61 protein-coding genes and 1 pseudogene are annotated in these 54,519 nt (G+C 66.1%); 35 read left to right on the top strand and 27 right to left on the bottom strand.

Going from position 1 to position 54,519, the window contains the following annotated elements; genetic code table 11:
• Position 1 precedes the first annotated feature (1 nt).
• The 7 genes from H609_RS0103475 to H609_RS0103445 form a co-directional block, all read right to left on the bottom strand.
• Entirely contained in the window at positions 2 to 430 is a 429-nt protein-coding gene (locus H609_RS0103475; RefSeq protein WP_028484331.1) for a hypothetical protein, read from the bottom strand.
• A gap of 211 nt (positions 431 to 641) precedes the next feature.
• Entirely contained in the window at positions 642 to 1,340 is a 699-nt protein-coding gene (locus H609_RS0103470) for a hypothetical protein (protein WP_028484330.1), read from the bottom strand.
• 19 nt (positions 1,341 to 1,359) lie between these two features.
• A complete protein-coding gene (locus H609_RS0103465; RefSeq protein ID WP_038036063.1) occupies positions 1,360 to 3,495 on the bottom strand; it encodes an adenosylcobalamin-dependent ribonucleoside-diphosphate reductase in 2,136 nt (711 codons plus the stop codon).
• 98 nt (positions 3,496 to 3,593) lie between these two features.
• Complete coding sequence (locus H609_RS0103460; protein WP_018876540.1) at positions 3,594 to 4,313, bottom strand: 2OG-Fe(II) oxygenase; 720 nt, start codon at positions 4,311 to 4,313, stop codon at positions 3,594 to 3,596.
• 118 nt (positions 4,314 to 4,431) lie between these two features.
• Entirely contained in the window at positions 4,432 to 5,190 is a 759-nt protein-coding gene (locus tag H609_RS0103455; RefSeq protein ID WP_028484328.1) for a molybdopterin-binding protein, read from the bottom strand.
• Positions 5,191 to 5,224: 34 nt separating this feature from the next.
• Entirely contained in the window at positions 5,225 to 6,319 is a 1,095-nt protein-coding gene (gene hemH, locus H609_RS0103450) for a ferrochelatase (RefSeq protein ID WP_028484327.1), read from the bottom strand.
• Positions 6,320 to 6,432: 113 nt separating this feature from the next.
• Positions 6,433 to 7,014 (bottom strand): HNH endonuclease, encoded by a 582-nt coding sequence (locus H609_RS0103445; protein ID WP_018876543.1) that lies wholly within the window; start codon positions 7,012 to 7,014, stop codon positions 6,433 to 6,435.
• Between the two features lie 378 nt (positions 7,015 to 7,392).
• On the opposite strand from H609_RS0103445, the gene H609_RS0103440 reads away from it, so the two are divergent.
• The 8 genes from H609_RS0103440 (at position 7,393) to H609_RS0103405 (ending at position 20,563) form a co-directional block, all read left to right on the top strand.
• On the top strand, positions 7,393 to 8,526 hold the full coding sequence (locus H609_RS0103440) for an NAD(P) transhydrogenase subunit alpha (protein ID WP_038035506.1): 1,134 nt from the start codon (positions 7,393 to 7,395) through the stop codon (positions 8,524 to 8,526).
• On the top strand, positions 8,523 to 8,834 hold the full coding sequence (locus H609_RS0103435) for an NAD(P) transhydrogenase subunit alpha (RefSeq protein WP_017942675.1): 312 nt from the start codon (positions 8,523 to 8,525) through the stop codon (positions 8,832 to 8,834). Before H609_RS0103440 ends, H609_RS0103435 begins: the two co-directional genes overlap by 4 nt.
• A complete protein-coding gene (locus H609_RS0103430; protein WP_018865546.1) occupies positions 8,831 to 10,219 on the top strand; it encodes an NAD(P)(+) transhydrogenase (Re/Si-specific) subunit beta in 1,389 nt (462 codons plus the stop codon). The genes H609_RS0103435 and H609_RS0103430 overlap by 4 nt, the downstream gene beginning before the upstream one ends.
• A gap of 480 nt (positions 10,220 to 10,699) precedes the next feature.
• Positions 10,700 to 12,904 (top strand): primosomal protein N', encoded by a 2,205-nt coding sequence (locus H609_RS0103425; protein ID WP_028484326.1) that lies wholly within the window; start codon positions 10,700 to 10,702, stop codon positions 12,902 to 12,904.
• Positions 12,905 to 12,991: 87 nt separating this feature from the next.
• On the top strand, positions 12,992 to 14,755 hold the full coding sequence (argS, locus tag H609_RS0103420; protein ID WP_018882593.1) for an arginine--tRNA ligase: 1,764 nt from the start codon (positions 12,992 to 12,994) through the stop codon (positions 14,753 to 14,755).
• A gap of 3 nt (positions 14,756 to 14,758) precedes the next feature.
• Entirely contained in the window at positions 14,759 to 15,349 is a 591-nt protein-coding gene (locus H609_RS0103415; RefSeq protein WP_018879639.1) for an SPOR domain-containing protein, read from the top strand.
• A 2-nt stretch (positions 15,350 to 15,351) separates the two neighbouring features.
• On the top strand, positions 15,352 to 19,281 hold the full coding sequence (gene hrpA / locus H609_RS0103410; protein WP_028484325.1) for an ATP-dependent RNA helicase HrpA: 3,930 nt from the start codon (positions 15,352 to 15,354) through the stop codon (positions 19,279 to 19,281).
• Positions 19,282 to 19,306: 25 nt separating this feature from the next.
• Positions 19,307 to 20,563, top strand: a complete 1,257-nt coding sequence (locus H609_RS0103405) for an FAD-dependent oxidoreductase (RefSeq protein ID WP_028484324.1) — start codon at positions 19,307 to 19,309, stop codon at positions 20,561 to 20,563.
• Between the two features lie 45 nt (positions 20,564 to 20,608).
• Here H609_RS0103405 and H609_RS0103400 read toward each other — a convergent pair whose 3' ends face one another.
• From H609_RS0103400 to H609_RS0103390, 3 genes are read right to left on the bottom strand one after another with little or no spacing between them, the layout of a single operon-like run.
• Positions 20,609 to 21,943, bottom strand: coding sequence for a HAMP domain-containing sensor histidine kinase (locus tag H609_RS0103400; protein WP_018865540.1), 1,335 nt, complete (start codon positions 21,941 to 21,943; stop codon positions 20,609 to 20,611).
• Between the two features lie 25 nt (positions 21,944 to 21,968).
• The gene (locus H609_RS0103395; protein WP_018865539.1) at positions 21,969 to 22,685 is read right to left on the bottom strand and encodes a response regulator transcription factor; all 717 of its coding nucleotides are present in this window, start codon (positions 22,683 to 22,685) and stop codon (positions 21,969 to 21,971) included.
• A complete protein-coding gene (locus H609_RS0103390; protein WP_026279137.1) occupies positions 22,682 to 23,011 on the bottom strand; it encodes a PepSY domain-containing protein in 330 nt (109 codons plus the stop codon). Before H609_RS0103390 ends, H609_RS0103395 begins: the two co-directional genes overlap by 4 nt.
• Before the next feature lie 95 nt (positions 23,012 to 23,106).
• On the opposite strand from H609_RS0103390, the gene H609_RS0103385 reads away from it, so the two are divergent.
• Both H609_RS0103385 and H609_RS0103380 read left to right on the top strand, forming a co-directional pair.
• Positions 23,107 to 23,418, top strand: coding sequence for a DUF2288 family protein (locus tag H609_RS0103385; RefSeq protein ID WP_018878102.1), 312 nt, complete (start codon positions 23,107 to 23,109; stop codon positions 23,416 to 23,418).
• Between the two features lie 3 nt (positions 23,419 to 23,421).
• Complete coding sequence (locus H609_RS0103380; RefSeq protein WP_018865536.1) at positions 23,422 to 23,814, top strand: DUF3775 domain-containing protein; 393 nt, start codon at positions 23,422 to 23,424, stop codon at positions 23,812 to 23,814.
• A 29-nt stretch (positions 23,815 to 23,843) separates the two neighbouring features.
• Here H609_RS0103380 and H609_RS0103375 read toward each other — a convergent pair whose 3' ends face one another.
• Positions 23,844 to 24,152, bottom strand: coding sequence for a PilZ domain-containing protein (locus tag H609_RS0103375; protein WP_081618392.1), 309 nt, complete (start codon positions 24,150 to 24,152; stop codon positions 23,844 to 23,846).
• Positions 24,153 to 24,377: 225 nt separating this feature from the next.
• On the opposite strand from H609_RS0103375, the gene H609_RS0103370 reads away from it, so the two are divergent.
• Both H609_RS0103370 and H609_RS0103365 read left to right on the top strand, forming a co-directional pair.
• Entirely contained in the window at positions 24,378 to 24,689 is a 312-nt protein-coding gene (locus H609_RS0103370) for a c-type cytochrome (RefSeq protein WP_018879642.1), read from the top strand.
• Between the two features lie 17 nt (positions 24,690 to 24,706).
• Positions 24,707 to 26,002 carry an NAD(P)/FAD-dependent oxidoreductase gene (locus H609_RS0103365; RefSeq protein ID WP_018865533.1) on the top strand — a complete coding sequence of 432 codons (1,296 nt, stop codon included), beginning with the start codon at positions 24,707 to 24,709 and terminating at the stop codon, positions 26,000 to 26,002.
• A 310-nt stretch (positions 26,003 to 26,312) separates the two neighbouring features.
• Here the strand turns inward: H609_RS0103365 and H609_RS0103360 are convergent, their stop codons facing one another.
• Entirely contained in the window at positions 26,313 to 26,513 is a 201-nt protein-coding gene (locus H609_RS0103360) for a YdcH family protein (RefSeq protein ID WP_017942660.1), read from the bottom strand.
• 133 nt (positions 26,514 to 26,646) lie between these two features.
• On the opposite strand from H609_RS0103360, the gene H609_RS0103355 reads away from it, so the two are divergent.
• A complete protein-coding gene (locus tag H609_RS0103355) occupies positions 26,647 to 27,417 on the top strand; it encodes a S9 family peptidase (RefSeq protein ID WP_018865532.1) in 771 nt (256 codons plus the stop codon).
• A gap of 176 nt (positions 27,418 to 27,593) precedes the next feature.
• Here H609_RS0103355 and H609_RS0103350 read toward each other — a convergent pair whose 3' ends face one another.
• Positions 27,594 to 28,334 carry a ferredoxin--NADP reductase gene (locus H609_RS0103350; protein ID WP_028484323.1) on the bottom strand — a complete coding sequence of 247 codons (741 nt, stop codon included), beginning with the start codon at positions 28,332 to 28,334 and terminating at the stop codon, positions 27,594 to 27,596.
• Positions 28,335 to 28,448: 114 nt separating this feature from the next.
• Between H609_RS0103350 and H609_RS0103345 the strand changes: the two genes are divergently transcribed.
• Positions 28,449 to 29,030 (top strand): thioredoxin family protein, encoded by a 582-nt coding sequence (locus H609_RS0103345; protein WP_028484322.1) that lies wholly within the window; start codon positions 28,449 to 28,451, stop codon positions 29,028 to 29,030.
• Between the two features lie 167 nt (positions 29,031 to 29,197).
• The gene (locus tag H609_RS0103340; protein WP_018865529.1) at positions 29,198 to 29,728 is read left to right on the top strand and encodes a hypothetical protein; all 531 of its coding nucleotides are present in this window, start codon (positions 29,198 to 29,200) and stop codon (positions 29,726 to 29,728) included.
• A 421-nt stretch (positions 29,729 to 30,149) separates the two neighbouring features.
• On the opposite strand, the gene H609_RS0103335 is transcribed toward H609_RS0103340, so the two are convergent.
• Complete coding sequence (locus H609_RS0103335) at positions 30,150 to 30,503, bottom strand: hypothetical protein (protein WP_018876554.1); 354 nt, start codon at positions 30,501 to 30,503, stop codon at positions 30,150 to 30,152.
• A gap of 86 nt (positions 30,504 to 30,589) precedes the next feature.
• Here H609_RS0103335 and H609_RS0103330 point away from each other — a divergent pair, with 86 nt between their 5' ends.
• Positions 30,590 to 30,796 carry a hypothetical protein gene (locus tag H609_RS0103330; protein ID WP_018878098.1) on the top strand — a complete coding sequence of 69 codons (207 nt, stop codon included), beginning with the start codon at positions 30,590 to 30,592 and terminating at the stop codon, positions 30,794 to 30,796.
• Between the two features lie 58 nt (positions 30,797 to 30,854).
• Here the strand turns inward: H609_RS0103330 and H609_RS0103325 are convergent, their stop codons facing one another.
• From H609_RS0103325 to nadA, 3 genes are all read right to left on the bottom strand, one after another.
• Positions 30,855 to 31,187 (bottom strand): DUF5615 family PIN-like protein, encoded by a 333-nt coding sequence (locus H609_RS0103325; protein ID WP_028484321.1) that lies wholly within the window; start codon positions 31,185 to 31,187, stop codon positions 30,855 to 30,857.
• Positions 31,188 to 31,412, bottom strand: coding sequence for a DUF433 domain-containing protein (locus H609_RS0103320; protein ID WP_018865525.1), 225 nt, complete (start codon positions 31,410 to 31,412; stop codon positions 31,188 to 31,190). It lies immediately after the preceding gene.
• A 154-nt stretch (positions 31,413 to 31,566) separates the two neighbouring features.
• Positions 31,567 to 32,649 (bottom strand): quinolinate synthase NadA, encoded by a 1,083-nt coding sequence (nadA, locus tag H609_RS0103315; RefSeq protein ID WP_028484320.1) that lies wholly within the window; start codon positions 32,647 to 32,649, stop codon positions 31,567 to 31,569.
• A gap of 136 nt (positions 32,650 to 32,785) precedes the next feature.
• Here nadA and H609_RS0103310 point away from each other — a divergent pair, with 136 nt between their 5' ends.
• Together H609_RS0103310 and H609_RS0103305 are read left to right on the top strand one after the other, a co-directional pair.
• Positions 32,786 to 33,217 (top strand): hypothetical protein, encoded by a 432-nt coding sequence (locus H609_RS0103310; protein WP_018876557.1) that lies wholly within the window; start codon positions 32,786 to 32,788, stop codon positions 33,215 to 33,217.
• Positions 33,214 to 33,753 (top strand): protein disulfide oxidoreductase, encoded by a 540-nt coding sequence (locus tag H609_RS0103305; RefSeq protein ID WP_028484319.1) that lies wholly within the window; start codon positions 33,214 to 33,216, stop codon positions 33,751 to 33,753. Before H609_RS0103310 ends, H609_RS0103305 begins: the two co-directional genes overlap by 4 nt.
• 61 nt (positions 33,754 to 33,814) lie before the next feature.
• On the opposite strand, the gene H609_RS0103300 is transcribed toward H609_RS0103305, so the two are convergent.
• Complete coding sequence (locus tag H609_RS0103300; protein WP_026143109.1) at positions 33,815 to 34,114, bottom strand: HigA family addiction module antitoxin; 300 nt, start codon at positions 34,112 to 34,114, stop codon at positions 33,815 to 33,817.
• Positions 34,115 to 34,141: 27 nt separating this feature from the next.
• Positions 34,142 to 34,420, bottom strand: coding sequence for a type II toxin-antitoxin system RelE/ParE family toxin (locus tag H609_RS0103295; RefSeq protein ID WP_026143108.1), 279 nt, complete (start codon positions 34,418 to 34,420; stop codon positions 34,142 to 34,144).
• 204 nt (positions 34,421 to 34,624) lie between these two features.
• Between H609_RS0103295 and H609_RS0103290 the strand changes: the two genes are divergently transcribed.
• Positions 34,625 to 34,870 (top strand): type II toxin-antitoxin system Phd/YefM family antitoxin, encoded by a 246-nt coding sequence (locus H609_RS0103290; RefSeq protein WP_018878759.1) that lies wholly within the window; start codon positions 34,625 to 34,627, stop codon positions 34,868 to 34,870.
• The gene (locus H609_RS0103285; protein ID WP_018876561.1) at positions 34,870 to 35,268 is read left to right on the top strand and encodes a type II toxin-antitoxin system VapC family toxin; all 399 of its coding nucleotides are present in this window, start codon (positions 34,870 to 34,872) and stop codon (positions 35,266 to 35,268) included. Before H609_RS0103290 ends, H609_RS0103285 begins: the two co-directional genes overlap by 1 nt.
• A gap of 154 nt (positions 35,269 to 35,422) precedes the next feature.
• On the opposite strand, the gene H609_RS0103280 is transcribed toward H609_RS0103285, so the two are convergent.
• Positions 35,423 to 36,289 carry an SUMF1/EgtB/PvdO family nonheme iron enzyme gene (locus tag H609_RS0103280; RefSeq protein WP_028484318.1) on the bottom strand — a complete coding sequence of 289 codons (867 nt, stop codon included), beginning with the start codon at positions 36,287 to 36,289 and terminating at the stop codon, positions 35,423 to 35,425.
• Positions 36,290 to 36,553: 264 nt separating this feature from the next.
• Between H609_RS0103280 and H609_RS0103275 the strand changes: the two genes are divergently transcribed.
• The 8 genes from H609_RS0103275 (at position 36,554) to H609_RS0103240 (ending at position 44,075) form a co-directional block, all read left to right on the top strand.
• Entirely contained in the window at positions 36,554 to 37,078 is a 525-nt protein-coding gene (locus tag H609_RS0103275) for a GspH/FimT family pseudopilin (RefSeq protein WP_028484317.1), read from the top strand.
• A 164-nt stretch (positions 37,079 to 37,242) separates the two neighbouring features.
• Complete coding sequence (locus tag H609_RS0103270) at positions 37,243 to 37,758, top strand: GspH/FimT family pseudopilin (RefSeq protein ID WP_028484316.1); 516 nt, start codon at positions 37,243 to 37,245, stop codon at positions 37,756 to 37,758.
• Between the two features lie 35 nt (positions 37,759 to 37,793).
• Positions 37,794 to 38,279, top strand: a complete 486-nt coding sequence (gene pilV / locus H609_RS0103265; protein WP_038036060.1) for a type IV pilus modification protein PilV — start codon at positions 37,794 to 37,796, stop codon at positions 38,277 to 38,279.
• The gene (locus tag H609_RS0103260; protein WP_028484314.1) at positions 38,276 to 39,322 is read left to right on the top strand and encodes a PilW family protein; all 1,047 of its coding nucleotides are present in this window, start codon (positions 38,276 to 38,278) and stop codon (positions 39,320 to 39,322) included. Before pilV ends, H609_RS0103260 begins: the two co-directional genes overlap by 4 nt.
• A gap of 18 nt (positions 39,323 to 39,340) precedes the next feature.
• Entirely contained in the window at positions 39,341 to 39,835 is a 495-nt protein-coding gene (locus H609_RS0103255) for a PilX N-terminal domain-containing pilus assembly protein (RefSeq protein ID WP_038036059.1), read from the top strand.
• Between the two features lie 38 nt (positions 39,836 to 39,873).
• On the top strand, positions 39,874 to 43,314 hold the full coding sequence (locus tag H609_RS13305; RefSeq protein ID WP_231369956.1) for a pilus assembly protein: 3,441 nt from the start codon (positions 39,874 to 39,876) through the stop codon (positions 43,312 to 43,314).
• Between the two features lie 19 nt (positions 43,315 to 43,333).
• Positions 43,334 to 43,657, top strand: coding sequence for a hypothetical protein (locus H609_RS0103245; protein ID WP_028484311.1), 324 nt, complete (start codon positions 43,334 to 43,336; stop codon positions 43,655 to 43,657).
• Between the two features lie 7 nt (positions 43,658 to 43,664).
• Positions 43,665 to 44,075 carry a type IV pilin protein gene (locus H609_RS0103240; protein ID WP_019584563.1) on the top strand — a complete coding sequence of 137 codons (411 nt, stop codon included), beginning with the start codon at positions 43,665 to 43,667 and terminating at the stop codon, positions 44,073 to 44,075.
• 354 nt (positions 44,076 to 44,429) lie between these two features.
• Here the strand turns inward: H609_RS0103240 and H609_RS0103235 are convergent, their stop codons facing one another.
• Together H609_RS0103235 and H609_RS0103230 are read right to left on the bottom strand one after the other, a co-directional pair.
• Positions 44,430 to 44,861 (bottom strand): putative toxin-antitoxin system toxin component, PIN family, encoded by a 432-nt coding sequence (locus H609_RS0103235; protein ID WP_028484310.1) that lies wholly within the window; start codon positions 44,859 to 44,861, stop codon positions 44,430 to 44,432.
• Positions 44,858 to 45,094 (bottom strand): ribbon-helix-helix protein, CopG family, encoded by a 237-nt coding sequence (locus H609_RS0103230; protein WP_028484309.1) that lies wholly within the window; start codon positions 45,092 to 45,094, stop codon positions 44,858 to 44,860. The genes H609_RS0103235 and H609_RS0103230 overlap by 4 nt, the downstream gene beginning before the upstream one ends.
• Before the next feature lie 713 nt (positions 45,095 to 45,807).
• Here H609_RS0103230 and H609_RS0103225 point away from each other — a divergent pair.
• From H609_RS0103225 to H609_RS0103210, 4 genes are all read left to right on the top strand, one after another.
• Positions 45,808 to 46,038: a type II toxin-antitoxin system Phd/YefM family antitoxin gene (locus H609_RS0103225; protein ID WP_019584583.1), complete on the top strand. Its 231-nt coding sequence runs from the start codon at positions 45,808 to 45,810 to the stop codon at positions 46,036 to 46,038.
• A gap of 1 nt (position 46,039) precedes the next feature.
• Entirely contained in the window at positions 46,040 to 46,426 is a 387-nt protein-coding gene (locus H609_RS0103220; RefSeq protein WP_019584584.1) for a type II toxin-antitoxin system VapC family toxin, read from the top strand.
• A gap of 199 nt (positions 46,427 to 46,625) precedes the next feature.
• Complete coding sequence (locus tag H609_RS0103215; protein ID WP_019584585.1) at positions 46,626 to 46,937, top strand: nucleotidyltransferase family protein; 312 nt, start codon at positions 46,626 to 46,628, stop codon at positions 46,935 to 46,937.
• Positions 46,927 to 47,274 (top strand): DUF86 domain-containing protein, encoded by a 348-nt coding sequence (locus tag H609_RS0103210; RefSeq protein ID WP_019584586.1) that lies wholly within the window; start codon positions 46,927 to 46,929, stop codon positions 47,272 to 47,274. The genes H609_RS0103215 and H609_RS0103210 overlap by 11 nt, the downstream gene beginning before the upstream one ends.
• A 226-nt stretch (positions 47,275 to 47,500) precedes the next feature.
• Here the strand turns inward: H609_RS0103210 and typA are convergent, their stop codons facing one another.
• Positions 47,501 to 49,321: a translational GTPase TypA gene (typA, locus tag H609_RS0103205; RefSeq protein WP_028484308.1), complete on the bottom strand. Its 1,821-nt coding sequence runs from the start codon at positions 49,319 to 49,321 to the stop codon at positions 47,501 to 47,503.
• Positions 49,322 to 49,597: 276 nt separating this feature from the next.
• On the opposite strand from typA, the gene H609_RS0103200 reads away from it, so the two are divergent.
• The gene (locus tag H609_RS0103200; protein ID WP_028484307.1) at positions 49,598 to 49,828 is read left to right on the top strand and encodes a hypothetical protein; all 231 of its coding nucleotides are present in this window, start codon (positions 49,598 to 49,600) and stop codon (positions 49,826 to 49,828) included.
• A gap of 72 nt (positions 49,829 to 49,900) precedes the next feature.
• On the opposite strand, the gene H609_RS0103195 is transcribed toward H609_RS0103200, so the two are convergent.
• From H609_RS0103195 to speA, 4 genes are all read right to left on the bottom strand, one after another.
• Complete coding sequence (locus H609_RS0103195) at positions 49,901 to 50,227, bottom strand: type II toxin-antitoxin system PemK/MazF family toxin (protein ID WP_018865501.1); 327 nt, start codon at positions 50,225 to 50,227, stop codon at positions 49,901 to 49,903.
• Entirely contained in the window at positions 50,221 to 50,448 is a 228-nt protein-coding gene (locus H609_RS13300) for an AbrB/MazE/SpoVT family DNA-binding domain-containing protein (protein WP_231366537.1), read from the bottom strand. The genes H609_RS0103195 and H609_RS13300 overlap by 7 nt, the downstream gene beginning before the upstream one ends.
• A gap of 301 nt (positions 50,449 to 50,749) precedes the next feature.
• Complete coding sequence (locus H609_RS0103185) at positions 50,750 to 50,998, bottom strand: YcgL domain-containing protein (RefSeq protein WP_018878593.1); 249 nt, start codon at positions 50,996 to 50,998, stop codon at positions 50,750 to 50,752.
• A gap of 4 nt (positions 50,999 to 51,002) precedes the next feature.
• Complete coding sequence (speA, locus tag H609_RS0103180) at positions 51,003 to 52,907, bottom strand: biosynthetic arginine decarboxylase (protein ID WP_028484306.1); 1,905 nt, start codon at positions 52,905 to 52,907, stop codon at positions 51,003 to 51,005.
• 252 nt (positions 52,908 to 53,159) lie between these two features.
• Between speA and speE the strand changes: the two genes are divergently transcribed.
• On the top strand, positions 53,160 to 54,011 hold the full coding sequence (speE, locus tag H609_RS0103175; RefSeq protein WP_028484305.1) for a polyamine aminopropyltransferase: 852 nt from the start codon (positions 53,160 to 53,162) through the stop codon (positions 54,009 to 54,011).
• A gap of 275 nt (positions 54,012 to 54,286) precedes the next feature.
• A pseudogene (locus tag H609_RS0103170) lies at positions 54,287 to 54,519 on the top strand (IS110 family transposase); the annotation flags it as partial.

Raw genomic sequence — 54,519 nt, 5'->3', positions numbered from 1 at the left:
ATCAGGCAGTCTCGGTGGTGATGAGGCCGCGCTGGAGGTCGACGGTGATCCGCTGGCCCTCGATGACCGTGGCGCAGGCCAGCAGGAAGATCTCCACGAACTCGTTGCGCTCCTCCTCCGGCATCTCCGAGGAGGTATTGGAACCATTGAAGGTGCCGAACATGGTGTCGTGGGCGCCGGCCGAGTAGAGAATCAGTCGCTGCATGGCGGCCTGGTCGTCCGGCGATGGGGCCGCGGTATCCAGGACCGGCTCGTCCAGCTTCTGCTTGATGGTGGAATAGAGATGAAACAGATATTCCGCCGCGCTCTGGCGTCCTCGCCGATCCTGCAGGGTGAAATTGGCCGAAACCGCCTGGCCACTGCGGGCGCGCAGCACGATGTGCTTCGGCTCGGGCTGATCGTCGGCGTACGGGTTCAGGATGTTGGCCACGATGTCTCCAAAGCGGAATGGACGGGCCGAGGAGACTACGAGACCCCCTTCGAGAATTCCACGGCGGCCCCGCAAGCCAAGGGGTTATCTATGCGGCTTCAGGACTGGGGAAGCCTTTGGTCGATCGCGTGTCGGCGCCTGGTACCCGGTTCGTTTTCTTGGTTTCAGAGTCGCCAGCCGTTCGGGTCCCGCCCGCCTTCGCCCGAAGGCACTAGCACTTCGAATAGCCGCAGTCACGGCAGGTGGGGCAGCCGTCGATGATCTCGAGGTGGCCATCGCACTGCGGGCAGCGGGCCATGTCTGTGGCCCCCAAATTCGGTGCTTCCAGGGTGGCGGAGGCCTTCGGGGTTCCCCTGTCGCGACAGGCGGCGACCAGTTCGCGTAGCGGGCGGGGGTGGCCGTCGGGGTCGAGGAAGCCGCGGCGCTGGAGGATGCGTTGCAGGGCGTGGGCGATCGCGGCGACCTCGGAGGGGTGATACAGCGGCTTGCCGTACTCGTTTTCACCGCAGCGGACCGGGCCGCGGTCCCAGGTGACCTTGCGCAGGTCGCGCAGGGCGCGGGCGGCATAGCCGCCACGGGCCGCCAGGGACAGGCTGCGCATGGTCGCGGAGATCCACTGGTAGGACTCGGAGTGCTGCCCGGTGGGCAGGAAGAATTCGATGGGTCGCTCGATGGTCACAGTCTCGCCGTCCACCGTGCCGGAGACGGCGACGAAGCTGACCACCAGGTAGACGGTCTGCGGCCCGTCCTGGGTCCAGTAGCGCACCTTCTCGGTGACCGACTCGAGTTCGCCCTCGGGGCGCGATGGAATGCGTTTGCCCAGCGGGTGATCGTCGCTGCCGGACGCGCCCTCGCCCTGCGGGGTGTCCGAGCGGCGAAAGGCGATGATGGGCTGGTCGATCCGGTGCATCGTGTCCTCCCCGACGGCGTCAGACGTCGTCGTAGTAGCCCTCGTCCAGCGCGGCGAAGAGATTCGCGGCGGTGTGGACCTGGCCTTCGTATTCGACCTGTTCGTCGCCGCGCAGGGTCAGCTCCCGGCCGTCCGCCAGGGTGAAGGTGTACCAGGTGCTGCGCAGGCGCTCGGGGTCCACCAGCACGCCCATCTGCGCCTGCGGGTTGGGCCGGTAGGTGGTGCAGCCCTTGAGACCCGCGCGCCAGGCCTGCAGATAGACCTGCTGGAAGTCCTCGAACGGGATATCGCTCGGGACGTTGAGCGTCTTGGAGATGGCCGAGTCCACCCACGGCTGCGCGGCGGCCTGCATGCGGATGTGGGCGTCCACACTGACCCGGTCCGCGGTGATCGCGTGGGCGGGAAGATCCCCCGGCCCCGCCTCGGCATCGACCAGGGCGCGGTAGGCCAGCAGCTCGTACGAGTAGCAGTCCACGGCCTCGCGGGTGCGCCGCCCGGGGCGACGGATGTTGCGCGTGGTGTGGTGGAGAAAGGTCGGCTCGATGCCGTTGCTCGCGTTGTTGGCGACCGAGAAGCTGATGGTGCCGGTGGGCGCGATGGAGGTCGCGTGGGTAAAGCGCGCACCCTCCTCGGCCAGCGCCGCGACCAGCGCCGGGTCCTCCTCGGCGATGCGATGCATGTAGGGGCTGAAGCGGGCATGCAGCTCCCGACCCTTCAGCACGTCACCGACCTGATAGCCGGCCTCGGCCAGCGCCGGCTGACGCCGGAGCATGTCCGCGGTCAGCGTGAAGTCCTCGTCCATGATCGGCGCCGGGCCCTTCTCGCGCGCGAGCTCCAGCCCGGCGCGCCAGCTCTCCAGCGCCAGGCGACGACAGACCTCTGCGGTGAAGTCGGCGGCCGACGCCGAGCCGTAGGTCTCCCCCAGCATCGCCAGGGCCGACCCGAGCCCGAGGATGCCCATGCCGTGGCGGCGCTTGCGCAGCATCTCGGCGCGCTGCTCCGGCAGCGGAAGCCCGGAGATGTCCGCGACGTTGTCCAGCATGCGCGTGAACACGCGCACCACCCGCTCGAAGCGCGCCCAGTCGAAGGCGGCGTCGGCACTGAACGGCGCGGACACGAACCGAGTCAGATTCACCGACCCCAGCAGGCAGGCCCCGTCCGGCGGCAGCGGCTCCTCGCCGCAGGGGTTGGTCGCGCGGATCACCTCGTCGAACCAGGCGTTGTTCTGGCGGTTGACCTGATCGATCAGGATGACGCCGGGTTCGCCGACGTCATAGGTGCTGCGCATCAGGGTGTCCCACAGCTCGCGGGCGCGCACGCGGCGGTAGATACGGCAGGCGACCCGGCCCTGGTCGTCCACGCGGTAGCCGTCCTCGACCACCGGCCAGTCGCGATAGACGAGATCGGAGGCGGCCACCGCGTCCTGTTCCACGGGCAACAGCGGGAAGGCGAGCGCCCATTCGTCGTCGCGCTCCACGGCCTCCAGGAAGGCATCGCGCACCAGCACGGACAGATTGAACTGGGTCAGCCGCCCCTTGCGGCGCTTGGCGAGGATGAAACGCTCAATGTCCGGGTGGCCGATATCCAGCGTCGCCATCTGCGCCCCGCGGCGGCCACCGGCCGCGCCGATGGTGCGGCAGGTCTGGTCGAAGATCTGCATGAAGGCGACCGGGCCGTTGGTCGGCGCGCCGGCGCCCGCGACCAGCGCGCCCTTCGGGCGCAGGGTGCTGAAGTCGTAGCCGATGCCGGCCCCGGCCTTGAGCGTCAGCCCGGCAGCCGTATTGGCATCGAGGATGGCCTGCAGCGAATCGCGGATCGTGCGCGAGACGGTGCAGTTGATCAGTGTGGTCTGCGGCTTGTGCGCCTCGGCCCCGGCATTGGCCAGTATCCGCCCGGCCGGGATGGCGCCGTTATCCAGCGCCCAGCGGAACTCGCGCTCGATCGGCGCGCGCTTCTCCGGCGCCTCGACCGCCGCGAGGGCCAGGGCGACACGGTCGAACATCGCCTCGACCGAGGCATCCACCGGCTCGCCCCGGGCGTCACGCAACTGATAGCGCTCGGCCCAGATCGAAGCCGAAGAGGGCTGCAGGGGCACGTCAGGCGACGTGTCTCGGGGGAGGCGATTGTTGCCCTGCCTTTGCCGGCTCTTGCCCATATTGGCCCGCCGCGTTGCGCTCGACCGAAGGGCGCTGAGGCCCTCTCCCGATCATGGGCGCCGGCACCGCAGGCTGCAAGAACGCGCAGGGGCCGGTGTCAGAAGCGGTCGAGACCCGCGAGCGGGTTGGCAAGCTCGCGCACGCGCATCCAGGAGGCGATGCTGGCGCGCCAGCGCCGCGTGGGCAGGACCGCGTGCGGCACGGTCTGGCTCAGGAACATCACCAGCGTGCCAGCCGTCGGCTGGATGCGCTGGCATTCGCGGCCCGCATCGTCATAGATGGCGAGCTGGCCGCCGTCCTGCTCGTGCCAGTCGCGGTTGAGGTAGAACACCAGCGACAGCCGGCGGCAGTTGCCGGCCTGAAAAGCATCCACATGGCGCTCGTAGTGGGTCCCGGGCGGGTACAGGGCAAAGTGCGATTCGGTCTCGAACAGGCCCGGGATCAGCGACCGGCCCACCTCCAGCCGTATCGCATCCAGGCGCTCCATGAACGCCTGCTGGGCCGGGCTGGCACCATCCAGCCAGTGGATCCAGTCACCGCGGGTGGCCCGATCGCGATGGCACTCGCCACCCCGACCGATCCGCGCCTGCGCCAGCTGCGCGGCATCACGCAGGGCGTAGATCTCGTCATGCAGCGCATCGACCGTGTCCTCGGGCAGGAAGTCGGGCCAGACACACCGCTGATCGCGCATCAGCGCATCCAGCCAGCCTGCCGGCTCACGGCCCTCGGGAACCGGGGATTCGATGACCGCTGGCGCGCGGGACGGGAGCGTGTCGGCAAGGTCCGACCACTCGGGGCCGGGAACGGGCAGATTCACGGGCGGGGTCTTCCATTCGGGCCGCCAAAGCGGCACACAGGCGGGTGCCTGCAAGGCAGCAATATACCGCGCCCGGCCCGGCGCGCAAGCACTTTCGACGGAGTCTGCTCGAACGGCGTCAGTGGCTCAGGAAACCGCCGGCGATCAGGTGCTGCCGCAGTGCGGCCTGACCCTCGATCACACGGGTGCGCGGGCCGCGCAGGCCCAGTTCGACCTGCGGGGCATTGCGGTCCATGCGCGGCAGGCAGGAGATGCGCAGATCGGGGAAGGCCGCCTCCATCGCCTCGAGGATGGGGACCAGTCGGCTCTCGGTCACGTTCTCCAGCCGCAGCACCTCCTCTACCGCGCCCGCCTCGGCGTTACGGTCGGGGAAACGCTGATCCAGCACCCAGCGCACCATCGGCTCGGCCATCACCGGGAAGCCGGGCACGCAGTGGTGGCGTTCGCAGCTGAAGCCGGGGATGCCGTTGACCGGGTTCGGGATCAGGCTAGCGCCCTCCGGTAGCTCGGCCATGCGCACGCGGTGCGGCCAGGCCTCGACGCCGAAGCGCTCCTCGAGGATCGCCATGAACTCGGGGTGTGGCACCAGCGGGCGACCCAGCGCCTCGGCCAGGCAGGCGCGGGTGCGATCATCCGGGGTCGCTCCGATACCGCCAAAGCTGAACACCTCGGCTCCGCTTGCCAGGGTTTCGCGGAACGTCTGCACCAACAGGCGAGCGTTGTCACCCACGATCCGAATCCACGATAGCTCCAGGCCCTTCTCGGCGAGCGCCTCGGTCAGGTGCGCCTGGTGCCGGTCCCGGCGCTTGCCGCTGAGGAGTTCGTCGCCAATGATCACGGCGCCGATCTCGATCTCGCCCGGCTCCCGTTCAGCCATCACGGGTCCGTCCATCGCCCCGGCCTTCGCCACGTTACTGTTTGGCGCCCAGCGCGAGCGCGCGCTCGCGAGCCGCGGCACGCGCCTCGGGGGCGTTGTCCGGATCGTTGAGCCACGGCGCCAGATGCTGATGCAGCAGCCCGGCCAGGAAGTCGAGGTGGTCGGCGCGGTCGTTCAGGGCCGGGATGTAGTGGAAGCGTTCGCCACCGGCCTCCTGGAAGATCTCGCGATTCTCGTCGCCGATCTCCTCGATCGTCTCCAGGCAGTCGGCGGAGAAGCCGGGGCAGATTACGTCCACCGAGCGCACGCCCTGCCCCGGCAGGGCCTCCATGGTCTTGTCGGTGTAGGGCTGCAGCCACTCCTCGCGCCCGAAGCGCGACTGGAAGGTGACCTGCCACTGGTCGTCATTCAGACCCAGCGCCTGCGCCAGCTTTTGCCCGGTGGCATGGCACAGGCAGTGGTAGGGGTCGCCCTGCAGCAGGTAGCGCTTGGGGATGCCGTGGAAGGACATCACCAGGCGGTCGGCCTGGCCGTGCTCCTGCCAGTGCTCGCGCACACTGCTGGCCAGGGCCTCGATGTAGCCGGGCTGGGCGTCGTAGGCGGCGATGAACTGCAGGTCCGGCACCCAGCGCCAGCCCTTGAGCACATCGGCCACGGCATCGAAGGTGGAACCGTTGGTGCTGGCCGAGTACTGCGGGTACAGCGGCAGCACCACCACGCGGCGCACGCCCTGGCGGCGTAGCTCGTCCAGCCCTGCGGCAATCGACGGGTTGCCATAGCGCATACCCAGCGCAACCGGGATCGCCTCCCCTGTCTGTTCGGCGAGGCGGCGGCGCACGCCCTCGGCCTGGCGCTTCGAGATCGCCAGCAGCGGCGAACCTTCGTCGGTCCAGACGGTGGCGTACTTGGCGGCCGAGCGCTTCGGACGGATGTTGAGGATGACGCCGTTAAGGATCAGCCACCAGATCGGGCGCGGGACCTCGACCACGCGCGGATCCCAGAGAAACTCCTTCAGGTAGCGGCGCAGGGCGGGCGCGGTGGGTTCGTCCGGCGTGCCGAGGTTGGTCAGCAATACGCCGACGTCGCGCGCCTGGCCGTGACGATAATCCGCTTCTCCGAAATACTTCATGGTGCTCCTTGCCGACATGAGGGGACGCTGACTCCCTGTCGGAGTGGCGCAGCGCCATTTGGTTCAGCGGTGAAGGATAGCGCGCCGGCGACCCGGGGGCAGCCAGCGCCGGTTCAGCCCAGACGGCCGCGCAGGGGGCTGGTGCGCGGGAAGTGCGCCTGCAGGAATTCCATCTGGTCGGCCAGCACGCGCTTGCCCTTGAGGAAGATGTATTCCGCATGGGTCGGCGTGAACGGGATGGCCAGCAGTTGCATCCCGGCCTCTTCCGGCGTGAACCCGGCCTTGTGGTTGTTGCAGCGCTTGCAGGCGGTGACCACGTTGGTCCACGTGTCCTCGCCGTTCTGGCTGATGGGGGTCACATGGTCGCGCGACAGGTCGCGTTCGTAGAAATGCTGGCCGCAGTACAGACAAAGATGGGCATCGCGGCGGAACAGGGTGGTGTTGTTGAGCGGAGGGATGTAGTTGTTGAAACGGGACTGGCGGGTGCCATGGGTCGCGATGATCGAGTTGACCTCGACCCGCGACTGCAGCCCGGTGCGGGCGTTGATGCCGCCGCGCATGCGATAAAGCGGGCTGCCACAGGTGTAGGCCACCTGCTCGGTGTAGTAGAGGCGCACGGCCTGCTCCAGGCCGATCCACTCCAGCGGCATGCCCGCGGCGTCCGTGCGCAGGACCTGATGCTCGTTCGGCAACATGACCCGTCCCGTCTCAAGGAAACACGGATTTGCTCACGCGGGGTCGAGTGAACAAATCCATGCCCCCTTTGGGAGACGCTGATTGAATCGCACGCCCGCGTCTCCCTCAGGGCAACACTGACCGGAAAAACAATAAACAGCCTTCGAGAACAAAGCAATTACAACGCCATGACCCGAGGTATCGTACGCTCCGCGACCCGGAACAAGACCCTGCAAGCGCAGGACACGGTTTAAGCACGGGGGCGATTCCGCTACACTCGCGGGTCGTTTTTTGTGCGGCATGCCCGCTTCAGGCGTGCCGCATCCGATTTCACCACCCGCGAGCGCGGCTGATCGTCCCAGGGGAGTACCGGGACGTTTGGCCCGGGGAGAGAGCGCATGGCAATCAAATTATCCGTTCCCAAGGAGTCCGCCAGCGGCGAACGTCGCGTGGCCCTGGATCCGACGGTGGCGGCCAAGTTCAGCGATCTGGGCGTCACCGTGCAGCTGGAGAAGGGTGCCGGCTCCAATGCCCATTTCCCGGACACGGCCTACGAGAAGGCCACCGTGGTCGATACCGAGACGGCCTACGGCCAGTCGGACCTGATGGTCCGCGTGGCCCCACCGACGGTGGAAGAGGTCAACCAGCTGCCGGAGGGCTCCACCGTCGTCAGCCTGTTCCATGCCCACCGCAATCCAGACGTGGTCAAGGCGATGCAGGAGCGCAAGATCCTGAGCTTCGCGATGGAGCTGATCCCGCGCATCTCGCGCGCCCAGAGCATGGACGTGCTGTCCTCGCAGGCGGCCGTGGTCGGCTACAAGGGCGCGATCATGGGCTCGGATCTGTCCTGCCGGTTCTTCCCGATGCTGACCACCGCCGCCGGCACCATCCGCCCGGCCAAGGTCATCGTGATCGGCGCCGGCGTGGCCGGGCTGCAGGCGATCGCCACGGCCAAGCGCCTGGGCGCGATGGTCGAGGCCTATGACGTGCGCTCCGCCACCAAGGAGCAGGTCGAGTCGCTGGGTGCGAAGTTCCTCGATCTGGGCGTCTCCGCCGAGGGCGAAGGCGGCTACGCCCGAGAACTGACCGCGGAAGAGAAGCAACAGCAGCAGGATGCCCTGGGCGAGTTCATCTCCAAGGCCGACGTGCTGATCACCACCGCCGCGATCCCCGGTCGCGACGCGCCGAAACTGGTCCCGAAGGACATGGTCGAGGGCATGAAGCCCGGCGCGGTCATCATCGACCTGGCGGCCGAGGGTGGTGGCAACTGCGAACTGTCCAAGCCGGGCAAGACCAGCAAGCACAAGGGCGTGACCATTCATGCCCCGCTGAACGTGCCCTCGCAGGTACCGCTGCATGCCTCCGAGATGTACGCCAAGAACCTGCTCAATTTCCTCACGCCGATGATCGCCGAGGGCGGCGAGTTCCAGCCGGACTGGGATGACGAGGTCATCGCCAAGAGCGTGCTGACCCGCGACGGCGAGATCGTGCACGAGGCCACCCGCGAGGCCCTGAAGGGAGCGAACTCATGATCATCGAAGGCTTTATCGCGCTGTACATCTTCATGCTCGCGGCCTTCACCGGCTACGAGATCATCTCCAAGGTGCCGGTCATCCTGCACACCCCGCTGATGTCCGGTTCCAACTTCGTCCACGGCATCGTGCTGGTCGGGACCATGGTCGCGCTGGGCCATGCCACGACCCCGCTGGAACAGGCCATCGGCTTTGTCGCCGTGATCCTGGCCGCGGGCAACGCCGTGGGTGGCTACGTCGTCACCGAACGCATGCTGGAGATGTTCAAGACCAGCAAGAAGGACGACAAGAAGGGAGATAACGCATGAGCATGATCATCAACCTCGCCTATTTTGCGGCGGCGGTACTGTTCATCGTCGGCCTCAAGCAGATGTCCTCGCCGACCACCGCGCGGCCGGGCATCATCTGGGCCGGCGTGGGCATGGTGATCGCCACGCTCGTGACCTTCGTGCATCCGGAGATCTCCGGCGGCGTGAACTACACCCTGATCATCCTGGGTATCGCCATCGGCGGCGCGCTGGCCTGGTGGAGCGGCAAGAAGGTCGCGATGACCGACATGCCGCAGATGATCGCGCTGTACAACGGCATGGGCGGCGGCGCCGCGGCCGGCATCGGCGCGATCTACCTGCTGCAGGCGACCCCGGAAACCGTCAGCAACACCGGCCTGGCGATCGCCGTGACCGGCTCGCTGATCGGCTCGGTGGCCTTCTCCGGCTCGCTGGTGGCCTACGCCAAGCTGCAGGGCCTGATGAAGAAGACCTTCACCTTCGCTGGCCAGCAGGTCGTGAACATCGCGATCTTTGCCATCACCGTGATCCTCGGCTTCCTGATGGCCACCGGCGGCGGCGAGATCGGTTCGGCGACGCTGCTGCTGTTCTTCGTCCTGGCGCTGGCCTTCGGCATCCTGATGACGCTGCCGATCGGCGGCGCCGACATGCCGGTGGTCATCTCGCTGTACAACGCCCTGACCGGCCTGGCGGTCGGCCTGAAGGGCATCGTGCTCGACAACCCGGCGCTGATGATCGCCGGTATCGTGGTCGGCGCGGCCGGTACGCTGCTCACGCAGCTGATGGCCAAGGCGATGAACCGCCCGATCAAGAACATCCTGTTCAGCCAGTTCGGCGGCTCCGCCGGCGGTGCCGAGGAAGAGATCGAAGGCACGATGAAGGAGATCCAGGCCAACGATGCCGGGATCATGATGGCCTACGCCGAGAAGGTCATCATCGTGCCGGGCTACGGCATGGCCGTCGCGCAGGCGCAGCACAAGATCTGGGAATTCACCCAGCTGCTGCAGAAGCGCGGCGTGGACGTGAAGTTCGCGATCCACCCGGTCGCGGGCCGCATGCCCGGGCACATGAACGTGCTGCTGGCCGAGGCCGGCGTGCCCTACGACATCATCTTCGACCTCGACGAGATCAACGAGGAGTTCAAGACCGCGGATGTCGCGATGGTGATCGGCGCGAACGACGTCGTGAACCCGGTGGCCCGGACCAACCCGGAATCGCCGATCTACGGCATGCCGATCCTGAACGCCGACCAGGCCCACAACGTCATCTGCGTGAAGCGCGGCAAGGGTTCCGGTTTCTCGGGCATCGAGAACCACCTGTTCTACGCCGACAACAACCAGATGCTCTACGGCGACGGCCAGAAGGTGGCCGCCGAGCTCGTGGCATCGGTCAAGGCCCTCGGCTAGTAGCCCGCCCCAAATGCGAGATCCGGATACGGGTCCCGCCACCGAAACCCGGCCAACCGCCTCGCGGTGCCGGGTTTTTTGTTGGCTCGGGAAACACTGCTCAATGTACACACTGGCGCTCGAGTCGCTTTTGCGTGCGCATGAATCACTGTTTCCTCAAGACCCGATGAACCCCCGGGACGGCGTCACAATTGTACACACCCTGTACAGACTACCCACAAGCGATGAAACCAACGGCCGCTTAGCACACAGAGCGCGCACTCCGTTTCACATAAAGATCGTAACTCTCTGTTTCTTCGATTCTTTTGACTTCTGGTCGATTTTTGGCCAATCCAAGACGCCCCCAGCAGTAACAAGCATTTAGGGCCCTTCCCCCCGTTTCACCCACAGAGTTATCCACAGCTTTTGTGGATAACAACCCGACCCGCCCTGAGACAACCGACTCCCCCTTCCCGGGCCCCGACGCAGTAAACTGGGCCCATGCCCGTCGCGCCCCGAATCGCCCGCATCGCGCTGGATCGCCCCCTGGATCGGCTGTTTGACTACCGCATCCCCGAAGGCCTGTCGCTCACGCCCGGACAGCGGGTTCGCGTGCCCTTCGGCCGAGGCTCCACGGTCGGCCTGGTGGTCGAGCTGGCGACCACCAGTGACGTGCCGCCCGCACGCCTGCGGGCGGTGAACGAGGCCCCGGAGAGCGAACCGCTCCTCTCGCCCCGCCTGCTGGAGCTCCTGCGATTCGGGGCCCGCTACTACCATCACCCGCTGGGCGAGGCCCTGCTGGGGGCACTTCCACCGGCCCTGCGCCACGGCGACCCGTTGCCGGCCCTCACCCCCGAAACCCTGTGGCGGATCACCCCCGAGGGCACCCGCGCCCTGGCCGACGGCCTCGCGCGCGGTCGGCGCCAGCAGGCGGTCCTCCGCGCCCTGGAGCCGGGACACGCGGCCACGGCCCTGGATCGCGCCACCCTGGCCGCCGCGACCGGCCTGCAGCTGGCCCCGCGAGAACTGCGCGACTATGAGGCGCGTGGCTGGCTGGAGACGATCACGCCCGACCCGACACAGCCGCCACCGCCGACCACCAGCGACCACGATCTGACCCCCGACCAGCGCACGGCCGTTGAGGCCCTGACACCCGGGACCGGCGCACCGCTGCTGCTGGAGGGCGTGACCGGGAGCGGCAAGACCGAGGTCTACCTGCAGATGGCCGAACGCGTGCTGGCAGGCGGGCGCGCCGTGCTGTTCCTCATCCCCGAGATCGCCCTGACCCCGCAATTGAGCGCGCGCATCCAGCAGCGGTTTCCCGGGCAGGTCGCCCTGCTCCACTCCGGCCTGGCCGAGGGCGAACGCCTGCGCGCCTGGGAGGCCGCCCGCCAGGGTCAGCGCCGCATCGTCGTCGGCACCCGCTCGGCCCTCTTCACCCCGCTGCCCGACCTCGGCCTGATCATCGTCGACGAGGAACACGACAGCGCCTTCAAGCAGCAGGACGGGTTCCGCTACAACGCCCGCGACCTGGCGATCAAGCGCGGCCAGCTGGAGCAGGCCGCGGTGGTTCTGGGCTCCGCCACCCCGACCCTGGAGAGCCTGCACGCGGCCACCACGGGCCGCTACGCCCACGCCCGGCTGACCACACGCCCGGACGGGACCCGGCCACCCGCCGTCGAGACCGTGGACACGCGCGTACACCTCCCGGACGAGGGTCTGACCGCCCCGCTGCTCGACGCCATGCAGCAGACCCTGGCGGCCGGCCACCAGTGTTTTCTCCTGCTCAACCGCCGCGGCTTCGCCCGCGTACTGGCCTGCGACGCCTGCGGCTGGGTGGCCGAGTGCCCGGATTGCGATGCGCGACTGACCATTCACGCGCACAACCCGCGCGCTGTCTGTCACCTCTGCGGCCACCAGGAACCGCGCCCCCAGCGCTGCCCGGAATGCGGCGAGCCTCTGGCGCAGCGCGGCCTCGGCACCCAGCGGCTGGAACAGGCCCTGGCGCGGCACTTCCCGACCACCCCCCTGATCCGCCTGGACCGCGACAGCATCCGTCACAAGGGCGCGCTGGAGGCGGCACTGGACCGTATCCGCCAGCTGGATGCCGCGATCGTGGTCGGCACCCAGATGCTGGCGAAGGGCCACGACTTCCCCCAGGTCGGACTGGTCGGTGTGATCGACGTGGACCAGGGCCTGTTCAGCGTCGACCTGCGCGCCACGGAAAACACCCTCCAGCTCATCGTGCAGGCCGCCGGCCGCGCCGGGCGTGGTTCCGGCGGCGGTCGCGTGCTGCTCCAGACCGGGCATCCCGACCACCCCCTGATTCGCGGCCTGGATGCCGCCGACTACCCGGCAATGGTCGCGCCCCTGCTGGAAGAACGCGCCGCCGCCGAGCTGCCGCCCCACGGCCACCTGGCCCTGGTCCGGGTCGAGGCCGGCGATGCCGAGACCACCCGCCGCCATGCCGAGCGCGTCGCCACCCACCTGCGCAGCGCCGCGACCGAGGGCCTGCGGGTACTGGGCCCGGCCCCCGCGCCGCGTCATCGCGTCAACCGCCGCTTCCGCGAACAGATCCTGCTGCAGTCCACGCGCCGCAACCCCCTGCACGAGGGCCTCGCACAGGCGCGCCACGCCTGGCAGGCCGACGACCTGCCGCGCGGCACCCGCATCGCCATCGACATCGACCCCGTCTCGCTCGCCTGACCCGTTCCCGCGGCAGGCGCCGGGGCGGCACGTGCGCCGCTTCCGGGTTAGAATGCGGCCCTTTTTACACGACGGATCGAGCCCCTCTTGAAAGACACCCTCACCGAGGCCCTCGCGGCCGCCCTGGAGACCCTGGTGGCCGATGGCCGTGTACCCGCCGATCACGGTGTCGAGGTGCAGGTCACGCGCGCCCGCGACCGCGAACACGGCGACTTTGCCAGCAACCTCGCGATGCAGCTCGCGCGCCCGGCCAAGAGCAAACCGCGTGACCTCGCCGAGGCCCTCAGCGCCGCAATGCCCGAGGTACCCGGTCTCGCCGCCACCGAGATCGCCGGCCCCGGCTTCATCAACTTCCGCCTGGCCGCGGATGCCCGCACGCTGGTGCTCGGCCGCATCGCCACCCAGGGCGCCGACTTTGGCCGCTCCAGCGTGGGCGGCGGTCGCCCGGTGCAGGTGGAGTTCGTCTCCGCCAACCCCACCGGCCCGCTGCATGTCGGCCACGGCCGCGGCGCGGCGTTCGGCGCCACCGTCGCCGACCTGCTGGATTTCTGCGGCTTCGATGTCACCCGCGAGTACTACGTAAACGACGCCGGGCGGCAGATGAACATCCTCGCCGCCAGCGTCTGGCTGCGCTATCTGGAACAGCACGGGGTGCAGGTCCCGTTCCCGGCCAACGGCTATCAGGGTGACTACATCTACCCGGTCGCCGAGGCCCTGACCGCACAGATCGGCGAACAGGCCGTGCACGCGACCGAGGCCGTCACCCGCGACCTCCCGCCGGACGAGCCGGCCGGTGGCGACAAGGAGATCTACATCGACGCGGTGATCGCCCGCGCCCGCGAGCTGCTGGGCCCGGAGCTGTACCGCACGGTGTTCGACTGCGGCCTGAACGCCATCCTCGAAGACATCCGCGACGACCTGCGCGAGTTCGGGGTCGAGTATCAGTGCTGGTTCTCCGAGCGCAGCCTGGCCGACTCCGGCGCGATCGATGCCGCGGTGCAGGATCTCGAGGCGCACGGCGCGCTGTACGAGAAGGACGGGGCCCTGTGGTTCCGCTCCACCGACTACGGCGACGACAAGGACCGCGTGGTGCGCCGCGAGAACGGCGACTACACCTACTTCGCCTCCGACATCGCCTACCACCGCGAGAAGTTCCAGCGCGGCTTCGAGCGCGTGATCAACATCTGGGGCGCCGACCACCATGGCTACGTCCCGCGCGTGCGTGCCGCCCTGCAGGCCCTGGGCCTGGAGGCCGACCGCCTGGACGTGCTGCTGGTGCAGTTCGCGATCCTCTACCGCGGGGGCAAACGCCTGCCGATGTCCACCCGCGCCGGGCAGTTCGTGACCCTGCGCGAGCTGCGCGACGAGGTCGGCTCGGATGCCGCGCGCTTCTTCTATGTGCAGCGCCGCTGCGACCAGCACCTGGACTTCGACCTGGACCTGGCCAAGTCGCAGTCCAACGACAACCCGATGTACTACATCCAGTACGCCCACGCGCGCATCGCCAGCGTGCTGCGCACTGCGGCCGAGCGCGGCCATGCCGCCAGCGCGCTGGACGACGCCGGGCTGTCCGAGCGCCTGACCGAGCCGCAGGAAGACGACCTGCTGGACCGGCTCGACCGCTTCCCCGAGGTGATCGCGGCGGCCGCCGAGGCCTGCGAGCCGCACCAGATCGCCCAGTACCTGCGCGAGCTGGCTGCCGGCTTTCACGCCTACTACAACGCGGTGCCATTCCTGAACGCGGAGGATGCCGCCGTGATCGGCGCACGCCTGGCCCTGCTGACCGGGGCCAAGCAGGTGCTGCACAATGGCCTGCGCCTGCTGGGCGTGACCGCCCCGGAACGGATGTAGACCATGGCCCAGGCCCGCAAGACCCGTCGCAAGTCCACCCCGCGCAAGGCCGCGCGCCCGATCCCCGGCTGGGTGTGGATGCTGATCGGCCTGCTGATCGGGCTGGGCATTGCCGCCGTGCTGTACCTGCAGGGGGCCGACCGCTCACCGGACCTGGGCGCGCTGTTCGGCGACCCGGGAGCCGAGACCGCCGCTCCGGCCCCGACCCCGGCCCCCGTGGAGCGCGACACCGTACCGTCGGACGACGAACCGCGGTTTCGCTACTACGAGCTGCTGCCCGAGGACGAGATCCGCGTACCAGAGTCCGAGCGCGACACCCCTGCCCCGACCCTGCCGCCCGCCGCATCCCCCAGCGAGGGGGAGCCGGTGGTCCTGCAAACCGGGTCGTTCCGCCGCTTCGCCCAGGCCGACGAGATGAAGGCCCGCCTGACCCTGCTGGGCCTCGACCCGCAGGTGCACGAGGTCGAGATCCAGGGTGATACCTGGTACCGCGTGTACCTCGGCCCGTTCAGTGACGAGGACCGCGTGCGCCAGGCGCTGGAGCGCCTGCGCACCGAGAACATCGAGGCCCTGCGTCTGCGCTACCAGGGCTGACCGTGGAACCGGCCCCCGCACCGGAACTCGACGCCCTCGCCGCCCGTATCGAGGCGCTGCCCGCCGGCCCCGAACGCAAGCACCTCGCGGACCTGCTGCGCCGGGCCCGCCAGCGCCAGAAGCGCGGGCAGGCCTGCGACCGCTTGGCTCGCACCCTGGCCGACCGCCTGGACCACGCCGAAGGAAGCACTGAAGAGCGCGCCCGTCTGCGCCCGCAGCCCGTCTACACCGGCGACCTGCCGATCCACGCCGAGCGCGAGCGCATTGTCGCCGCGATCCGCGAACACCCGGTACTGGTGCTGTGCGGCGAGACCGGCTCCGGCAAGACCACCCAGCTGCCCAAGCTGTGCCTGGAGGCCGGGCGCGGCGAGACCGGGCTGATCGGCCACACCCAGCCACGTCGGATCGCCGCGCGCTCGGTCGCCAGCCGCATCGCCGAGGAACTGGGCACCACGCTGGGGGGTGAGAAGACCTCCACCGTCGGCTTCAAGGTGCGCTTTTCCGACCAGACCGGGCCGAACAACTGGGTCAAGCTGATGACCGACGGCATGCTGCTTGCCGAGCTGGCGCATGACCCGGAGCTGCGCGCCTACGACACCCTGATCGTCGACGAGGCGCACGAGCGCAGCCTGAACATCGACTTCCTGATGGGCGTGCTCAAGCGCCTATCGAAGAAACGCCCGGAGCTGCGCATCATCATCACCTCCGCGACGCTGGACCCGGAGCGGCTGTCGGCGTTCTTCGACGACGCCCCGATCCTGACCGTGGCCGGACGCACCTACCCGGTGGAGCTGCGCTACCGCCCGATCGAGCCGGAAGACGCGGCCGACGAGGACGAAGACGCCGGTCGCGGCGAGCGCGACCTGTTCGACGGCATCCGCGAGGCGGTGGCCGAATGCGAGCGCGCCGGCCCCGGCGACATCCTGGTATTCCTGCCCGGCGAGCGCGAGATCCGCGACGCCCACAAGGCCCTGCGCGGCCAGGTGCGCGCCGACACCGAGGTCCTGGCACTGTACGCGCGCCTGTCCGCGCGCGAGCAGTCGCGGGTATTCCAGTCGCACGCCGGCCGGCGCATCGTGCTGGCCACCAACGTCGCCGAGACCGCGCTGACCGTCCCCGGCATCCGCTTCGTGATCGACTCGGGTCTGGCCCGCGTCTCGCGCTACTCCTGGCGCTCGCGGGTCCAACGCCTGAGCCTGGAGCCGATCTCGCAGGCCGCCTGCGACCAGCGCGCCGGGCGCTGCGGACGACTGGGCCCCGGCATCTGCATCCGGCTGTTCGCGGAGGACGACTACCACCTGCGCCCGCCCTTCACCGACCCGGAGATCCAGCGCTCCAACCTCGCCTCGGTGATCCTGCAGATGGCCGCGCTGAAGCTCGGCCAGCCGCGCCAGTTCCCGTTCGTGGACCCGCCCGACCCGCGCCTGGTCAAGGACGGCTACCGCCTGCTGGAGGAGCTGGGCGCGGTGGATGCGCGCGGGCGCATCACCCCGCGCGGCCGCCAGCTGGCGCGCATGCCCATCGACCCGCGCCACGGCGCGATGCTGCTGGCCGGGGCCGACCACGGCTGCGTGACCGAGACCGCGACTATCGCCGCCTTCCTGTCGCTGCAGGACCCGCGCGAACGCCCGGCCGAGGCCACGCAGGCCGCGGACCAGGCGCACCGCGAGTTTCAGGTCGAGGGCTCCGACTTCATGGGCATGCTGCGGCTGTGGGAGGCCTGGCACACCGCGCGCGAGGACCTTGGCTCGAATGCCCTCAAGCGCTGGTGCCGCGAACATTTCCTGAACTTCCTGCGCATGCGCGAGTGGCAGGAGCTGCGCGTGCAGCTGCTGCGCCAGGCCCGCGAGATGGACCTGAAGCCGAACCACCAGCCCGCCGACGCCGAGCCCGTGCACCGCGCGCTGCTGACCGGACTGGTCAGCCAGATCGGACAGAAAACCGAGCGCGGCGACTATCTCGGCGCGCGCAACCGCCGCTTCCAGATCCATCCCGGCTCGGTCCTGGCAAAGAAGAAACCCGCCTGGGTGATGAGCGCGGAGATCGCCGAGACCACCCGTGTCTACGCCCGCGACAATGCCCGCATCGAGCCCGACTGGATCCTGGCCGCGGCGGCGCACCTGCTCAAGCACCATATCTTCGAGCCGCACTTCCAGCGTCGCAGCGGACGCGTCGGGGCCTTCGACCGCATCACCCTGTACGGCCTGGTCGTCGCCCCGAAAAAGCCGGTGGACTTCGCAAGACACGACCCGGCCGAGGCGCGGCGCATCCTGATCCGCGAGGGCCTGGTCGGCGGCGAGCTGCGCACCCGCTCGAAGGGGGTACAGGCCAACCGCGAGGCCGTGGCCGAGATCGCCGAGCAGGAGGCGCGCGGGCGCCGGCGCGACCTGCTGGTGGAAGAGGATCGGCTGTTCGACTTCTACGACGCCCGCCTGCCGGCGGAGATCACCGACGGCACGAGCTTCGAGACCTGGGCGCGCCAAGCCGAGAAACAGGACCCGCAGGCCCTGAAGATCGATCAGGCCGAACTCCTGAACGAGCCGGAGGCGGCACTCCCGGCCGGGGCCTACCCCGACCACCTGGAGCTCGAGGGCCTGCGCCTGCCGCTGGCCTACCGCTTCGAGCCCGGTCAGCCAGACGACGGCGTGACCGTGACCATCCCGATCGCCGCGCTGAACGCGGTACCCGACTGGCTGGGCGACTGGCTGGTGCCGGGGCTTTTGGAGGAGCGCGTGACCGCCCTGTTGAAGAGCCTGCCCAAGGGCCTGCGCCGCCAGTTCGTGCCCGCGCCGGACTTCGCGCAGGCCGCGCTCGCGCGCATCGAGCACCGCCAGGGCCCACTGATCCCGGCGCTGGCCGAGGCCCTGCGGGCGATGACCGGCACCGATATCCCGCTGGATGCCTGGCGCCCGGAGAACCTGGAGCCACACCTGGTGATGCGCTTTCGCATCCTCGACCCGGAAGGCAATGAGCAGGCCAGCGGCCGCGACCTGGCCGCGCTGAAGCGCCGGCTGGGCGACAGCGCCGAGGCCCACTTCGACGCCAGCCGCCCGGACGAGATCACCCGCGAGGGGATCACCGAATGGGACTTCGGCGCACTGCCGGAGAGCGTCGAGTTCGATCACCAGGGGGCGCAGCTGCGCGCCTTCCCGATCCTGGTCGATCGCGGCGACGCGGTCTCGCTGGAGCTGGAACCGGACCCGGCCCAAGCCACGCGCACCCACCGCGCGGGCCTGCGCCGGCTGTTCCTGCTGGGCGCGCGCAAGACCGCCCGCGATCTGCGCCGCCAGCTCCCGGAGATCGAACGCGCCTGCCTGAACTACTCGACGCTGGGCAGCTGCGAGGCCCTGCGCGACCAGATCCTGGAGGCCGCGGCCGACCGCGTATTCCTGGTCGATCCCTGGCCACGCGATGCCGAGGCCTTTCGAGGGCGCCTGGAGGCCAGCCAGCCCGAGTTCTCGCCCACGGTGATGGAACTCTCGCGCCTGGCCGCCGAGATCCTGCGCCACTGGCACGACCTGCGCACCCGGCTGCAGGGCGATCTGCCGCTGTCCTGGATCGAGGCCGCGCGCGACATCCGCAGCCAGCTCGAGGCGCTGGTCCCGGCCGATTTCCTGCTGCGCACCCCGCACGACACGCTGCCCGAGCTGCCGCGCTACCTGCAGGCGATCGACAAGCGCCTGGAACGCCTGACCCAGGCGCCGGACAAGGACCGCGCCCGGCGTGTGGCGGTCGAGCCGCTGTGGCAGCAGGCACAGGAGCTGATCGCGCGAGCGCCGGACCACCCCGACGTGCTCGCGTTTCGCTACCGCATCGAGGAGTTTCGCGTCTCGCAGTTCGCCCAGGAACTGGGCACGCGCGAGAAGGTGTCGCCGAAACGGCTGGAACGCGAATACACCGACGTGATCCAACGACTGGCAAGCGGCCAATAAGCAATCTGGACAGAGGAAGCAACGGATGCGCGTAGTCGTGATCGGGGCCGGCGTGATCGGCGTGACCACCGCCTGGTACCTGCGGGAGGCCGGGGCCGAGGTCGTGCTCGTGGACGCTGCCCCCGCCCCCGCCACCGGCTCCAGCCAGGCCAACGGCGGCATGCTGCATGCGAGCCACGCCGAACCCTGGAACACTCCCGGCGTCGGGCTGGACCTGCTGCGCTTTCTCGGCCGCACGGAGTCGCCGCTGCTGTTGCGCCCCCGCGCCCTGCCGGGGCTGGCCGGATGGGGCCTGCGCTTTCTGTGGCACAGCCGCCGCTCACTGTTCGAGCGGCACACCCGCCTGAATGCCCGCCTGGCCGCGTTCTCGCTCCGGGAGATCGACCGCCTGCAGCGGGAACTGGCGAGCGAGGGGCTGGACTTCGACTTTCGCCGCTGCGGCATCCTGAAGCTGTTCCAGGACCCGGCCAGCCAGGCCCACAATCGCGCCGCCAGCGAGGCGATGCGTGATGAGGATGTGCGCTTCGAGGACTGGGACGTGGAGCGGATCATCGCGGAGGAGCCGGCACTGGCGCCGGTGCGCGACCGCCTGTGCGGCGGGCTGTTCTTCCCCGGGGATGCCATCGGCGACGCGGCACGGTTCACCGAGCAGCTGCTCGCGATCGGCCAGCGCCGGGGCATCCGCTATTACCCGAACGTCACCGTACGGCGCCTGCGCACCCACCGTGGCCGGATCGACGCGGTGGAGACCTCCGAAGGGCCGATCGCGGCGGAGGCCTGCGTGGTCGCCAACGGCTACCACGCCCCGGACCTCCTGCGCCCGCTGGGGCTGCATCTGCCCGTCGCCCCGGTAAAGGGCTATTCGCTGACCCTGCCGATGGACGCCGACTGCCGGCTGAACCTGCCGCTGATCGATGACGCCAACAAGGTGGTGATGACCCCGCTGGGGGCGCGCCTGCGTCTGGCCGGTACCGCCGAATTTGCCGGCCGCGACCGCCACCTGAACATCGAGCGCGCGGCCAATGTTCTCGATCAGTGCCGGCGCACCCTGACCGGCCTGCCCGCGAACTTCGACCCGGAGACGATGGCCCCCTGGACCGGCCTGCGCCCGATGAGCGCCCGCGGCACACCGATCCTCGGCCCCACCGCCATCACGGGCCTGCACCTGAACACCGGATCCGGACACCTGGGCTGGACCTTTGCCTGCGGGGCGGCGGCACTGGTGCGGGCCGGAGTGCTGGGCGAAACACCGAGCCTGCCGATGGAAGGCCTGGGGCTCTGATCCGCGCGAACCGGCTGTTGCGGGATAGCACCCCGGTAAGTCGATTCAGCCCCCCGGGAACACCATGCGGATGCGGGCCCCGTGCAGATCCGGGGCCTGTTCGATGAACAGCGTCCCGCGGTGGTCGGTGACCAGGGTATGGATGATGCTGAGCCCGAGCCCCTGACCGGTATCCCGGTCGGCATCCTGCCCGCCGCGTGTGTCCGCGCGCTGGCCGCGCTCCAGCACCCGGGCCCGGTCGGCCGGCGGGATACCCGGACCGTCATCGTCGATGATCAGCATCACCTCGCCGGGCTGGCAGCGCGTCGTGACCCGCACCCGGCTGGTGGCATGGCGAATGGCGTTGTCCAGGGTATTGCCCAACAACTCGAAGATGGCGCCACCGTCCATGCGCAGGGCACAGCCCGGGGCCAGGTCGGTCTCCAGCGTCACCCCCTCCTGCGCGGCGAGCCGCCCCAGCGCCTGGCCGGTTCGCTCGATGATCGGCGCCAGCGGCTCGGCAGCCTGGAACGGGGCCGGCCCCAGCCGCTGCGCCTGATTCAGCTGGTGCTGGACGATCCCCTGCAACCGGTCGACCTGGTGCTGCATGTCGTCCGGGTCCGGTCGCGCGCTCTCGAGGTTCAGGCGCAATGCGGAGATCGGGGTCTTCAGGCTGTGGGCCAGGTCCGCCAGGGCATTCTGCTGGCGCGCCAGGCGGGCCCGCTCGAACTCGACCAGGTCGTTGATGCTGCCGGTCAGGGCGCGGACCTCGGTGGGATAGTACCCGCCCAGACGGGCGTGGTCGCCATGGCGCAGGGCGTCCAGGTCGCGCCGCACCTGGCGCAGCGGGCGCAGCCCCCAGAACCACAGCGCCAGCGACAGCACCAGGATCATGGACAGGGTCATCGCGCCCAGCCCCTGCCACAGGCTTACGCGGTACTGTTCGACCTGTTCATTGAAGGCCTCGCGGTCCTCCAGCATCTGGAAGGTCAGTCCCACCTGGTCGCCCTCCAGCTCCCACTGCACGGGCAGGCTGAAGCTGAAGTACTCGTCCTCCGACCAGCCACGCAGCGAGACGCCCACCGTCGAGGGCGACCGCCAGAGGGTCTGGCCCTCCTCGCCGAGGATGCGCGCATAAAGACCACTGACCGGCAGTTGCAGCCGGCTTTCGGGGAGCATCTCGGGGACCCGTACATCCGCGGGCCCGATCACCTCGGCCAGCCCCATCAGCAGCAGCACCTGCGCCTCCAGCCGGGTCTCCACCGCGTCCGCCGCATTGTCGCGAAAGGCCGCCTCCAGCACCCAGGCCGTCAGCAGCGAGAAGATCAGCACGGTGACGGCCGTGACCCCCGCCAGGCGCAGGACCAGGCTGCCGCGCAGCTTGCGCAGGGCCGCCTTCATGCGGACCGGGCGGCCTCGGGGTGGATCATCGGGCGCTGTCCGACTCGTTTTCCGGGGCGGGGTCGGGTTCGCGGGCAAAGCGGTAGCCGCGCCCGCGCAGGGTCTCGATCAGCCCCAGGCTGCCATCGGCATCCAGCTTGCGACGCAGGCGACCGATGAGGACCTCGATCACGTTGCTCTCGCGGTCCTCGTCGTGGTCGTACAGGTAGTCCGCCAGCGCGTCCTTGCTCAGCACCCGGCCGGGCTGGCGCACCAGGGTCATCAGCAGGCGGTACTCGAATGTGGTCAGGGTCACCGATTCGCCATTCAACCAGACCTCGTCGCCGGCGGTATCGATCACCAGCGGGCCGAAGTGCAGCCGCTCCTGGCCAGACTGCAGGCTGCGGCGCGCCAGGGCGCGCAGGCGCGCCAGCAGTTCCTGGATATGGAAGGGCTTGGCCAGGTAGTCATCGGCGCCGGCCTCCAGACCCTCGACCTTGTCCTGCCAGCGGTCGCGCGCGGTCAGGATCAGTATCGGCAGGCGCGGCTTCGACTCGCGCGCCTTGCGGATCACGTCGAGGCCATCCATGCCGGGCAGGCCAAGGTCGACCACGGCGATATCGCAGTGGTACTCGGTCAGCAGGTACAATCCGGTCTCGCCATCCGAGGCGGTATCCACGCGACAGCCGCTGCGGTCCAGTTCCTCGCCGATCTGGTTGCGCAGGGCAACGTCATCCTCGATCAGTACCACGCGCAGATTCATTCCGGGAGCTCCACTTCCGTACCTTCCTCGATGCGCAGGGTACGCACTTGCTGGTCGTTGGTCAGGATCCGGATCACGAACAGGCGCGCCCCGTAGCGGCTGACATCCTCGCGGGCATGCAGGACCCGCCCCGGGTAATGTGCCTCGATCTGGGCAACAGCCTCGTCCAGGTCCCAGACCGCGGCCTCGGGGTCGTCGGTATTGAACTGCGCCTGTGCCGGAAGCGCGACCAGGAACAGCATGGCCAGCGCCCGCACCGGGCCCGAGCGACGCCGCATCGGGTGCCGCTCGCGGTGTCCGGGCTGGAGATCCGGCGTGGGTCGCATGGTGGCGCATCCTCCGGGGATTTGCGTGGAAAGGTCTTGAAGATGCAAGGGTATCGGCCTAGCCTGAACCCTATCTGAAACCGACCGGAACCGTCATGCAAGACGCCCCTGCCGAACAACCCGAGATCCCCCTGGAAGAAGAGGCCGGTCCGCTGCCGTGGAAGGAGCTCATGCCGCATTTCGCCCGCGGCGTGGTGATCCGCGTGGCACCGGAACTGGACCTGATCGAGGTGGCCCGCGCCTTCCGCGATGACGCCACGCATCAGGTCAGCGAATGGCTGGCCAATGACCAGGTCGCCCGCGCCTCGGATGACGATGCCCGGCGCTGGGCCGCGAACGATCCGATCTTCACCGCCATCGTGGCTGCGCCCTGGGTCCTCGCCCAGGAGCGGACCCCGTCCCACTAGACGATGGCCGTCTCCCTTGGCATCCCCGGCGAGACCCTGGAACGGCTGATCCAGGCCGCCCGCGAGTTCCACGCCAAGGAGGACGTGGTCTTCCCGGATACCGGCTCCGAGGGCAGTGACGACGACTGGGCCCTGCAGGTGCTGGCCGACCACGCCAGCGACCTGACCCTGCAGGAGCTGGAGGGCACGCTGCGCGACCTGGGCCCGGAGCAACAGGCGGAACTGCAGGCGCTCAGCGGCGTCGGGCGCGGGGATTACGCAGTCACGGACTGGGATACCGCACTGCAGGAGGCCCGCGACGACTGGAGCGCGGACACCGTGCACTGGCTGCTGACGAACCCGATGATCGCCGACGAGTGGGCCGCGGGCCTGGAACAGATCGAGCGCGAGGACTAGCGCGTCCGCCTCGGGTATCGGGGCAACCCCTATTCGAGCTCCTCGGGATCGAAGCGCACGGCGATGCCGCCGTCCATCACCCGCACCACCTGGGCCTTCACGCGCGGCGCCTCGCCGCCATCCCCGAGCATGCCGAATACCTGGAGCATCAACTCGTCATCCGATGCGAGCTTCATCAGGTGCCCCACACAGGCGTTTTCCGGATCGTCCCACTGCAGGAAGGCTCCGCCGCCGGAGATGTCGTTGGTGGTCAGGGTCACCGTGTCCCCGCTTTCGCACTCGGCCACGACCTCGACCGTCATCGGGATCCGTGGATGACGACGCCGTTCCCCTGTCATGGCACTCCTCCTGGTGGCAGATGCCTCTGCGATGTATCGAAAAGGCGCTTTTTGTGTGCTATACGGTCTCCATGATCGTTGGTTTTCGCGATCAGGCGCAACTACCGGGCTCGAACCCGGTGGCGCAAATCACAACCCGGATCACCACACCGGGCCCGAGGATGAAGGCAGTACTCCACAGCTGTCGCTCGCAAAAAGCCACTTCTAACGGAGGAGTCCGTTCCAATGAAGAAATCGCATTTGTACCTGGTGGGGCTTGCCGCCTCGCTAGCGATGGCGGGCACTGCTACCCAGGCCCTTGCCGACGACGAAATCACCCGGGGCCAGCTGATGGCCGCCTCCTGCAAGGCCTGCCACAACGCGGCCGGCGCCGAGGAGGGTGTCCCGGAGCTGAACCGTATTCCCGCTGCAGTCATCGAGAGCCAGATGAGGGCATTCCGCGACGGTGACCGTGACGCGACGATCATGGATCGTCACGCCAAGGGCTACACCGACGAGGAAATCGAAGCGATGGCCGGCTACTTCAGCCGCTTCTGATCAGGGGGAATCACATCATGCATGACTTTACTCGACGCAATTTCCTGAAGGTCGCCGGCATCAGCAGTGCCGCGGCCTTCGCTGGCATTGGCTGTGCAGCCAACGGCATGCGCGGGGCCGACAAGGCTCACGTCGTGGTCGTGGGCGGCGGCTCCGGCGGCGCGACCGCCGCGAAATACATCAAGCAGTTCTCGCCCGACATGCGCGTGACGCTGATCGAGCCGAACGCCACCTACCACACCTGCTATGGCAGCAACTGGGTGATCGGCGGCTTCGCGGACATGGACTTCATCGCCCACGGCTACGACACCCTGCGGGATGACTACGGCATCGAGATCGTCCAGGACCGGGTGACCGCGGTGGACGCCTCCGCGCGCAGCGTGCGCCTGGCCGGCGGCGACAGCATGAGCTACGACAAGCTGGTGATGTCCCCGGGGATCGATTTCCGCTACGACGACATGCCCGGCATCTCCGAGGCCGACGCCGACCGTGTCCCGCACGCCTGGAAGGCCGGTTCGCAGACCGAGCTGCTGCGTTCCCAGCTCCAAAACATGCCGAACGGCGGCGTGTTCGTCATGGTCGCCCCGCCGAACCCGTTCCGCTGCCCGCCGGGGCCGTACGAGCGGGTGTCACTGGTCGCGAACTACTTCAAGCAGGAGAAGCCGCGCTCCAAGATCATCATCCTGGATCCGAAGGATGGCTTCTCCAAGCAGGGCCTGTTCGAGGAAGGCTGGGCCGAGCACTACGGCGACATGATTGAATGGCGCGCCGGCTCGGAGGGCGGTCGCGCCGAGGAAATCGATGTCGACAACATGACCGTGCTGGCCGACAGCGGCTTCGAACGCGTCCGTGCCGACGTGCTGAACTTCATCCCCGCCCAGCGCGCCGGCCAGATCGCCCACGACGTGGGCCTGACCAATGACGAGGGCTGGGTCCCGGTGGATCAGCTCACCTTCAAGTCGGAGATGGACGACAACATCTACGTCCTGGGGGATGCCAGCGTGGCGGGCGCCATGCCGAAGTCCGGCCACTCGGCCAACAACCAGGGCAAGATCGTCGCGGCCGCGGTCGTGCGCGAACTGTCCGGCCAGGAGCCGATCAACCCCTCCTCCGCCAACACCTGCTACAGCCTGGTCACCCCGGACTACGCGATCAGCGTGGCCGCGGTCTACCAGTACAAGGATGGCGCGCAAGCAGGGGTCGATGGTGCCGGTGGCGTCAGCCCGTCGGGCGCCAGCTCCAGCTTCCGAAGCCGCGAGGCGCAGTACACCCGGGCCTGGTATGCCGGGATCACTCAGGACATCTGGGGCTGACCCCAGCCGTTCCATCACGGAACGCACTCGAACGGCGCCTCCGGGCGCCGTTTTTTTGCTCACCACGAAGCCCACGAAGGCACGAAGAAGGTCAAGGTCAAGGGCGATTCACAGGAAGGCTGGAAGAGCGGGAAGAAAAACAGATTACTTTATGTGTCGTGAGCCCCTGATCTGACCGACGGGTAAACGCTTAACAGAACGATCTGGGCCCAAGGCCTATAGCCTTGCCTTTCTTCCTGTCTTCTAATCTTCCTGTCACGCGCTTTGCTCTCATGCGCGCCCCCGTCCGCTTCGTGGTGAATATCCCGGGTCAGGCGTTGAGGTCGGGGATCAGCCGGCTGCGCAGGCGCTGGATCGCGTCCTTCAGTTGCAGCTTGCGCTTCTTCAGGCGCTGGATGGCGAAGATGTCGGGTGCGGCCTGCTCGTGCATCACGCCGATGGCGGAATCCAGGGCGCGGTGTTCGGCCTCCAGCTCGGCCAAGCGTGCGCGAATCTGACTTTCGGTTTCCAAGCCGGCCCCCAGTGGTCCCGTGAAGTGGTGGCCGCATGGCGGAAGAATCCCGCATGGCCATTCGGATCCTCAAACCCGTATGATCGCAGACCGTCCCCGGCGGGACCATAGCCGCCCTTCAGGAGCCTGCTCGATGGCGATCCACAACACCCCGCTCACCATCCAGACCCCGCGCGGCCCCCGTCTGGGCGGCGTACTGGTCGCACCCGAGGCGGATGCCGTTCGCGGTCAGGCCTGCATCGCGCACTGCTTCGCCTGCTCCAAGGACTTCCCGGCGACGGTACGGCTGGCGCGCGCCCTTGCCGAGGAAGGCATCGCCACCCTGCGTTTCGACTTCATGGGCCTGGGTGACTCGGAGGGCGAGTTCCGCGACAGCACGCAGGAGACCTACTGCGAGGACCTCCACTCGGCGCTCGAGGCGCTGGAGACCTTCACCGGGCGGCACACCAACCTGCTGGTCGGTCACAGCTTCGGCGGGGCCATGGCGATCCATGTCAGCGCGCAGCGCGAGACGCTGGACGGCGTCGTCACCATTGCCGCCCCCAGCCGGCCCGGCCACGTCGCCCACCTGTTCGGGGACACGGCCGACGAGATCCGGCGTGAGGGCTCCGCCCGGATCAACATCGGCGGACGCCCCGTGGAGATCGGCCGCGCCTTCATCGAGTCGATCGAGGAGCCGACCCTGGACCACGCACTCGACACCCTGCAGCGGCCGCTGTTGCTGCTGCACGCACCGGGCGACACCGTGGTCAGCGTCGATCACGCCCGCAAGATCTTCCAGCAGGCGCAGCACCCCAAGAGCTTCGTCGCCCTGCACCAGGCCGACCACCTGCTCTCGCGACCGGAACACACCCGCTACGTGGCGGGCCTGATCCGCGCCTGGTCGGCGAACCTGCTGGACTAGCCCCAGCGCAAGCCACAGCCCGTAGGAGGCCAGCCCCCTGGCCGATCAGGCGCCGGCAAAACCCCATCGGCCAGAGGGCTGGCCTCCTACAACATGGCCCCGGGAGCCTGTCGAGTTTGGGCGATCTTCGCGAGCGCAGGGCGAGAGGGCCGGCCCGAATCCAAAAAGCCCCGGGCCTACCAATAGTTCTCGGTGGTGATATGCCCCGGCTTGCGCCGGCGATTCTTCGCCAGGCCGCGCTCCTTCAGGATCGCGGTCGTGTCCTGCACCATGGCCGGGTTGCCGCACAGCATCACCTGCGAATGCTCCGGGGTAATCTTCAGGCCCGCGTGGTGTTCCAGCCGGCCCTCGGCGATCGCGGCCGGCACCCGCCCTTCGAGCCCCCCGGGGAACGGCTCGCGACTGACGAACGGGATGTACTGAAACCGCTTCGCGTCGCGCTCCTGAAACTCCCGAATGGTGTCCTGGTAGGTAAGTTCCTCCGCCTTGCGCACCGCGTGGACCAGACGGATATTCTCGAAGCGCTCCCACGGGGTGTCTGTCTTCAGGATGGACAGGAAGGGTCCCAGCGCGGTACCGGTGGACAACAGCCAAAGGTCGCGACTGTCGGGGAGCTCGTCCAGGGTAAAGAAGCCGGTCGCGCGCGGCATCAACTCCACCTGATCACCCGGCTCCAGCTGCACCAGGCGGTTGGACAATGGGCCGTCCGGCACGGTGATCAGATAAAAATCCAGCGGGGTCTCGCCCGGGGCGTTCACGTACGAATACGGCCGTCCCACCATCTCCCCGTCGATCTCCAGGCGCAGGCGATTGAACTGCCCCGCCTTGAACGGCTCGACCTCGGCATCCACGCGCAGCGAGAACAGGCGGTCCGTCCACTGCTTGCGCTCCCGTACGACACCGGTCACCCAGCCCATATTCCCTACTCCATTACTCAGGTATTGTTCAAAGATTGCGGTCGCAGTCGGAAGGTTTCAAGCATCCCCGGCCAACGCCGTATAATTGTCGCAAATCCGACCACTGGAGCAGTCATGGCCCGCACCCCCTCGCAGATGATCGAACTCGGTACCGAGGCACCCAACTTCTCCCTGCCGGACGTCGTCTCCGGCGAAAACGTCAGCCTCGACAGCTTCCCCGACGCGAAAGGCTACATGATCGCCTTCATCTGCAATCACTGCCCGTTCGTGCAGCTGATCCGCCACGAATTCGCGCGCTACGGTCGCGAATACTCGAACAAGGGCATCGCGGTAATCGCGATCAACTCGAACGACATCCAGGCGGTGCCGGACGATGCCCCGGACAAGATGAAGGACGACGCCCGTCGCTTCGGCTACAACTTTCCCTACTGCCTCGACGAGAACCAGTCCGTCGCCAAGGCCTACCACGCGGCCTGCACCCCGGACCTGTACCTGTTCGACGCCGACCGCAAACTCTTCTACCGCGGCCAGTTCGACGAGACCCGCCCCGGTTCCGACACCCCGGTCACCGGCCGCGACCTGCGCGCCGCCAGCGATGCCCTGCTCGCCGGCCAGCCGGCACCGGAGCCGCAGCACCCCAGCCTCGGTTGCAATATCAAGTGGCGCCCCGGTAACGAACCGGACTACTTCGGCTGAACAGGAGGCTCGCTTGAAACGAGGACGACCCAGGGGGCAGGACCGGTGGGCCCGCCCCTGTGGGAGCGAGCCTGCCCGCGAATGGCCCCGCCCTCATCAGCCAGCAACCCAGGCGTTCGCTACCGCCCGCCGCATGCCGCCCCGAACCCCCGGATGAGGGTCGCCAGATGCCTCCCAGCAACGTAATCGACGGCCCCCGCATCGCCACCTGGCGATGCCCGTCCTGTCAGGAGGCGGTACCGCGCCTGCTGCCGAATGGCGAATCGAACCGCATCCCGATTCCACCGGAGCGCATGGCCCTGCCCGACACCACCGTGCAGCAGGCCTGCGCCCGGGTGCAGGGGCTGCGTGCGCCCGAGATCTGCTACGCCTGTGATCAGGCCTACCAGGAACTGCTGGGGACGCTGGTGCGCCCCCCCGCCGAGCTCGGCGACGCCCGCGGCGAGCCCGGACTGAACGACACCGGCATCATCGGCGCCCTGTTGCCCATCGCCGACCAGGGCACGCAGATCCTGATCTTCAACGTGATCAACGACGAACTGCGCTGCACCGAGATCGAACGCCTGATCAGCTTCAACCCCGACCGCCTCACCTACCCCGGTACACGCGGCGCCATCGCGCCGCGCATCTGGACCCTCTACGAAGACCACCTGGCCCAGCTGCACGCTCGCGCACCGACGCCCTACACCCCCGACTAGGAGGCCACAGGGAAAACTGACCCGTCATCGCGTGACGTGCAGCAGCGAGCCGCGTGGACAGCCCCGACGCCGAGCCAGGCAACCCTCAGCGGTTGCGTCCGCAGATGGCCACGGCCCCTGACGGAGCCTCGCCATGACGCGAACTGCGAGAAGCATCGTCATCGCGAGACGCGCAGCGCCGTGGCGATCGGTCGGAACCAACCCGGGCGCGCCCCTCGCGATCACGCCCGGGTATCCCCGATCACCCCTCTCGACGTCATCCCGGAAACCGCGCAGCGGTTATCCGGGATCTGACACGCCCGGTCAAAGTAACCACCGCAGATCCCGGCTCTCCGCTTTGCTGCGGCCGGGATGACTCGGGATTCGCAAGGCAATGCCTCGCGTCTTGAAGAACACTGGACGGGACGCGCCGACATGCCCCTCAGGCGTCTTCGGCATCCACCCGCGCCAGCATACGCATCCCGCCAACCATGCAACGCAAGGCCTCCAGGGCCTGTAGATCCAGCTCCGCGCCGGTCTCGGCGGGCAAGCGCCAGTATTTCGGGCGGCAGGTCGCGGGCCGATGTTCGGGCATGGCGCGGGCGGCGGCGGTGTCGACCGCCACCAGCAAATCGGCCCAGGCCAGGTGATCATCCGTCAGCGCGCCCATCGCGCGCGCCGGACGTACCTCGATCCAGTCCTCGAACTCGGCCGCCGCGGCCAGCTCCGCCACGCGCGCGGCACGCCCGTCCGGGCGTTCCGACGCCACCAGCAGACGTGCACGGCGCTTAAACATCTCCGCCACCACGCAGGTGCTTTTGAATGGCATCACAGGCCACCCTCAGGCTATAACTCAACTGATGGAAACGGAGAACGGACGCCATGGCCCACCTCGACTGGTCGCAGTACCCGATAATTGAACTCAAGCTCGTCTACAGCACGCTGCATGCGCAGCTCACCCTGGAGCCCGATCTGATGGATTCCGAACTGATGGCCGACCTGCAGACCCACCTGCAACAGGCCGCGAAGGCCGACGGCGTGGACGTCTCCACCCACTCCCAGTGGGCCGCCTGGCTGAACGACCGCTAACTTCAACTCCACCTGAGTAGACGTGGTGTCAGGACTCGCTCAGCGAGGGGCCGCTCGCTCAGTCGACTTCAATCAGCGATTCGCCGTTCTCCAGCGCCCGGAGCACGCGAGGTAGAAGCGGCTTGAACCATTCGAGCAAGGCCGCTTTCCGGGTATTTCCGATTCGAAGCCAGACGACGGCTGGATAGGCCCCCGAGTCCGCGGAGCGCCACACGGCGAAATCCTCATCCTTGGTCACGATGACGGCCCCCGTTCGGAGAGCTTCCGTCCAGATTTCTTTATCGGAAGCCTCAAGAAGTCCGACATCCGCAACATGCTCGGCCGCAACACCCTGGTCAACGAGCCAACGCGCAAGGGCCGGCGGCAGCTGAGCGTCGACCAGGAAGCGCATTCAGGCGACGTGAAGAACAGGGTGATCCGTTTGACGCGCGGCAAACCGCAACGCCTCGGTAATGTCTTCGCCCGTCAGGTAGGGGTAGTCCTCCAGAATTTCCTCCCGCGAGGCCCCTGCCGCCAGAAGGTCAAGGACATCCCGCACCCGCATCCGGGTGCCGCGGATGCAAGGGCGTCCACCGCAGATTTCCGGATCAAAGGTGATGCGTTGCAACTCGCTCATGATGGCCTCCTGCGCAGACGACCAGAGAATGTATCGACGAAGTGTATCGTTATCGGACCAATGCTGGAGCAAACGGGTCCGCGAATGTCATGTTCGCCAGAGTCGGGCGCGGGCAGGGGCTTCGCCTGCAAGCAGGCTCCTACAAGACACCTCGTCAGGCGTCGCCTTCGGTGGCCTTGCGGTGTTCGGCGGCGAAATCGAGCATGCGCTGCGTGGCCACCAGGGCCTTCTGGCGCGCGGCCTCGTCGACGAAGATCTCGTTCTTCGCCGGCTCCCCGGTGTCTTCCAGCGTCTCGGCCAGCGAGACCAGGTCGTTCATGGCCATCCACGGGCAATGGGCGCAACTGGTGCAGGTGGCGCTGTGGCCGCCGGTGGGGGCCTCGATCAGGGTCTTGCCCGGCGCCGCCTGCTGCATCTTGTAGAAGATGCCCTTGTCGGTCGCCACGATGAATTCCTGTTCCGGGCGCTCCTTCACCGCCGCGATCAGCTGGCTGGTGGAGCCGACCACATCGGCCTGATGGATCACCTCGCGCGGGGATTCCGGATGCACCAGCACCGCAGCGCCGGGATGACGGCCGCGCAGGTCTTCCAGTGCCCAGGAGCGGAACTCGTCGTGCACCACGCAGGAGCCGTCCCACAGCACCATGTCGGCACCGGTGGTGCGGCGGATGTAGTCGCCCAGGTGCTTGTCCGGGGCCCACAGGACCTTCTTGCCCTGGTCGCGCAGGTGCTCGACAAGCGGCACGGCAATGCTGGAGGTGACGACGTAGTCGGCCTGCGCCTTCACGTCCACCGAGGTGTTGGAGTACACCACCACCGTGTGGTCCGGATACTGGGCGCGGAACTTCGCGAACTCGTCCGCCGGACAGCCGAGATCCAGCGAGCACTCGGCCTCCAGTGTCGGCATCAGCACGCGCTTCTCCGGGCTCAGGATCTTGGCCGTCTCGCCCATGAAGCGCACCCCGGCCACCACCAGCGTCTCGGCCGGGTGCTCCTTGCCGAAGCGTGCCATCTCCAGGGAGTCGGCCACGCAGCCGCCGGTCTCGTCCGCCAGGCGCTGCAGCGACTCGTCCACGTAGTAATGGGCCACCAGCACCGCGTTGCGTTCGATCAGCAGGCGCTTGATGCGGCGCACCAGCTCGTCGCGCTGGGCATCGGTCAACGCGTGCAGCGAAGCCGTCACGTGGGCCGTGCTCGGCACGTGGTAAAGCGGCTTGTCGGCTACGGGTGCGTTCATGATCCCTCGCTCTCCGAAGCAGTCGGAGAAGATTATCGTCTGCTTATGGTACGACAGGCCCCGGCGTGCTGTCGTTCCTGCAAATTGTGGGGGCGTGCCCGCGTAACCCAAGCAGCGCGCCTATAATGCCCTCCCGATGGACGAGCTCACCCGCCAATACAAGGCGCTGTCATTCGAAGAGCGCATGGACCTGGCCCTCTCCGGAGCGCTTGACGAGCGCTGGCGACCGTTGCTGGTCCGCGACCAGCACGCCCAGGTGAAGGCGTACTTCTCCCGGCGTATGGACCTGACGCCGGAGGAAGTCGCGCTGCTCCTGGCCGACCCCAACCAGACCGTACGCCTGAACTGCGCCAAGCGTCCGGACCTGACCCCGGACCAGGTCGAGGCCTGCGTGAACGATCGCGACCCCAACCTGCGCTACTTCGTCGCGCGTAACCCTCTGCTGACCGAGGCCCAGCGGGAACGCCTGATGGACGACGAGGACGAACTGGTACGCATCGCGGTGCGCAAGGGCCCGAAAAAACGTGGCACCCGCGCCCGCCCCGGACAAGCCGAGATGATCCGTTGACCGAGACCAAGCCCGAGAAGCCGAAACGCCGGAAGCCCTCCGGACGCCGACGCGCGCTGTCCTGGGGTATTCAGATCGGCCTGGCGCTGGTGATCTTCCTGGCCGTACGCGCCTGGATGGCGCGCGACATGGTCGAGGGCCCGGCACCCGAGTTCGAGGCCCAGCTACTGGATGGCACGCCGGTAACGCTCGCGGATTACGCGGACGAGCCCATGCTGCTCCACTTCTGGGCCACCTGGTGCCCGATCTGCCGCCTGGAAGAAGGCGAGATCGTGCGCCTGTCCCAAAGCCACCCGGTGCTGACGGTCGCTATGCAATCGGGCGTGGAAGAAGAGGTGCTGGACCACCTGAACGAACGCGAGCGGGAACTAGCCGTGATCAACGATCCGGACGGCGCCCTGGCCGCGCGCTACAACGTTCGCGGCGTCCCGGCCACCTTCATCATCAACCCCGACGGCGAGATCGTCTTCCGCAAGCAGGGCTACGCCCCGCCTCTGGAGCTGCGCCTGCGCCTCTGGCTCGCCCGCTGGCTGTAAGCCACCCCATCGCCCAACGGCGCGTCTCGCCGCGCTCAGCACTCCCTACATTCAATCGCGGTCACGCAGCGCGGGGGTCGATCTCGCCACGCACACGGTCCGAGAGTTCGATCTGGGCGCGCCGCAATTCGTATTCAACCTGCAGGTTCAGCCAGAAACGCTCGGATGTGCCGAAGTAGCGTGCCAGCCTCATGGCCGTGTCGGCAGAGACTCCCCGCCGCTCGCGCACGATGTCATTCATGCGTGTCGTCGGCACATGCAGGGCACCGGCGAGAGCGTTCACGCTCATCCCGAGCGGTACCAGATATTCTTCGCGCAGGATCTCGCCCGGATGGACGGGCCGCATTCCGTTTGTGCTCATGCTAGTAATCCTCCCGAAGACTCGTGCTCAGTGGTAATCGACGATCTCCACATCCTCGACCCCTTCGTCAGTCCACCGGAAACAGACACGCCATTGGGCGTTGATGCGAATGCTGTGCTGTCCCTCGCGATCTCCAGACAGGACCTCCAGCCGATTACCCGGCGGCGAACGCAAATCCTGCAGCGTCTCCGCCGCTTGAAGCTGGACCAACTTGCGCTCCGCAATCGCTCTGATACCGGACCAACGCCGACTCCTTCCGGTTTCGAACAGCGCCCGGGTTTCCCTACACCGAAAGCTCCTGATCATGTGATACAGAATATAACGCTTAACGGTAACCAGCAAACCAATGGCGCAGCTCGCTTCGCTCAGTGCACCCTACACCCAGGAAGCCCCTCGTAGGATGCGGCTGAGCGCAGCGAAACGCATCAAAATGATCGTGGCCGGCAACCCAGCTTCTTGACCACCAACGCACTTTCGTTACACTTCAAAGTGTAACCAACGGAGGCCGTCATGGAAGCTACCACCAAGGACATGCGCCTGCACAGCCGCGAGTTGCTTGCCGCCGTGGACCGAGGGGAGGAGATCGAGATCACCTACCGGGGCCAGTTGCGCGCCCGACTTGTCCCCTACCGGGCTCGCAGTGAAGCGACCCAGGCGCGCTCCGCACATAACCCGCTGTTCGGGCTCTGGCGCGACCAAACCGACCCGGTCGACGAACACATCCGCCGGATCCGGCAACCCAGGAACTTCAAGTAATGCTAGTGGACACGGATGTCCTGATCTGGAATCTGCGCGGGAATCAGCGAGCCAGCGAATGGCTCGACAGCTCTCCGGGATTCACAGTGTCCGCAGTAACCTACATGGAACTCGTCCAGGGGCTGCGCGACCAGTCCGAATTCCGCGCGCTGCGCCAAGCCGTCCAGTACTGGGATGCCCGCATCCAACCGGTAAGCGAAGCCATCTCGAACCGCGCAACCTTCCTTGTCGAGACCTACGCCCTCAGCCACAACATGCAGATGGCCGATGCGCTGATTGCGGCGACCGCCACACAGCTGGGCCTGCCACTCGTCACGGCCAACGATCGGCACTATCGGCACATCGAGGGCCTGGAGATCCACCTGTTCCGACCGGAACAGGGCAGCGCCCCACTGTAGGAGGCCAGCCCTCTGGCCGATCGGGCCCGGCCTACGCCCCATCGCCCAGAGGGCTGGGCTCCTACACAAGACCCAAGCCTCGCCGCAGCGCCGAACCGTTCCCCGCAGGGGGCGCGCCTTACGCGCGAAGCCCCTGCCACCGCCAGCCCGGGGCCTACGCCTCCAGCTCGCGCAAGACGCGGAAGCCCAGGTTGGTATCCATCTCGTCGATGTTGCGGCGGCGCCGGGCGGCGCTGCGGGTATTCACGGCGGCATCGAACCAGGAACCGCCCTTGGTGACCACCCACTCGTTGTCCGGGTCGGCGCGATAGACACCGTCGCGGGGGCAGTTCGCGTGGCTGTCGTGCCAAGGCGTGGAGGTAAACTCCTGCACATTGCCGTGCATGTCGTACAGCCCCCAGAGGTTGGGCTGGAAACTGCCCACATCCAGCGGCCGCGACAGCGGGAAACACGCCGGGATGTACCACTTGCGCCGCTGGCGTCGCTCCTCGTATGGGAACAGCGAATTGAAGTGCACGTCGCGACACCCCACCACTTCGCCAAAGGCAAACGGCGTGCGAGTACCGGCCCGGCAGGCGTATTCCCACTCCGCCTCGGTCGGCAGGCGATAACGCTTGCCCGTCTCCTCGCTCAGCCAGTCCAGATACTGCTGGATGCTATCCGGCTTGATATTGAAGATCGGCATGCGCGGCGTACTCGGCCACACCAGCCACTCCCAGGGCTCCCAGCCCGTCGCCGCCTGGAACGCCTCCCACTCCTCGCGCGTAATCGCGTAGCGCCCCAGAGCGAAGGGCCGCTCCAGCGCCACGTAGCGGCGCGGCCCCTCGTGCGGCTGATGGCCGTACTCCGAGACATCCGAACCCATCTCGAACTCGCCGGGCGGGATCACCTGCAGCTCCGGCGTCGGCGCCCCGGAACGGGCCTCGTCGCGAAACGTGACGTCCAGCCTTGCCGCACGCGCCGCCTGCTGCTGCAGATCCAGCAGATCCGCCTGATCCATCCGCTGCACGTCCTTCACCATGAGCCTGCTGACCTCCTGATCTTTCTGCGCCCCGCTCACACCAACAAAACCCGTCATTGCAAGCGAAGCGAAGTAATCTCCCACCCGTACCCGGGCACTACGCCCCCCCCTCATCAGCCGGCAGCCTGAATCACTCGCCACCGCTGCCGTCATCCTGTAGGCAAGCGCCAACGCCCGAGGTTCGCCCTCGCGCAGTGCCGCTTGCACCGGTTAAACAGGCATTTTACGCTCCACCCCTTGTTTGGACTCAGGGAGGAGTCGAACATGTCCTGCTCGCGTGGCTTCACGCTGGCGGAGCTGATGGTCACCCTGCTGGTGGCTTCGATCCTGCTCGGTATCGGGGCACCCGCCTTCGGCAACCTCGTCGAACAGACCCGGCTCACCACCACAACCAACCAGTTCCTGACCACCCTGCACATGACCCGCAGCGAGGCCATCCGCCGCGGCAGCCTGGTCACGCTGTGCACCTCCACGGATGGCGCCACCTGCACAGGCACCCCCTGGGACGCCGGCTGGATCCTCTTCGCCAATCCAGGACGAACCGACCAGCCAACCGCGCCGGACCATATCCTGCGCGTGGGCAATGCCTGGACCGGAGCGGATGTCACCGTGTCCGGCAATCAGCCCGTCAGCCAGCACATCTCCTACAACGCCCTCGGCCAGTCCGAACGCCTGTCGGGTGCGCTCCTGATGGGCACTGTCTCGATCTGCTCCACCGGAGACGAAGGCCGAGCCATCGTCATCAGCAGTGCCGGCCGCCCCCGCGTCGCAACCGCCGACTGCACCTGAGCCCGGGCTCCACCCGGCGGACTTCCGGTTGAGCATCGCGGCGCCGCCAGGGCCGCGAACACCGCTCGTGGCCGCGATTCGACCACTGAACCGGTCGGGGCTTGCAGTACCACCGCCGCGTGCTTATCACTAAAGTCTCGGAAACCCCGAACGGCTGACGCCCAATGACCCGACCCCACGGATTCACGCTCGTCGAACTGATGGTCACCATCGCGGTTCTCGCGATTCTCGCGAGCATCGCGGTGCCCGGTTTCCAAAGCATTATCCAGAACAATCGGGCCACGACTATGGCCAACGAACTCACTACTGCCATCAACCTGGCCCGCAGCGAGGCCGTCAAGCGGGGCGTAGAAGTGTCGGTCTGTCCCACAGGCGGAACGTGGTGGGATGGAACGAATGGCGGCTGGAGTGTCGATGTGTCCGGTGACTGCAGTAGCGCCCAAAATGATCTTCTAAGAATTTGGTCGAATCTTCCGCCCCGCACTGGCATTGACGAGGATATCGACGGCGACAACCGCATCACCTTCGGCCCTCTCGGGGAACGCACGAGTGCAGGCCCAGGCACCGCCGACGACCCGATGTTCGTCGTCGCGGCGGAAGGCTGCCAGGGCGACCGCGCACGCGCACTGAATATCAGTCCCGGCGGTCGAATCAGCGTTACGCGCGCGGCCTGCCCATGATCCGCTCAGCAATACCTATCTCGGAGATTGAACGCATGAATGCCCCAGCGGACAAGGAGGGATCGTCAGGACGCCACCAAAGCGGCGTCACGCTGATTGAGGTGTTGGTCGCCCTTCTTGTGTTGTCCATCGGGTTGATTGGCGTAGCTGCGTTGCAGGCTAACGCGCTGCAGGCCAACCATGGGTCGCAACTGCGCTCACAGGCAACCAACCTCGCGTACGACATCAGCGACCGCATGCGCACCAACCGGCAAGCCGCGCTTAATGGCGATTACGTGGGCCAGTTCAATGCTGCCACCTGCCCAAGCTCTTCCGCCGAGATCCCCAACCCGACTGGCTCGCTGGCCAACCGCGACTTGACGGAGTGGCAAGTAGCTCTGGCCTGCGGCCTTCCGGCGGGTCGCGGCGAGATCAGCCGCAGCGGCGACGAATTCGTGATCACCATCCGCTGGAACAATGAACGGCTTGCCGAAGATGCCTCCGAGCAAACGGAAGTGTTTGTCACCAGGACCGAGATATGAAGCACCCTAACACTCTTGTAGCCGCCCCAGTTCGTAATATTCGCGGCCATGGCTTCACCCTGGTCGAACTCATGGTGGCCATGATCATCGGACTTTTACTGATCGGCGCGACCATCAGCGTATTTATCAGCACCCAACAAACAAATCGGACCCAGGAAGCGATGTCCCGGGTCCAGGAAAGTGGCCGATATGCGATCGAAATGATCGCTCGTGAGGCGCGGATGGCCGGGTATGGCGCATGTGCGGGCATACGAGTCCACAACATACTGAACCAGTCAGATCCGGCATACGACCCGGCCCTTCACGCCTCAGAGGATGCATTTTCGTATCTCGATCCGCCCAACGGGCACATTCGAGGCGATGTCCTTGTAGTGAATCAGATGCGACTGCTCACAACAGAGCTTGAAGCCTCTGGCTCCGCTGGTGGTGGCGGCGGAAACGTCCCGCCGATTGGCCTGGTTCAAAACGCATCTGGCATCGAACAGGGCACCATTCTAATGGTGTCGGCGCCCGACGGATCGGCTTGCGACCTCTTCCAGCAAACCACCACCGCCAGTGCCTCCAATCTTCAACGGGCCGCAGGCGGCCAAAGCCCCGGCAACCTGTCGTCGAGTCAGGTTAGGTATTCCGTGTTCACCGGTCCCATCGAAGTCTCCCAAGCGGACCGTTCCATTTTCTACATCGGCGAGTCCACCTTCAGCCCGGGAACACCCAGCCTCTACCAGATGAGGGAATCAAATAACAACGTTCCCGTGGAAATTGTCGAGGGCGTCTACGATATGCGCATCGAGTACGGCCGCGACACCAACAACGACGGCCAGGTCGACGACTACGTACGACACCAAGACACTTCGGCTGCAGACGACTGGTCCGAGTTCGTCGCCGTCCGCATTCACCTGCTGGTACATAACGGCACCGAGCAGAACGTTGTCGACCAAGCGCGCCAGAACCTCTACTTCGCAGGGGGACTCTTCGACGCGCCCGATCGTCGCCTCTACCAGACGTTCACAACCACCATCGCGGCGCGCAACCGACTGGAATAACCCGAAGGGGACCTGCACATGGCCTATTCGAACCGCTTCCCCAGCCAGCCACCATCGCACCAGCAGGGCTCAGCACTCATTGTCGCGCTGGTCCTGCTGCTCGTGATTACCTTATTGGCAGTAGCCGGCATGCAGAACACCGTTCTGCAGGAGCGCATGGCGGGCAACGTGCATGATCGCAACATTGCCTTTCAGCAAGCGGAAGCGGGCCTCCGAAATGCTCAGGCGCAAATTCCTGGCAACGTCGGTCAGGCGCTTCCCAGTGATGTCTCGCCACGCGACCCCACGTATTGGGCGGATCAGCAGCTCACCGACCGGACCCCTCAGTCCTATCAGACCTACGTCGAGCAGCTTGCGGTTCCCGCCGAGAGCGACTGCCCGGAGGGCGAAGTTTGTGACGACGAATTCGGAGCGATGACCAATATCAACGTATTCCGAATCACGTCCCTGGGTGTGGGCGGCTCGCCAGACGCTGTCGTCATCCTTCAGGCGACCGTCCGATCCGCACAGTAGAACCACTCGAACCTATTCAAGAAACCGCGAGAAGCGCCATGAACAATGTGACCTCAAATCAGTCGCGAGTGACCGTCACGGGGACTCGCCGAGTAGCCCCCCTGGCGACCATGTTCGGCTGCGCGGCCCTGGCATTCTCCGGGACGGCGCATGGTCTCAACATCGCGGACGCGCCGCTGTTTCTTTCCAGCCCGGTCGACCCTAACTTAATGTTCATCTTGGACGACTCTGGGTCAATGCACTGGGACATTTTGCCGGACGAAAGTATTTATTCGTACTTCACATTCCCACGCCCGTCCGGAGTCTACGGAAGCTCGGACTACCCGAATTACGTCGTAACGTTCGAAGATACGATTTACGCTGCTTTCTTGCGGAGCCCATCTACCAACCCTCAATACTACGACCCCTCTGTCACATATCGGCCATGGTCCAACTCGGATGGCTCCATCATGGACCCCTCGCCAATTGATGCCGCGCCCCACAACCCCATGTTGCCGGGACTGGGAAGCCGGGATCTGACCAGCGACAATACCGAGAGTGCTGGGTGGGACGATTGTTCCGTCTCCGACGCCGGAGAATTTTCAGGGTGTTCATTTGACAGCGAATCCAGGACTTTCTTTCCCGCAGTGTATTACCGCCACTTGGGCGGCAGCGTCGGCGACCTAAGCAACTACGAACGTGTCGAAATCCGTTCTTCTACCGGGGTCTACTCAGGGGAGGGACGAGAAGATCGAACTGACTGCGCCAACGCCACTGCGGGCTCATGTAGCTATGCCGAGGAGATTCAGAACTTTGCGAACTGGTACACCTACCATCGGTCCCGCGTTCTAACTTCCCGGGGAGCTATTGGCCGGGCCTTCGCGGATCAAGGGGAAACGTTCCGTGTCGGCTACGGCACGATCAATGCCGGTACCAGCGAGGTCGACGGGGTAAACACCAACCGCATTATACGGGGTGTCCGGGCATTCACCGGCGATGACCGCGCAGCGTGGTTCGACCTCCTGTACGAACGCCCAATCCCGGCTGCTGGAACCCCCCTTCGGACTGCGCTGCAAAGCGCCGGGGAATACTTCAGTCGCAATGATAGCCAAGGCCCCTGGAGTACCACGCCGGGCGATTCAGGGGGCGAGGATCTCGAGTGCCGCCAGAGCTATACCATTCTGATGTCGGATGGATACTGGAATGGAGCATCGCCGGGTGTCGGCAACGTCGATGGATCACCCGGACCAACGATCGAGTCACCAAGCGGCGAGACCTTCCAGTATCAGCCCGAGCCGCCATTCGAAGATTCTTATTCCAACACCTTGGCCGATGTGGCCATGCATTATTGGAAAAGGGATCTGCGCACCGACCTCGAAAACCGTGTGCCAACCACGTCCACAAACCCAGCCTTCTGGCAGCACATGGTCACATTTACTGTGGGGCTAGGTGTCTCGGGAGACATCGACCCGGACGGGGCCTTCGCAGCGATCGCGACCGAAGATGAAATTGACTGGCCCAATCCCACCAGCAGTGATGCTGCCAAGATTGACGACATGCTGCATGCCGCAGTCAACAGCCGAGGGGGGTTCTTCTCCACGAACAATCCCGACATCTTTGCCGAGGAACTGTCCGGAGTGCTGGGCGCTATCACTTCACGCAGCGGTGCATCCGTAACATCAGTGGCGACCAACTCGACAGAACTTCAGCCCGATGGCACCAACGTCGTGTACCAGGCTCGGTTCAACTCCGCCGACTGGTCGGGCGACATCCAGGCACTGGAGATCGATGTCGTAAGCCTTGATCTCGTGGAGTCCTGGTCCGCCGCAAGTCAGCTTCCCGGCCACGCATCCCGCAATATTGTGACCTATGATGGCAGTGATGGCATCGAATTCGACTGGAACGCGATCAGCACGCTCGGATCTCCGTTGACGGAGGAATTGGTCGCCTATCTCCGTGGTGATCCCAGTAATGAATTACAAAATGGTGGATCCTTCCGGAATCGGTCCACACCGCTTGGTGACATCGTCAACTCGAATCCCGTGTATCAGGGGGCCAGCCTCAACTTTGGGTACGGCTTCGAGGACGACTACATGGCGTTCCGCCAAGCGAATCAGAACCGTTCGGAGGTCGTGTATGTGGGCAGCAACGGGGGAATGTTGCACGCGTTCGATGCCGAAACCGGGGAAGAGCTGTTTGCCTATGTGCCGAGCATGCTGTTCGACAAGCTTCCGCAACTAGCCGACCCGAACTACACCCATAAGTTCTTCGTGGATGGTCAGCAACGAATCGCGCATGCCCAAATCGACGGATCCTGGAGGACCGTACTCATTGGGACTCTGGGCGCAGGCGGCCGTGGGGTATATGCCCTGGATGTGACCGACCCAGAGAACTTCGGTCCAGACAATGTGCTCTGGGAGCTCAGCGGCGACGACGATGCCGACCTGGGCTTCACCTTTGGTGACGCAACCATTGGGCGCACCGCTAACGACGAATGGGCCGTGCTGTTTGCGAACGGGTACGGCAGCAACAACGAGGACGCAGTGCTCTTCGTAGTTGACCTTGAGGATGGGAGCATAACCCGAAAGATCAGTACCGAAACGGCGGGCGGAAACGGTCTGTCCAGCCCTGTGTTCCGCGCCAGTGGCGATCGCATCATCCAGGAAGGCTTTGCCGGTGACCTTCAAGGCAACCTCTGGAAATTTGACCTAACGAGTACGAACAACACAGGCCAGTGGGATGTCGCCTTCAAACAAGGCAACAACAAGTTTCCTCTTTTCGAGGCAACCAGCCCCAATGGCTCGGCTCAACCGATCACCGCGAAGCCCGCTATCGGATCCCACCCCAATGGGGGCTCAATTGTCCTGTTTGGGACTGGCAAGTTCTTCGAGACACAGGACAACCAAATCGAGAGCGACCCGCAAATCCAGACCGTCTACGGTGTCCGCGATCACAGCGAGACGGACGCCCCCTTGGGGCGAGACGATCTCGTACCTCAGAGCTTCATCGGACAGGGCGTAATCGCGGGAACCGTCGTCCGCGCTACCAGCGACGAAGAACTGGACGAAGACGCCGACGGCTGGCGGCTGGACCTGGATTTCCCTGAGCCGCGCGGTGAACGCGTCGTGACGCAACCGGTTCTGATTGACGGGCGGGTAGAGTTCGTCACGCTCATCCCATTCGACGATCCCTGCGCAGGCGGCGGCACATCGGCCCTGTTCTCCTTGAACGCAGCGACGGGAGGCCGACCAAGCAACCCGGTATTTGACCTCAATCGAGACGGCGATTTCGACTCGGGCGATACGATCACCATTAATGGCGAAGAAGTCGCGCCCAGCTCGATTGATCCGGGGCTTGGCATCATCGGCCGTCCAACCCTGATTCGAAACCCAGCCGATGGCCGCCTGTACCGCGTCATTAGCGGGACCGAGGGCGAGGGGATCGAAGAAGCCCCGCTGGCCGTTCAGCTTCAACCGCGCAGCTGGCTGCAGTTGCGCTAACCGGAAGGGACCAAGCTCCATGCCGAACATGACCCGTATTCGCAAAAAGCCGCTTCTGCTGGGCTCCCTTTTTTTCCTGGCCTTCTCAGCTAGCAATGCTGCGGATGACTACCAAGGTTTCTTGGTCGGCCAGGTCACGGCCGTGAACCCGACCGCATACACCATCACCATTGATAGAACCACGTACCGTGTACCGCACACCACAGCCTTCTACAAAGATGACGGGAGGAGCGGGTTGCAGGATGTCCAGGAGGGGCTCTGGATTCGCTTCCAACCTGTGGAGGCAGCATCGGGTTTGCCCCGGATCGAGAACCCCACGCTGTTTTCCTCCCCGCAGGAGTAGCTAAGAGATGCGAATCACCCAGCCAAAGGGCTTTACCCTGATCGAATTGATGATCGTCGTGGCGGTTATCGCCATACTCGCGGCGATCGCCTATCCCGCATATCAGCAATATGTCATTAACTCGTACCGGGCAACAGCAGGAGGCTGTCTCACGGAGATCGCGCAAACTCTGGAGCGGCGGTTCACGAGCACCATGAGTTACGCAGGCGCCTTACCGAACCGAGGCTGCATGACCGAAGGCGATATGGCCAATCGCTATTCCTTTGGGCCGGACCCTATACCGAACGCCACCGAATTTACACTCATCGCCCAACCACAAGGTGTGCAGGACACCGGCGATAACTACAATTGCGGGGACCTCGAGTTAGATCATCGTGGCGTCCGGGATGCCGACGGCGACGTGGATCGGTGCTGGTAGCAGGCCGTCACTTACCCATCCGCGGAAACGGGGACAGATTAACTTTCCGTCTCGGGACCGGAAACGGGGACAGATTTATTTTCGGGACCGGAAACGGGGACAGATTTATTTTCCGTCTCCATCCCTGCTGTTTTCCTCGGCCTTGCGCGGCTTTCCGATACGTTGCGTCTGGTAGCTGGCGCTCAAGCCTTGTTCGGAGCCTCTCTACAGCCGCGCCTTCCGCGCACGCGCCGATAACCCATGGAGGCCCCGGATAATCGCTTCGCTGTTTCCAGGATGACGCCGTTTAGAATCGCGTGGCCCGGGGATCCGAGATCACGAACCCAAAATAACAAACTCCGCCCGCGCACCTAATCAGCTCGTTTCAAACAGCTCAAGGCCCGCCTCGGGCGTAACGACACGCCCCAGCGCAAATGGCTGTTGGACCAGCAGCTTGTCGCCCGTCACCAGGGTGCTGCGCGGGTGGCAAGCCAGCAGATCCCACAGGTGAGCATCTCCGGCATCCGGGGCCGAAATCGATGTGGGGCTCGGCTCACGCCAGATCGCATTGGCGACCAGCTCGGTCACCAAATCATCGATATGCGAGTCCGAAAGGCCATGCAGCCGAACCAGCGACGGCCGCAAGAGAACCCTGCGATATTCGGATATCAGGTCAGGCGAAGTCAGGAAAGGAAAATGTCCCGCCAGCATCCCGTCCAAGACACGGCACACGGGTGAGCGTGGCACACTGGACAGAAGCCCCGCCACCACAACGTTGGTGTCAACCACCAGCGTCCACGGCTTCATCGGCCGCGCTCGGAACGGGTCTCCTCCAACGCTCGAGCCATGGCATCTTCTTCGCTTAGCGCTGCGCGCTTCCGAGCCGAGGCCACTAAGTTCCGCGCTTCGCTACGGGTACGAATCCCGCGATAGACCAGGCTCTCCTCGATAATCGAGGCGATGGAACGGTGCTGCCGCGCCGCCGCCTCTTTCAGGGCCTGATGCAGCTGGTCGTCCAGGGTGATGGTTAATCGGCTCATCGAAGCCCTCCAGACGGGCTGAATCGTGCACACCAAAACACCATAGCACCGGATGAGAGCGGAGGCCAGATCACCTCGTGCAGCACGATCCAGCCGAAGGAGACCCCGGATAACTGGAAGAAAGAGGACACCCGTCTCCTCGAACAGCCCTCCTGGTCACATGCCGCTGCAGCCCTCGTCTCCCGCAGGAGCCCGGCCCTCTGGGCGATGGGGCGCTGGACGCACCTGATCGGCGAGAGGGCTCGCCTCCTACAGCTGGCGGGGAACGGAAGGGACGCCCATCTGCTTCCAGACGCCGCACCGTCCTCCCGGCTGCAGCGCAGCGATGAGCCGGGATCTCCGGCGCTGGACATACCCCGGGATCCGCGCAATCCCCGGCGCAGGGGAACCCGGATAACCGTTGCGCGGGCTCGGGGATGGCGGCAGAGGGCAGGACGTAAAAAAAGCGCCCGGCGGATGCGATCCGGCCGGGCGCTTTTTGGTTCCGCCTTGGGTCTAGCTTCAGGCGGTTGCGGCGGCGCGGGAGGCCTTTTTGCGTTCGTGCTCCAGCAGGAACTTCTTGCGGATACGTGGAAAGCCTTCGGGGTCAAACCTTGCCTTTTGCGCCGGGCCTGGCGGAGACCCAATCGACGGAATGACCCGCTGAAACGATTGATTGATGCAACGCCGGCATATAGGCTTAGTCATAGGACTTAGTCAGATTAGGCGAACTCATGAGCACGACAGTCAACGTACACGAAGCAAAGACGCACCTGTCGCGACTGCTGAAGCGCGCGCATGACGGCGAGGAGATCATCCTGGCGAAGTCCGGGCGGCCGTATGCGCGGCTGGTGCCGCTGGAGTCCCCTCCGGTGCAGCGCCAACCCGGGCGTGTAAAGGGCCAGGTCGAAGACGCATTCTTTGATCCCTTGCCGGAGGATGAACTCGCCGGCTGGGAGCAATAGCGTGCGAATCCTGCTCGACACTCATGCGCTGCTATGGTGGTTCACTGACGATGTTCGGCTTTCAGCACGCGCACGAGAAGTCATTGGAGACCCGGAGTGCACCGCCCTGGTAAGCGCTGCCAGCGCATGGGAGATCGCGACCAAGCATCGCCTGGGCAAACTGCAGATTGGCGGTGTGGTCATCCAGCGCTTTGATGAACTGGTCACCGCAGATGGCTTTACGCATCTGGCCGTGAACTACTCGCAAGCGATCCACGCTGGGACGTATTCTGTCGACCATCGCGACCCGTTCGATCGCATCCTGGCTGCCCAGGCGGAACTCGAGCAGATCCCTTTGCTGACCACCGACCCGGCCTTGCGCGACTTCCCGATACGCTGCATCTGGTAATACAGGAACCGGGGAAAGGTTTGTTTTCCGTCTACATTCCTGCTGGTGTTCTGGACCCTCGAACGGCGCACCCCTGCCCGTACCGCTCCGGAGGGTGTACCCCCTCTCAGCGGGCCAGCCGGAGCATCAATCGATGCATAGCCTTCTGGCTGCGCTCCCGGCGTGACTGTCGTATCGTATGTTGGCAGGAGGCCCAGGCATGCATCCTTTGATTCAACAACATCGCAACGCGCTCGAATCGGTATGCCGTCACTTCGGTGTGTCACGGCTGGACGTTTTCGGGTCTGCGGCTCGCGGGGAAGATTTCGACCCTGAACGTTCGGACGTGGATTTCCTCGTGGAATTCGGGCCGGATCAGACCGGATTGTCCCTCGAGCAATTCCTCGGTCTGCGCAGAGAGTTGAGCGACATTCTTGGACGGCCCGTGGACTTGGTGACGCCGCAAAGTGTGACCAACCCGTATGTCCTCGCGGATATCGAGCGAACCCGGGAAGCAGTCCATGCGGCGTGATCCGCGGGCGTACCTTTGGGACGCACGTGAGGCCGCGCGACGCGTGGCGGAATTCGTGAAGGACACAGACGAAGAGGACTACATAGCCAGCGATCTGATGCGCTCCGCCGTTGAGCGGCAGCTGGAGATTCTGGGCGAGGCTCTGGGCCAGCTCGAAAAGGCGGATCCCAACATGGCCCGACAGATTCCACAATTGAGGGCGGCTGTGGATCTGCGAAACCTGCTGATCCATGGTTATGCCAAGATCGACAGCCGCATTGTCTGGAACACTGCCACGACTGACGTCCCGGTTATGGTCCGGGAACTGGACGGTTTACTGCAGCAACTGGATGGGTGATGCCTGCAATGGCGGCTGTCAGGTTCAAGCGCGAGCTGCAGGCGCAAACTTTGCCTGTTTTACCCCCTCGGCGAAGTACACATACCGATCCCGACCAAACGCTTTGCAACTCCCTGGTTGAAGAAGGACCTGGTTCCAGCGGACAAGACACAAAAAAACGCCCGGCGGATGATCCGACCGGGCGCTTCTCTTTGCCTTGCCCACTGGCGGGGCGTTGGCGGCGGCCTTACGCCGAGGCGGCGCGGGAGGCCTTCTTGCGTTCGTGCTCCAGCAGGAACTTCTTGCGGATACGCAGGTTTTCCGGGGTCACCTCGACCAGTTCGTCGTCGTCGATGAACTCGATGGCCTGCTCCAGCGTCATGCGGATCGGCGGGGTCAGCTGGATGTTCTCGTCGGTCCCGGCAGCACGGATGTTGGTGAGCTGCTTGGCCTTGAGCGCGTTGACGACCAGGTCGTTCTCGCGCGAGTGCAGGCCGATCACCATGCCTTCGTAGACTTCTTCACCGGGGCCGATGAACAGCTTGCCACGGTCCTGCAGGTTGAACAGGGCAAAGCCCAGGGCCTTGCCGGCGGCGTTGGCGATCAGCACGCCATTCTGGCGCGAGGCCACCGCCCCGGACTGATACGGGCCGTAGTGGTCGAAGATATGGTGCAGGATGCCGGTACCGGAAGTGGCGGTCATGAACTCGGTCTGGAAGCCGATCAGGCCGCGCGACGGGACGATGAAGTCCAGGCGCACGCGGCCCTTGCCGTCCGGAACCATGTTGGTCATCTCGCCTCGGCGCTCGCCGAGCTTCTCCATGACCGTGCCCTGGTGCTGCTCCTCGACGTCCACGGTGACCGACTCGTACGGCTCCTGCTTCACGCCGTCGACTTCCTTGATGACCACCTCGGGGCGCGCGACGGCCAGCTCGTAGCCCTCGCGACGCATGTTCTCGATCAGGATGCCCAGGTGCAGTTCGCCACGGCCGGAGACCTTGAACTTGTCCGGGTCCTCGCCCTCTTCCACGCGCAGGGCGACGTTGTGCTTGAGTTCTTCCTGCAGGCGGTCGCGCAGCACGCGCGAGGTGACGTACTTGCCCTCGCGCCCGGCGAACGGCGAGGTATTCACCTGGAAGGTCATGCTGACGGTCGGCTCGTCGACGGTCAGCGGCTCCATCGCCTCCACGTGGTTCGGATCGCACAGGGTGTCGGAGATAAACAGCTTGTCCATCCCGGTGAAGGTGATGATGTCGCCCGCCCGGGCCTCCTGAACCTCCACCCGCTCCAGGCCGTGGAAGCCCATGATCTGCAGCATGCGGCCGTTGCGCACGCCGCCTTCGCGGTCCACCACCTTGACCGGGGTGTTCGGCTTGATGCGCCCGCGTTTCACGCGGCCGATGCCGATCAGGCCCTGGTAGGAGTTGTAGTCCAGCGAGGAGACCTGCATCTGGAACGGGCCATCCGCGTCCACGTTCGGCGGCGCGACATGCTTGACGATGGTCTCCAGCAGGCAGGTCATGTCGCCCTCGGTGACACTGGAGTCCAGCCCGGCAAAGCCGTTCAGCGCGGAGGCGAACACAATGGGGAAGTCGAGCTGCTCGTCGGTGGCACCAAGGCGGTCGAACAGATCGAACACCTGATCCACGGCCCAGTCGGGGCGCGCGCCGGGGCGGTCGACCTTGTTGACCACGACGATCGGCTTGAAGCCCATCGCGAAGGCCTTCTGCGTCACGAAGCGGGTCTGCGGCATCGGGCCATCCACCGCGTCCACCAGCAGCAGCACCGAGTCGACCATCGACAGCACGCGCTCGACCTCGCCACCGAAGTCGGCGTGTCCGGGGGTGTCCACGATGTTGATGCGGTAGTCCTGCCATTCGATGGCCGTGTTCTTGGCCAGGATGGTGATCCCGCGTTCCTTCTCGATGGCGTTGGAGTCCATGATCCGCTCGCCGTGATCGCCACGCTTGTCGAGGGTGCCGGACTGGCGCAGGAGCTGGTCGACCAGCGTGGTCTTGCCATGATCAACGTGGGCGATGATGGCGATGTTGCGAAGCTTCTCGGTCATGGAATACAAACTCTGGATACTGGCAAAAGGGCGGACACTATACAGACTTATGCGTGACCGCGCTGCGACTCCCGCGTTTTATGCGCAGGCTCCGCCCTCGCGCCTCCCCGCGGCCCCCAGCCAAAGCGATTCCGCCCCGGAACTACCGGCCACCTGAGCCCTGTGGCCAAGCCAGTACGGCACCCCCCGACCTGATCGCTGATCAGCACACTGGCCTCCGTTGAATGCACGTAGTTTTCGTGCTACGCATTTTTACGTGAGCCATGAGGATTCAACATCAAACAGAACATTACCCTGTCCCTCGACAAGCAGGTACTGACCGAACTGAAGGTCATCGCAGCCCGTCGTTCGACTTCGGTCTGCCGGCTGCTGATGGAGGAACTGGAGCACATCGTGGAACGATCCGAACGGTATGAGCGTTCCAAGCGCGCGGCGCTGGCCGCTCTGGACAAGGGCTGCCACTTCGGCGGCGAACGCCCGGATCGGGACGCGCTGCATGAGCGATAAGGTCTTCGTCTATACCAACGTCCTGTTCTACGCGCACGACCCAGGGCCTGGTCAGATGGCAGCTCACAAACGTCAGACGAACATTTCCAGGAGTTGCGGATGCCAGCTTGCGAGTTCGATCGAGCCAAGCGTGGACCCCAGACGCCGCTTGTCCACACTGCGGATCTGGTCCAGAAGAATACGGGCCGGGCGGCCCGCGAGCTCGACCTCCGGCCGGCATCCAAGGGGCTGCCCCTTGCTGGTGATCGGGGCCACCAGAACCCGTGGCAAGGCTGCGTTCATGTCGTCGGGGGAGACAATCAATGCAGGACGGGTCTTGCGGATCTCCGTTCCAACGGTAGGGTCCAGGTTGACCCAGTAGACGTCGCCGCGGCGAACCGGTGCGCGACGCCCTACCATTCCCACTCCTCGGCATCCTCGGCCCAGGGCGCGTCGGACCATTCGGGTGCATCGTCCTGATCGATGTCGTAGTGGTCGAACCAGCCGGCGCGCGGCTCGGTAATCGGTTCGATCACGATCCGGTGACCCTCGAGCCGCAGGTCGATCTCGTCGCGGATCCCGCATTGGCGCAACAGTGTCGCAGGTAACAGAACGCCGCGGGAGTTTCCGATCTGTCGCAAAGTTGTTTTCATGGCCTCCCCACAAACCGGCCGAAGTTATAACAATGTATCACCATGGGCGCCGTGGAGGCCAGATTGAAGCCCACCATCCGCTGCTGGCTCAACGCACCCCGCCTGCAGCCACCCCGCCCCGGTCATCCCGGCCGCAGCGCAGCGAAGAGCCGGGATGACCGAGGCTGGACAGCCCCCGAAGCCCGGGCAGCCCCCACCGCATGAGATCCCGGATAACCGCTTCGCGGTTTCCGGGATGACCGTCAGGGGGTAATCAAAGCACCTCGGCGGCGCATGGCTGCGCGGAGAGTCAGGACTCGGGTTCGTCTTCCGGGGGCGGGAACTGGAGGTGGAAGCCCTGCTCCTTGAGGTTAGCGAGGACCTTTTGTGGATCTTCCTGGGCCAGGGTGCGCTCGGGTGTCAGATCGAACTCCAGTGCGAACTCCAGGGTGCCGAGGGCGCGCATCACGCCTTCGGGCAGGTCGGAGAAATCGTCCTTCTCCGGGAAGTAGACATAGGTATCGGCGCGACGGGTTGCGCGGTAGACGTAGCACTGCATGGGTTCAGTCCTCGAGATAGGTGTAGCCGGTCAGGCCCTGTTCCAGCTCGGCCAGCAGCCGTCCCGCGGCCTCGCCACGCAGGCCGGCGGCGTCGATCTTGGCGCGAAAGGTGCGGCGCAGGTCATCCGGGGCAAAGTGCACATAGGAGAGCAGTTCGTCGACGGTGTCGCCCCTCTCCGGGTCCACCAGACGGTAGCCACCCTCGGGCAGCAGTTCCACGTTCACGGTGTCGGTGTCCCCGAACAGGTTGTGCAGATCGCCCAGGATCTCCTGGTAGGCGCCGACCAGGAAGATGCCGAGGTAGTACGGCTCGCGGTCGTTCCACGGGTGCAGTGCGAGCGTGGTATGCGTGCCCTCGCGCTCCACGTAGTGCTCGATGTGGCCATCGGAGTCGCAGGTCAGGTCCTGCAGCACCGCGCGCCGGGTCGGCCGCTCGTCCAGGCGATGCAGCGGCATGATCGGGAAGATCTGGTTGATCGCCCAGGTATCCGGGATCGACTGGAACACCGAGAAGTTGCAGAACACCTTGTCCGCCAGCTTGTCGATCAGCTCCGCGTGCACCTCCGCCGGCAGGGCCTCGGGCCGCGCCAGCAGGCGCTGGCACAGGGCAAAGTAGATCGCCTCGGCGCGGGCACGGTCCACCAGCGACAGCATCCCGCGGGCAAAGCGCGTCTGCACCTCGGCCAGACCATAGGCGGCATCGTGATAGATCTCGGAGGCCGGGCGCTCGCCGTCCTCCAGCAAGGCGCGCATGGCGGCGATCTCGGGCAGCTCGCCATCCTCCGCGGGCGGGACATCGCCATCCCCTGGGGCCGGCTCGCAGTCGATCACGTTGGTGATCAGCACCGCGTGGTGCGCGGTCAGGGCGCGGCCGGACTCGCTGAAGACCTCCGGCATGGCCAGCCCCCGCTCCTCGCAGATGCGCTGGAGCGGACGCAGGATGTTCAGGGCGTACTCCTCCACCGAATAGTTGATGGAGCACTCGTTGCGCGAGCGCGAGCCCTCGTAGTCGATGCCCAGCCCGCCGCCGACATCCACCACCCGCAGGGCCGCACCGGCCTCGGTCAGCGCGGCGAAATAGCTGGCCGCCTCGCCCATGCCATTCTGAATGTCGCGGATGTTCGCGATCTGCGAGCCCATGTGGAAGTGCAGCAGTTGCAGCCGGTCCAGCCAGCCAAGGCCGCGCAGGCGCTCGAGGATGCCCAGCACATCCGCCGCGGACAGGCCGAACTTGGCCTTCTCGCCGCCGGTGTTCTGCCACTTGCCCTTGCCGATCGAGGCCAGGCGCACGCGCAGGCCCAGTAGCGGCTCGACCTGCATGGCCTCGGCCTGGCGGATCACCTCCTCCAGCTCGGAGGGCTTCTCGATCACGATGTACACGCGGTGCCCGAGTTGCCTCCCGATCAGGGCCAGGCGCACGTATTCGCGGTCCTTGTAACCGTTGCAGATGATCGCCGCACCCGGGCGCGACTGCGCCAGCACGGCCATCAGCTCCGGCTTGCTGCCGGCCTCCAGCCCCACACGCGGGGTCAGCCCCTCGGCATCCGGCTGATCGCCGGCCGCCAGGATCTGGTCCACCACGCTGCGCTGCTGGTTGACCTTGATCGGGTAGATGGCGGTGAACGCGCCTTCGTACTCCAGCTCGCGCGCGGCGGTGTCGAAGGCCCGCGCCAGGCGGCGCACCCGGCCGTCCAGCACGTCCTGGAACCGCACCAGCACCGGCGGGCCCACATGCTCCTCGCGCAGGCGGCCCGCCAGCTCGTACAGGTCCACGCCGGGGTGATCCGGCCAGTCCGCTCGGCGCATCGCCACATTGCCCGCGGCGTTCACCTCGAAGAAGCCACCGTTCCAGTGATCGATCCCGTAGGTGGCGCGGGCCTCGTCCAGATTCCAGGGCGTGACGGTCATGGTGTTCCCGGATTTCAAAAGCTAGGAAAGTCCCGTCATTGCGAGGAGCGAAGCGACGTGGCAATCGCCTTCATCTCCACCCGAACACCAGGGGCGATCAGGGCAACCAAGCGCACTGCCCTCGTTCAGGAGATTGCTTCGTCGCCTACGGCTCCTCGCAATGACGAGAAGAACAGAGTTGCCCGCAGGATACAGGGCACTATCATAGCGGCGCATCATACCGTCCACCGCACCGGCAAGGGGAGCCGTCCAATGGCACTCGACAACAACTGGTTCAGCGAACCGCACGAAGACATGGCGCTGTCCCTGCGCATCAAGCAGAAGCTGCACGAGGAACAGACCCCGTACCAGAAGATCGAGATCTACGAGACCAAGGCCTTCGGCAACCTGATGGTCATCGACGACTGCGTGATGCTGACCGGCCGCGACAACTTCATCTACCACGAGATGATGTCGCACCCGGTGCTGTACTCGCACAGCGCCCCGAAGAACGTGGTCATCATCGGCGGCGGCGACTGCGGCACCCTGCGCGAGGTGCTCAAGCACGACGAAGTCGAGCACGCCGTACAGGTGGATATCGACGAGCGCGTCACCCGCCTGTCCGAGCAGTACTTCCCGGAGCTGTGCGACGCCAACAACGACCCGCGCGCCGAACTGCTGTTCGACGACGGCGTGCAGTACCTGAAGGACGCCGCCCCCGGCTCCATCGACGTGATCATTGTCGACTCCACCGATCCGGTCGGCCCGGCCGAGGGCCTGTTCTCCACCGCGTTCTACAAGGACTGCGTGAAGGCCCTGGGCCCGGACGGCCTGCTGGTGCAGCAAAGCGAATCGCCGCTACTGCACACCGACAGCATCATCCGCCCGATGCACGACAGCCTGCGCGCGGCGAACTTCATCGACGCCCTGACCCTGCACTTCCCCCAGGCCACCTACCCCTCCGGCTGGTGGACCTGCACCATCGCCGCGAAGGACTGCCCGGTGTCCTTCCTGCGCGAAGAGGCCGCCGAAGAGCTGCCGTTTATCACGCACTACTACAACGCCGCGATCCACCGCGCCGCTGGTGCCACCCCGGAGTTCTTCCGTCGCAAGCTGTTCGCCTGATCGCGCGCCAGCGCCGGGGCCACCCACAGAGATCGCCACGGCGCTGTGCGCCTCACCATGACAGTACTTTTCCCGTCATGGTGAGGCCCCGCCGGGGCCGTGGCCATCTCGTAACGAAACCTCCGACGCTCGCCCGGGCCAACGCCGGGGCCACCCACGGAGATCGTCACGGCGCTGCACGCCTCAATGGGATGGACGCCCCCGCCCTATTACGGCATCGCGATGTGCCAGAGTGGGGGTGATCACTCTCACTCGAAGAAGACGGAGGCGTCCACATGCAGGTTACAACACTCGGTATTGATCTCGCGAAGAACGTGTTCCAGGTCCACGGTGTGGATGCGCAGGGCCGGCAGGTGTTTTCGAAGGCGCTGCGGCGCAGCCAGTTGCGCAACTTCGTCGCCCAGCTGCCGGCCTGCCGGATCGGCATGGAGGCCTGCGGGAGTGCCCATTACTGGGCGCGTGAGTTGCAGGCGCTGGGGCACGAGGTGCGGCTGATGGCGCCGCAGTT

Source organism: Thioalkalivibrio sp. ALE17 (assembly GCF_000425605.1).
Classification (GTDB): domain Bacteria; phylum Pseudomonadota; class Gammaproteobacteria; order Ectothiorhodospirales; family Ectothiorhodospiraceae; genus Thioalkalivibrio.
This window is presented reverse-complemented; position numbering and strand designations above follow the sequence as displayed.

Bases quoted from the DNA above. Each gene is read 5' to 3' on its own strand.
- H609_RS0103470 (WP_028484330.1), bottom strand. From the start codon at position 1,340: ATGCACCGGATCGACCAGCCCATCATCGCCTTTCGCCGCTCGGACACC.
- H609_RS0103465 (WP_038036063.1), bottom strand. From the start codon at position 3,495: ATGGGCAAGAGCCGGCAAAGGCAGGGCAACAATCGCCTCCCCCGAGAC.
- H609_RS0103455 (WP_028484328.1), bottom strand. From the start codon at position 5,190: ATGGCTGAACGGGAGCCGGGCGAGATCGAGATCGGCGCCGTGATCATT.
- hemH (WP_028484327.1), bottom strand. From the start codon at position 6,319: ATGAAGTATTTCGGAGAAGCGGATTATCGTCACGGCCAGGCGCGCGAC.
- H609_RS0103445 (WP_018876543.1), bottom strand. From the start codon at position 7,014: ATGTTGCCGAACGAGCATCAGGTCCTGCGCACGGACGCCGCGGGCATG.
- H609_RS0103440 (WP_038035506.1), top strand. From the start codon at position 7,393: ATGGCAATCAAATTATCCGTTCCCAAGGAGTCCGCCAGCGGCGAACGT.
- H609_RS0103435 (WP_017942675.1), top strand. From the start codon at position 8,523: ATGATCATCGAAGGCTTTATCGCGCTGTACATCTTCATGCTCGCGGCC.
- H609_RS0103430 (WP_018865546.1), top strand. From the start codon at position 8,831: ATGAGCATGATCATCAACCTCGCCTATTTTGCGGCGGCGGTACTGTTC.
- H609_RS0103425 (WP_028484326.1), top strand. From the start codon at position 10,700: ATGCCCGTCGCGCCCCGAATCGCCCGCATCGCGCTGGATCGCCCCCTG.
- H609_RS0103415 (WP_018879639.1), top strand. From the start codon at position 14,759: ATGGCCCAGGCCCGCAAGACCCGTCGCAAGTCCACCCCGCGCAAGGCC.
- H609_RS0103405 (WP_028484324.1), top strand. From the start codon at position 19,307: ATGCGCGTAGTCGTGATCGGGGCCGGCGTGATCGGCGTGACCACCGCC.
- H609_RS0103400 (WP_018865540.1), bottom strand. From the start codon at position 21,943: ATGAAGGCGGCCCTGCGCAAGCTGCGCGGCAGCCTGGTCCTGCGCCTG.
- H609_RS0103395 (WP_018865539.1), bottom strand. From the start codon at position 22,685: ATGAATCTGCGCGTGGTACTGATCGAGGATGACGTTGCCCTGCGCAAC.
- H609_RS0103390 (WP_026279137.1), bottom strand. From the start codon at position 23,011: ATGCGACCCACGCCGGATCTCCAGCCCGGACACCGCGAGCGGCACCCG.
- H609_RS0103385 (WP_018878102.1), top strand. From the start codon at position 23,107: ATGCAAGACGCCCCTGCCGAACAACCCGAGATCCCCCTGGAAGAAGAG.
- H609_RS0103380 (WP_018865536.1), top strand. From the start codon at position 23,422: ATGGCCGTCTCCCTTGGCATCCCCGGCGAGACCCTGGAACGGCTGATC.
- H609_RS0103375 (WP_081618392.1), bottom strand. From the start codon at position 24,152: ATGACAGGGGAACGGCGTCGTCATCCACGGATCCCGATGACGGTCGAG.
- H609_RS0103370 (WP_018879642.1), top strand. From the start codon at position 24,378: ATGAAGAAATCGCATTTGTACCTGGTGGGGCTTGCCGCCTCGCTAGCG.
- H609_RS0103365 (WP_018865533.1), top strand. From the start codon at position 24,707: ATGCATGACTTTACTCGACGCAATTTCCTGAAGGTCGCCGGCATCAGC.
- H609_RS0103355 (WP_018865532.1), top strand. From the start codon at position 26,647: ATGGCGATCCACAACACCCCGCTCACCATCCAGACCCCGCGCGGCCCC.
- H609_RS0103350 (WP_028484323.1), bottom strand. From the start codon at position 28,334: ATGGGCTGGGTGACCGGTGTCGTACGGGAGCGCAAGCAGTGGACGGAC.
- H609_RS0103345 (WP_028484322.1), top strand. From the start codon at position 28,449: ATGGCCCGCACCCCCTCGCAGATGATCGAACTCGGTACCGAGGCACCC.
- H609_RS0103340 (WP_018865529.1), top strand. From the start codon at position 29,198: ATGCCTCCCAGCAACGTAATCGACGGCCCCCGCATCGCCACCTGGCGA.
- H609_RS0103335 (WP_018876554.1), bottom strand. From the start codon at position 30,503: ATGTTTAAGCGCCGTGCACGTCTGCTGGTGGCGTCGGAACGCCCGGAC.
- H609_RS0103330 (WP_018878098.1), top strand. From the start codon at position 30,590: ATGGCCCACCTCGACTGGTCGCAGTACCCGATAATTGAACTCAAGCTC.
- H609_RS0103325 (WP_028484321.1), bottom strand. From the start codon at position 31,187: ATGCGCTTCCTGGTCGACGCTCAGCTGCCGCCGGCCCTTGCGCGTTGG.
- H609_RS0103320 (WP_018865525.1), bottom strand. From the start codon at position 31,412: ATGAGCGAGTTGCAACGCATCACCTTTGATCCGGAAATCTGCGGTGGA.
- nadA (WP_028484320.1), bottom strand. From the start codon at position 32,649: ATGAACGCACCCGTAGCCGACAAGCCGCTTTACCACGTGCCGAGCACG.
- H609_RS0103310 (WP_018876557.1), top strand. From the start codon at position 32,786: ATGGACGAGCTCACCCGCCAATACAAGGCGCTGTCATTCGAAGAGCGC.
- H609_RS0103300 (WP_026143109.1), bottom strand. From the start codon at position 34,114: ATGAGCACAAACGGAATGCGGCCCGTCCATCCGGGCGAGATCCTGCGC.
- H609_RS0103295 (WP_026143108.1), bottom strand. From the start codon at position 34,420: ATGATCAGGAGCTTTCGGTGTAGGGAAACCCGGGCGCTGTTCGAAACC.
- H609_RS0103290 (WP_018878759.1), top strand. From the start codon at position 34,625: ATGGAAGCTACCACCAAGGACATGCGCCTGCACAGCCGCGAGTTGCTT.
- H609_RS0103285 (WP_018876561.1), top strand. From the start codon at position 34,870: ATGCTAGTGGACACGGATGTCCTGATCTGGAATCTGCGCGGGAATCAG.
- H609_RS0103280 (WP_028484318.1), bottom strand. From the start codon at position 36,289: ATGGTGAAGGACGTGCAGCGGATGGATCAGGCGGATCTGCTGGATCTG.
- H609_RS0103275 (WP_028484317.1), top strand. From the start codon at position 36,554: ATGTCCTGCTCGCGTGGCTTCACGCTGGCGGAGCTGATGGTCACCCTG.
- H609_RS0103270 (WP_028484316.1), top strand. From the start codon at position 37,243: ATGACCCGACCCCACGGATTCACGCTCGTCGAACTGATGGTCACCATC.
- pilV (WP_038036060.1), top strand. From the start codon at position 37,794: ATGAATGCCCCAGCGGACAAGGAGGGATCGTCAGGACGCCACCAAAGC.
- H609_RS0103260 (WP_028484314.1), top strand. From the start codon at position 38,276: ATGAAGCACCCTAACACTCTTGTAGCCGCCCCAGTTCGTAATATTCGC.
- H609_RS0103255 (WP_038036059.1), top strand. From the start codon at position 39,341: ATGGCCTATTCGAACCGCTTCCCCAGCCAGCCACCATCGCACCAGCAG.
- H609_RS13305 (WP_231369956.1), top strand. From the start codon at position 39,874: ATGAACAATGTGACCTCAAATCAGTCGCGAGTGACCGTCACGGGGACT.
- H609_RS0103245 (WP_028484311.1), top strand. From the start codon at position 43,334: ATGCCGAACATGACCCGTATTCGCAAAAAGCCGCTTCTGCTGGGCTCC.
- H609_RS0103240 (WP_019584563.1), top strand. From the start codon at position 43,665: ATGCGAATCACCCAGCCAAAGGGCTTTACCCTGATCGAATTGATGATC.
- H609_RS0103235 (WP_028484310.1), bottom strand. From the start codon at position 44,861: ATGAAGCCGTGGACGCTGGTGGTTGACACCAACGTTGTGGTGGCGGGG.
- H609_RS0103230 (WP_028484309.1), bottom strand. From the start codon at position 45,094: ATGAGCCGATTAACCATCACCCTGGACGACCAGCTGCATCAGGCCCTG.
- H609_RS0103225 (WP_019584583.1), top strand. From the start codon at position 45,808: ATGAGCACGACAGTCAACGTACACGAAGCAAAGACGCACCTGTCGCGA.
- H609_RS0103215 (WP_019584585.1), top strand. From the start codon at position 46,626: ATGCATCCTTTGATTCAACAACATCGCAACGCGCTCGAATCGGTATGC.
- H609_RS0103210 (WP_019584586.1), top strand. From the start codon at position 46,927: ATGCGGCGTGATCCGCGGGCGTACCTTTGGGACGCACGTGAGGCCGCG.
- typA (WP_028484308.1), bottom strand. From the start codon at position 49,321: ATGACCGAGAAGCTTCGCAACATCGCCATCATCGCCCACGTTGATCAT.
- H609_RS0103195 (WP_018865501.1), bottom strand. From the start codon at position 50,227: ATGGTAGGGCGTCGCGCACCGGTTCGCCGCGGCGACGTCTACTGGGTC.
- H609_RS0103185 (WP_018878593.1), bottom strand. From the start codon at position 50,998: ATGCAGTGCTACGTCTACCGCGCAACCCGTCGCGCCGATACCTATGTC.
- speA (WP_028484306.1), bottom strand. From the start codon at position 52,907: ATGACCGTCACGCCCTGGAATCTGGACGAGGCCCGCGCCACCTACGGG.
- speE (WP_028484305.1), top strand. From the start codon at position 53,160: ATGGCACTCGACAACAACTGGTTCAGCGAACCGCACGAAGACATGGCG.